At 42.5% G+C, this 43,707-nt stretch carries 50 protein-coding genes and 1 other RNA gene (1 of these 51 cut by a window edge); 22 read left to right on the top strand and 29 right to left on the bottom strand.

Annotated elements, in window-relative coordinates; all coding sequences use genetic code 11:
* Positions 1-67 precede the first annotated feature (67 nt).
* The 4 genes from AABK37_RS05285 to AABK37_RS05270 all read right to left on the bottom strand — a co-directional run bounded on the left by AABK37_RS05285 (position 68) and on the right by AABK37_RS05270 (position 1,915).
* Positions 68-607, bottom strand: coding sequence for a CHAT domain-containing protein (locus AABK37_RS05285; RefSeq protein ID WP_432550545.1), 540 nt, complete (start codon positions 605-607; stop codon positions 68-70).
* Between the two features lie 462 nt (positions 608-1,069).
* Positions 1,070-1,279, bottom strand: a complete 210-nt coding sequence (locus tag AABK37_RS05280; RefSeq protein WP_432550544.1) for a type II toxin-antitoxin system HicB family antitoxin — start codon at positions 1,277-1,279, stop codon at positions 1,070-1,072.
* Positions 1,279-1,515: a type II toxin-antitoxin system HicA family toxin gene (locus AABK37_RS05275; RefSeq protein ID WP_432550543.1), complete on the bottom strand. Its 237-nt coding sequence runs from the start codon at positions 1,513-1,515 to the stop codon at positions 1,279-1,281. Before AABK37_RS05275 ends, AABK37_RS05280 begins: the two co-directional genes overlap by 1 nt.
* Positions 1,516-1,594: 79 nt before the next feature.
* On the bottom strand, positions 1,595-1,915 hold the full coding sequence (locus AABK37_RS05270; protein WP_432550542.1) for a hypothetical protein: 321 nt from the start codon (positions 1,913-1,915) through the stop codon (positions 1,595-1,597).
* 697 nt (positions 1,916-2,612) lie between these two features.
* Between AABK37_RS05270 and AABK37_RS05265 the strand changes: the two genes are divergently transcribed.
* The 4 genes from AABK37_RS05265 (at position 2,613) to AABK37_RS05250 (ending at position 6,122) form a co-directional block, all read left to right on the top strand.
* Positions 2,613-3,107 (top strand): pentapeptide repeat-containing protein, encoded by a 495-nt coding sequence (locus AABK37_RS05265; RefSeq protein WP_432550541.1) that lies wholly within the window; start codon positions 2,613-2,615, stop codon positions 3,105-3,107.
* Positions 3,104-4,270: a 5-(carboxyamino)imidazole ribonucleotide synthase gene (locus AABK37_RS05260; protein ID WP_432550551.1), complete on the top strand. Its 1,167-nt coding sequence runs from the start codon at positions 3,104-3,106 to the stop codon at positions 4,268-4,270. The genes AABK37_RS05265 and AABK37_RS05260 overlap by 4 nt, the downstream gene beginning before the upstream one ends.
* A 55-nt stretch (positions 4,271-4,325) precedes the next feature.
* A non-coding RNA gene (gene ssrS, locus AABK37_RS05255) (6S RNA) lies at positions 4,326-4,508 on the top strand.
* Positions 4,509-4,880: 372 nt separating this feature from the next.
* On the top strand, positions 4,881-6,122 hold the full coding sequence (locus tag AABK37_RS05250) for a M16 family metallopeptidase (protein WP_432550550.1): 1,242 nt from the start codon (positions 4,881-4,883) through the stop codon (positions 6,120-6,122).
* Here AABK37_RS05250 and AABK37_RS05245 read toward each other — a convergent pair whose 3' ends face one another.
* Positions 6,123-6,254, bottom strand: a complete 132-nt coding sequence (locus AABK37_RS05245; RefSeq protein WP_432550540.1) for a hypothetical protein — start codon at positions 6,252-6,254, stop codon at positions 6,123-6,125. It abuts the gene before it with no gap.
* 37 nt (positions 6,255-6,291) lie between these two features.
* On the opposite strand from AABK37_RS05245, the gene AABK37_RS05240 reads away from it, so the two are divergent.
* The 3 genes from AABK37_RS05240 to AABK37_RS05230 all read left to right on the top strand — a co-directional run bounded on the left by AABK37_RS05240 (position 6,292) and on the right by AABK37_RS05230 (position 9,319).
* On the top strand, positions 6,292-7,575 hold the full coding sequence (locus AABK37_RS05240; protein ID WP_432550539.1) for a M16 family metallopeptidase: 1,284 nt from the start codon (positions 6,292-6,294) through the stop codon (positions 7,573-7,575).
* Positions 7,576-7,635: 60 nt separating this feature from the next.
* Positions 7,636-8,787: a peptidoglycan-binding protein gene (locus AABK37_RS05235; RefSeq protein WP_432550538.1), complete on the top strand. Its 1,152-nt coding sequence runs from the start codon at positions 7,636-7,638 to the stop codon at positions 8,785-8,787.
* A gap of 178 nt (positions 8,788-8,965) precedes the next feature.
* Positions 8,966-9,319, top strand: coding sequence for a phage holin family protein (locus AABK37_RS05230; RefSeq protein WP_432550537.1), 354 nt, complete (start codon positions 8,966-8,968; stop codon positions 9,317-9,319).
* A gap of 160 nt (positions 9,320-9,479) precedes the next feature.
* Here AABK37_RS05230 and AABK37_RS05225 read toward each other — a convergent pair whose 3' ends face one another.
* Positions 9,480-9,938, bottom strand: coding sequence for a cobalamin biosynthesis protein (locus AABK37_RS05225; RefSeq protein WP_432550536.1), 459 nt, complete (start codon positions 9,936-9,938; stop codon positions 9,480-9,482).
* Between the two features lie 749 nt (positions 9,939-10,687).
* Here AABK37_RS05225 and AABK37_RS05220 point away from each other — a divergent pair.
* Both AABK37_RS05220 and AABK37_RS05215 read left to right on the top strand, forming a co-directional pair.
* Complete coding sequence (locus tag AABK37_RS05220) at positions 10,688-11,086, top strand: hypothetical protein (protein ID WP_432550535.1); 399 nt, start codon at positions 10,688-10,690, stop codon at positions 11,084-11,086.
* A 209-nt stretch (positions 11,087-11,295) separates the two neighbouring features.
* Positions 11,296-14,088 carry a tetratricopeptide repeat protein gene (locus AABK37_RS05215; RefSeq protein WP_432550534.1) on the top strand — a complete coding sequence of 931 codons (2,793 nt, stop codon included), beginning with the start codon at positions 11,296-11,298 and terminating at the stop codon, positions 14,086-14,088.
* Between the two features lie 161 nt (positions 14,089-14,249).
* On the opposite strand, the gene AABK37_RS05210 is transcribed toward AABK37_RS05215, so the two are convergent.
* The 3 genes from AABK37_RS05210 to AABK37_RS05200 all read right to left on the bottom strand — a co-directional run bounded on the left by AABK37_RS05210 (position 14,250) and on the right by AABK37_RS05200 (position 16,595).
* The gene (locus tag AABK37_RS05210; RefSeq protein ID WP_432550533.1) at positions 14,250-15,530 is read right to left on the bottom strand and encodes an ankyrin repeat domain-containing protein; all 1,281 of its coding nucleotides are present in this window, start codon (positions 15,528-15,530) and stop codon (positions 14,250-14,252) included.
* Between the two features lie 307 nt (positions 15,531-15,837).
* A complete protein-coding gene (locus AABK37_RS05205) occupies positions 15,838-16,200 on the bottom strand; it encodes a hypothetical protein (protein ID WP_432550532.1) in 363 nt (120 codons plus the stop codon).
* Positions 16,201-16,235: 35 nt separating this feature from the next.
* Positions 16,236-16,595, bottom strand: a complete 360-nt coding sequence (locus tag AABK37_RS05200; RefSeq protein ID WP_432550531.1) for a ZIP family metal transporter — start codon at positions 16,593-16,595, stop codon at positions 16,236-16,238.
* Positions 16,596-16,739: 144 nt separating this feature from the next.
* Here AABK37_RS05200 and AABK37_RS05195 point away from each other — a divergent pair, with 144 nt between their 5' ends.
* On the top strand, positions 16,740-17,210 hold the full coding sequence (locus AABK37_RS05195) for a DUF4079 domain-containing protein (RefSeq protein WP_432550549.1): 471 nt from the start codon (positions 16,740-16,742) through the stop codon (positions 17,208-17,210).
* A 62-nt stretch (positions 17,211-17,272) separates the two neighbouring features.
* Here the strand turns inward: AABK37_RS05195 and AABK37_RS05190 are convergent, their stop codons facing one another.
* Entirely contained in the window at positions 17,273-17,947 is a 675-nt protein-coding gene (locus tag AABK37_RS05190) for a DUF1997 domain-containing protein (protein ID WP_432550530.1), read from the bottom strand.
* 179 nt (positions 17,948-18,126) lie between these two features.
* On the opposite strand from AABK37_RS05190, the gene AABK37_RS05185 reads away from it, so the two are divergent.
* On the top strand, positions 18,127-18,786 hold the full coding sequence (locus AABK37_RS05185) for an NAD(P)H-binding protein (protein ID WP_432550529.1): 660 nt from the start codon (positions 18,127-18,129) through the stop codon (positions 18,784-18,786).
* A gap of 161 nt (positions 18,787-18,947) precedes the next feature.
* Positions 18,948-19,592: a glycoside hydrolase family 24 protein gene (locus AABK37_RS05180; protein ID WP_432550528.1), complete on the top strand. Its 645-nt coding sequence runs from the start codon at positions 18,948-18,950 to the stop codon at positions 19,590-19,592.
* A gap of 15 nt (positions 19,593-19,607) precedes the next feature.
* Here the strand turns inward: AABK37_RS05180 and menH are convergent, their stop codons facing one another.
* From menH to AABK37_RS05160, 4 genes are all read right to left on the bottom strand, one after another.
* The gene (gene menH, locus AABK37_RS05175) at positions 19,608-20,426 is read right to left on the bottom strand and encodes a 2-succinyl-6-hydroxy-2,4-cyclohexadiene-1-carboxylate synthase (protein WP_432550527.1); all 819 of its coding nucleotides are present in this window, start codon (positions 20,424-20,426) and stop codon (positions 19,608-19,610) included.
* Positions 20,427-20,810: 384 nt separating this feature from the next.
* On the bottom strand, positions 20,811-20,996 hold the full coding sequence (locus AABK37_RS05170; protein WP_432550526.1) for a DUF6887 family protein: 186 nt from the start codon (positions 20,994-20,996) through the stop codon (positions 20,811-20,813).
* Positions 20,993-21,169: a DUF6888 family protein gene (locus AABK37_RS05165; protein ID WP_432550525.1), complete on the bottom strand. Its 177-nt coding sequence runs from the start codon at positions 21,167-21,169 to the stop codon at positions 20,993-20,995. Before AABK37_RS05165 ends, AABK37_RS05170 begins: the two co-directional genes overlap by 4 nt.
* Before the next feature lie 153 nt (positions 21,170-21,322).
* Positions 21,323-21,718: a metal-sensing transcriptional repressor gene (locus tag AABK37_RS05160; RefSeq protein WP_432550524.1), complete on the bottom strand. Its 396-nt coding sequence runs from the start codon at positions 21,716-21,718 to the stop codon at positions 21,323-21,325.
* Between the two features lie 279 nt (positions 21,719-21,997).
* Between AABK37_RS05160 and AABK37_RS05155 the strand changes: the two genes are divergently transcribed.
* The gene (locus tag AABK37_RS05155) at positions 21,998-22,879 is read left to right on the top strand and encodes a dioxygenase (protein WP_432550523.1); all 882 of its coding nucleotides are present in this window, start codon (positions 21,998-22,000) and stop codon (positions 22,877-22,879) included.
* Between the two features lie 295 nt (positions 22,880-23,174).
* Complete coding sequence (locus AABK37_RS05150; protein WP_432550522.1) at positions 23,175-24,392, top strand: HhoA/HhoB/HtrA family serine endopeptidase; 1,218 nt, start codon at positions 23,175-23,177, stop codon at positions 24,390-24,392.
* Positions 24,393-24,556: 164 nt separating this feature from the next.
* Here the strand turns inward: AABK37_RS05150 and AABK37_RS05145 are convergent, their stop codons facing one another.
* Complete coding sequence (locus AABK37_RS05145; RefSeq protein ID WP_432550521.1) at positions 24,557-25,045, bottom strand: Hsp20/alpha crystallin family protein; 489 nt, start codon at positions 25,043-25,045, stop codon at positions 24,557-24,559.
* Between the two features lie 139 nt (positions 25,046-25,184).
* Here AABK37_RS05145 and AABK37_RS05140 point away from each other — a divergent pair, with 139 nt between their 5' ends.
* The 7 genes from AABK37_RS05140 (at position 25,185) to AABK37_RS05110 (ending at position 33,467) form a co-directional block, all read left to right on the top strand.
* Complete coding sequence (locus tag AABK37_RS05140) at positions 25,185-25,373, top strand: hypothetical protein (protein WP_432550520.1); 189 nt, start codon at positions 25,185-25,187, stop codon at positions 25,371-25,373.
* Positions 25,301-25,513, top strand: coding sequence for a hypothetical protein (locus tag AABK37_RS05135; RefSeq protein ID WP_432550519.1), 213 nt, complete (start codon positions 25,301-25,303; stop codon positions 25,511-25,513). Before AABK37_RS05140 ends, AABK37_RS05135 begins: the two co-directional genes overlap by 73 nt.
* A 61-nt stretch (positions 25,514-25,574) precedes the next feature.
* A complete protein-coding gene (gene psaC / locus AABK37_RS05130) occupies positions 25,575-25,820 on the top strand; it encodes a photosystem I iron-sulfur center protein PsaC (protein WP_432550518.1) in 246 nt (81 codons plus the stop codon).
* A gap of 279 nt (positions 25,821-26,099) precedes the next feature.
* Positions 26,100-27,983, top strand: a complete 1,884-nt coding sequence (glmS, locus tag AABK37_RS05125; RefSeq protein WP_432550517.1) for a glutamine--fructose-6-phosphate transaminase (isomerizing) — start codon at positions 26,100-26,102, stop codon at positions 27,981-27,983.
* Between the two features lie 137 nt (positions 27,984-28,120).
* Positions 28,121-28,252 carry a type II toxin-antitoxin system YhaV family toxin gene (locus AABK37_RS05120; protein WP_432550516.1) on the top strand — a complete coding sequence of 44 codons (132 nt, stop codon included), beginning with the start codon at positions 28,121-28,123 and terminating at the stop codon, positions 28,250-28,252.
* Positions 28,253-28,549: 297 nt separating this feature from the next.
* Positions 28,550-28,975 carry a Uma2 family endonuclease gene (locus AABK37_RS05115; RefSeq protein ID WP_432550515.1) on the top strand — a complete coding sequence of 142 codons (426 nt, stop codon included), beginning with the start codon at positions 28,550-28,552 and terminating at the stop codon, positions 28,973-28,975.
* Between the two features lie 97 nt (positions 28,976-29,072).
* Positions 29,073-33,467: a GAF domain-containing protein gene (locus AABK37_RS05110; protein ID WP_432550514.1), complete on the top strand. Its 4,395-nt coding sequence runs from the start codon at positions 29,073-29,075 to the stop codon at positions 33,465-33,467.
* Positions 33,468-33,958: 491 nt separating this feature from the next.
* On the opposite strand, the gene AABK37_RS05105 is transcribed toward AABK37_RS05110, so the two are convergent.
* The 4 genes from AABK37_RS05105 to AABK37_RS05090 all read right to left on the bottom strand — a co-directional run bounded on the left by AABK37_RS05105 (position 33,959) and on the right by AABK37_RS05090 (position 36,695).
* On the bottom strand, positions 33,959-34,246 hold the full coding sequence (locus tag AABK37_RS05105; protein ID WP_432550513.1) for a Mo-dependent nitrogenase C-terminal domain-containing protein: 288 nt from the start codon (positions 34,244-34,246) through the stop codon (positions 33,959-33,961).
* A 162-nt stretch (positions 34,247-34,408) separates the two neighbouring features.
* A complete protein-coding gene (locus AABK37_RS05100) occupies positions 34,409-34,699 on the bottom strand; it encodes a hypothetical protein (protein ID WP_432550512.1) in 291 nt (96 codons plus the stop codon).
* Positions 34,700-34,708: 9 nt separating this feature from the next.
* A complete protein-coding gene (locus AABK37_RS05095) occupies positions 34,709-34,906 on the bottom strand; it encodes a hypothetical protein (RefSeq protein WP_432550511.1) in 198 nt (65 codons plus the stop codon).
* Between the two features lie 115 nt (positions 34,907-35,021).
* On the bottom strand, positions 35,022-36,695 hold the full coding sequence (locus tag AABK37_RS05090; protein WP_432550510.1) for a glycosyltransferase family 39 protein: 1,674 nt from the start codon (positions 36,693-36,695) through the stop codon (positions 35,022-35,024).
* A 285-nt stretch (positions 36,696-36,980) separates the two neighbouring features.
* Here AABK37_RS05090 and AABK37_RS05085 point away from each other — a divergent pair, with 285 nt between their 5' ends.
* A complete protein-coding gene (locus AABK37_RS05085) occupies positions 36,981-37,307 on the top strand; it encodes a Rid family hydrolase (RefSeq protein WP_432550509.1) in 327 nt (108 codons plus the stop codon).
* A 167-nt stretch (positions 37,308-37,474) separates the two neighbouring features.
* Here AABK37_RS05085 and AABK37_RS05080 read toward each other — a convergent pair whose 3' ends face one another.
* From AABK37_RS05080 to AABK37_RS05035, 10 genes are all read right to left on the bottom strand, one after another.
* A complete protein-coding gene (locus tag AABK37_RS05080) occupies positions 37,475-38,398 on the bottom strand; it encodes an NAD(+) kinase (RefSeq protein ID WP_432550508.1) in 924 nt (307 codons plus the stop codon).
* Positions 38,399-38,404: 6 nt separating this feature from the next.
* Complete coding sequence (gene nuoK, locus AABK37_RS05075; RefSeq protein ID WP_029636295.1) at positions 38,405-38,710, bottom strand: NADH-quinone oxidoreductase subunit NuoK; 306 nt, start codon at positions 38,708-38,710, stop codon at positions 38,405-38,407.
* Positions 38,640-38,867 carry a hypothetical protein gene (locus AABK37_RS05070; RefSeq protein WP_432550507.1) on the bottom strand — a complete coding sequence of 76 codons (228 nt, stop codon included), beginning with the start codon at positions 38,865-38,867 and terminating at the stop codon, positions 38,640-38,642. Before AABK37_RS05070 ends, nuoK begins: the two co-directional genes overlap by 71 nt.
* A 19-nt stretch (positions 38,868-38,886) precedes the next feature.
* Entirely contained in the window at positions 38,887-39,534 is a 648-nt protein-coding gene (locus AABK37_RS05065) for an NADH-quinone oxidoreductase subunit J (protein ID WP_432550506.1), read from the bottom strand.
* An 82-nt stretch (positions 39,535-39,616) separates the two neighbouring features.
* Positions 39,617-40,195 carry an NAD(P)H-quinone oxidoreductase subunit I gene (gene ndhI / locus AABK37_RS05060; protein WP_432550505.1) on the bottom strand — a complete coding sequence of 193 codons (579 nt, stop codon included), beginning with the start codon at positions 40,193-40,195 and terminating at the stop codon, positions 39,617-39,619.
* Between the two features lie 88 nt (positions 40,196-40,283).
* Positions 40,284-41,402, bottom strand: a complete 1,119-nt coding sequence (gene nuoH, locus AABK37_RS05055) for an NADH-quinone oxidoreductase subunit NuoH (RefSeq protein WP_432550504.1) — start codon at positions 41,400-41,402, stop codon at positions 40,284-40,286.
* A gap of 131 nt (positions 41,403-41,533) precedes the next feature.
* Positions 41,534-41,707, bottom strand: a complete 174-nt coding sequence (locus AABK37_RS05050; RefSeq protein ID WP_432550503.1) for a hypothetical protein — start codon at positions 41,705-41,707, stop codon at positions 41,534-41,536.
* A 21-nt stretch (positions 41,708-41,728) separates the two neighbouring features.
* Positions 41,729-42,865 carry a citrate synthase gene (locus tag AABK37_RS05045; RefSeq protein WP_432550502.1) on the bottom strand — a complete coding sequence of 379 codons (1,137 nt, stop codon included), beginning with the start codon at positions 42,863-42,865 and terminating at the stop codon, positions 41,729-41,731.
* Positions 42,866-42,977: 112 nt separating this feature from the next.
* On the bottom strand, positions 42,978-43,472 hold the full coding sequence (gene sixA / locus AABK37_RS05040) for a phosphohistidine phosphatase SixA (RefSeq protein ID WP_432550548.1): 495 nt from the start codon (positions 43,470-43,472) through the stop codon (positions 42,978-42,980).
* A gap of 148 nt (positions 43,473-43,620) precedes the next feature.
* On the bottom strand, positions 43,621-43,707 hold the final stretch of the coding sequence (locus AABK37_RS05035; RefSeq protein ID WP_432550501.1) for a DHH family phosphoesterase. 1,188 nt of this gene lie beyond the right edge of the window; 87 of the gene's 1,275 nt are visible here — the last part of the coding sequence; the start codon falls outside the window, past its right edge; it ends in the stop codon at positions 43,621-43,623.

The raw sequence follows: 43,707 nt of genomic DNA, 5'->3' as shown, positions 1-43,707 counted from the left end.
TTTCTGTCCGGCGAACCGCCGCATCAATTTGCTCGCCCGTTCATCGTTTTTAGTGAGGTATTGAGCTTTATGTTGTCCGTTTTTGTCCGGGTTCATCCCAACCCAACTTGTAGGCAAACTCAATTGATCGCCCTGCACCCAAAGCATCGTAAAATCCCACTGCAAATTCTATCGCAGCTTTATCACCGATCGCCTGATTCATGCCGATAACATAGTTAATGTGTTTGCTGATCGCAAGAGCCTGTTCCTCTGAGTAACAACCATTCAGCACTACACATTCAATGCGATCGGCAAACAGTTCAAACAATCCAGCCAATGCATCTCCACTGACTAGCTTTGACTTGCCAGAATCATCTTCAAATATCAATCTCTCTTCTGTGCCATGTCCGGAAAAATGAATAATTTGTGGGTTGAAATCTAACAGTGCCCGTTGAATATCTCTTGGACGAACTGCCAACTGTTGCTTGAGACTAAACTGGTCACGTTTTTGCGATCGCTGTAATCCTTCCTCAATATCTCGCAACTCTTGATCCAGACGCAGGCGTGAAGTATCTTTCGGATTTGCAGCTAGAATCAGAACCTTTTTGATCGCAGTCTCTTTTTCCATATAACTACCAAAGAGGCACTGTTAACAAGTAGTAAGTATATCCGGAGTTCAGCCGATATCCGCGCTTTTAAAGCATATTATTAATATTTCAGAACTTAGGTAACTATCATAACTCAAAGAGTTTTTACGAACACAAGCCGCTAGAACCTATCAAGAGTTAGATCAAGCAATTACAGATGCCCTAACTGAGATATTGCACCAGCTATATCGTCCAACACAAAAATAACTAAGTATTGCGCTTCTGTCCGCCAGAAATTGTCAATCCCTATAGTTCGCAGGAAAAAATAATCGGTTTTGAGGATTTCAGGAATCTCGAAGTTTTTGGGAAGAAACGACATTGTGTGATGCACAAATTAAATTAACAAACTGAGTTTATCAGTTATTGTCGAATAACCCGCTCCCAAATCAATTATACTTTTGGCGGGTGGCTGACGGACGTTGAGGCTTTGTGTAAAAACATCTTCATGATGCTTCCACATATTCACATAAAGTTGTTGGTTCCGGAATAGGTAAATTATCCTCACGCAAACCTGCTAAATGAAAAGCGATCGCTTCTTGTATTTGTTGCTGTGTTTCTACAATAGTTGCACCTGTTGCCACACATCCCGGCAAATCCGGAACGTAAGCTGAATAATTACTTTTAGCTTTTTCAATCACAACTGCGTAAAGCATTAGTCTTCTTCCTTCTCTTCACTGTCTTCTATATCTTCTTTTTCTTTGTATTGTATTAGTTGCGCTTGTTTAAAAATACTGTTTAACGTCCCCGATGCTAAATCATCAGATAATTTGCCTGCAACTGTTACCAAACCAGCTTTTATTGGATGCTTATACTGTCGATGACTTCCCCTAGTTCTAGCAAGATACCAGCCATCTGCTTTTATTAGTTTAATAATTTCACGGACTTTCATCTATTACGTTTAACATTAAAAAAGAGCGAAACAATTATTCGCTCTTTTTCGCTTTTCAGCTTTGCTTACTACTTCAAGTCTAAATATCTTCAATTTCAAGTTGAGCCATCGTCACGGCATCAAAAGCAAACGCAAAAACTAATGGCATTGGACATTTTAACAAATAGCTAGAAACTACAGCGGCAATTGTTGTCACTACTGCTGAAATCGACAACCATTTTTCTTCAGCAGTTAATCCCTTTTTCGCTTTAATTAGATTCAAAACTTTGGGAGGGATTGGTTCCGGCATTACTGCCATTGGCGGAAAAGCCCAATAATTGTTACGTCGCTCAACAAATAAATCTGTCCAGCCATTTTCTTGGCACCATTCTTCGATCCATTCAATTGAGTAATGTTTCATAATCAAAGTCGGGAATTTGGACGAGTGGAAATTTCTGTAGAAGTTAAATATTAGTTACTTGATTTCTGCTCTGCCCACCAATCGCACTCTTAGTTAACGATTGTTCTTAATGGTTAAGCAATGTTTAAGCATGTGAAACATTTCTTATATAACGTTAAAATCATGCTTGTCATTATTACAAGACTAACAGTAACTCATCGCCTCTTGGCGTTAAAAGATAATAAACTTTACTTTATAAACTATTGTAAATAAATTAGTGAGTAATTGCTTTCATTCCATAATATATAACTTGACTTGCGAAAACTCAATAATCAGCTTTGTTCGGATATCTCTAAATAAAGAATTGTAAATAAATTTGTGAGTGCTTACCTTTGTTATCCACTCAAACAAGTTGCTGTGTTAAACCTTGCGCTTGTCTAATTGTGCCGCAGATGAACAATATTTATTATCAGTATTAAGTAAGAACTTTTGCTCTTTCATAAGTGCGATGCGGAAGCCGCCACCTCCGGTGATCGCGTTGATGGCGGGCGCTTTGTGCGATCGCCCGTTTCGCCCCTATCAACCTTAACAAACTGTTACAAGTTGCCTTCATCACCGCCAAAAGTTAGAAGTTAACGAATAAAACACCAGGGACTTGCGGTAAGCTAAAACTTGAACCCGCACAATCTGCGATTGAACACACAACCAGCAAGCGAATATGTTTTGGCGGCAAAAATTGGCGTTAATTATCTTGATGATTGTATTTTGCTTGAACTGGGCAACACCAGCGATCGCAGACTGGACTCATCCATTGTCATTTAGCAATGCACAATTGACAAAACGGGATTTTTCTGGGCAAAGTTTGCAAGCAGCTGAATTTTCTAACGCCAATATGGAACTAACTAACTTTGCTGGTGCTGACTTGCGCGGGGCAGTCATGAGTGCAAGCACGATGACACAAGCGAATCTGCATCAAGCAGATTTAAGCAATGCACTCGTCGATCAGGTAAACTTAACAGGGGCTGATTTGAGCGATGCCAACTTCACAGAAGCTCTTTTGCTTGGCGCTGTCTTTACCAATGTAGATATCAAAGGTGCAGATTTCAGCGATGCGATTTTGGATAAAGTGCAAATCAAAGAACTATGTGCAAAAGCCAGCGGTGTAAATTCTCAAACTGGCGTAGAAACTCGTGAATCTCTAGGATGTCAATGAAGCGTGTTGGTGTAATTGGTGGTGGACAACTCGCCTGGATGATGGGAGGCGCTGCACAAAAGCTAGGATTAGAATTGGTGGTGCAAACTCCTAAGCTACAAGATCCGGCTTTTGCGATCGCAGCTGATACAGTTTTAGCTAAAGTTGATGATGCCACAGCCACCGCTGTTTTAGCTAGCAAATCCGATATCATCACCTTTGAAAACGAGTTTGTTAACTTAGACGCTTTATCAATCCTGGCAGATCGAGGCGTTTGCTTCCGTCCCTCTTTAAAAGCTTTAACTCCCCTTTTAGATAAATATCATCAACGCTGCTATTTACGCGACTTGGGTTTACCTGTCCCGGAATTTTTCGCTGTCGAGCGTCAAGATAGCGAAAAAATCGCATCTAAGTTGGGTTTTCCCTTAGTTCTCAAATCCCGACGCCACGGCTATGACGGTCAAGGTACTTTCATTATCAAGGATTTGGCGACATTACAGCCCAAGCTAGATTATAATATCACAGAAAGTGCATTTTTGATAGAAGAATTTATTCCTTTTGAACAAGAATTAGCGATAATTGCAGCGCGTTCAGTTGATGGCGAAGTTGTAACCTATCCAGTGGTGGAAACTCAGCAAGAAGAACAAGTATGTCGTCGGGTAATTGCGCCGGCACAGATTACCCCTCAACAAGCAGTAGAAATAGAAGCGATCGCTCACACTATATTAAATAGCCTGCAAGTAGTAGGCGTTTTTGGGATTGAGCTATTTCTCACCGCAGAGGGAAAAGTGCTGGTAAATGAAATTGCCCCAAGAACGCACAATTCGGGGCATTTTTCCCTTGATGCTTGCGAAATTTCGCAATTTGAGCAGCATTTGAGAGCGGTGTGTGGTTTTACTTTGGGTAATCCCGCTTTGCGCTGCGCTGGTGCTGTCATGGTTAACCTTTTGGGATATGAAAATTCTCAAAGCGATTACGAACAAAAGCGATCGCTCTTACAGCAAATTCCCCAAGCGCACCTGCACTGGTATGGTAAAACTGAATCGCGTTTGGGACGCAAATTAGGACACGTCACCGTTTTGCTCGATAATCAAAATCAGGCGATGGATGTCGCCCGCAGCATAGAATCTATCTGGTATCCGAATACCCCCACACCTATAACACCCATAGGACTAGAAGCCTAAAGCTTATTTTCCACATAAGACACACAATATCTTTTTGATAGTTATAATGGGTGAAGTTGCACTACGACGTTGGTGACTGCCATCAAGTTTTTTGATCTATGCCTTTAAAGAAAAGGGAATCAACTGTTCTCGTGGCAGTAGACCGAGCAATGACTCGGAAACTTTAAACGAGGAATTAGGTTCCCACCTGGATAAACCCAGGTCATAAACTTAGGTAAAACGGCGTCGCGGTGAACTTAAAATTTTTAGCTCCCACAGTCTTTGCTAACTGTGGGAGCTTTTAACTATATAAAGTCGTCAAAGCTTGAATTTACGTAGGGGCAATTCATGAATTGCCCCTACAAGACTTTAGTCTTATATATAAATCATTTATCACCGAGTTAATAAAAAATTATATAAGAGACAGCAAAACAAGTTATTTTATGCATTTTAGCTGCATTCAGGATACAAATTACTTATATATAGAAGTTCGGAAATCTTAGCTGCATCTTTTGTCAGGAAATCTGTATAAATTGATTCTAATTTAGATATCAATAAAAGATAAAATAGTCAAAACTGCGTTAAATTTTGGTGAAAGCAGCAAAAATTGTCACAACAGCTAATTAATACGGTGTTTCCAGCCTCAGTTTTTCAACTAGACAATGGTGTAACCTTTATTCATCAGGAAATTGCCACCACCCCTGTAGTAGTGGCTGATGTTTGGGTGCGTGCTGGTGCAACAAAAGAGCCAAATCCGTGGTTCGGCATGGCGCACTTTTTAGAACATATGATTTTTAAAGGTACAGCGACGCTACCCCCCGGAGTATTTGACCAAAATATTGAAAATAGAGGTGGCGTGACTAATGCCGCTACCAGTTATGATTATGCTCATTACACTCTCACCACAGCTGCCACATATCTAGAAGATACTTTGCCTCATTTAGGAGAACTGTTGCTGAATGCTGCAATTCCTGAAGAAGAATTTGAGCGAGAACGGGATGTAGTATTAGAGGAAATTCGTCAAGCGCAAGACGATCCGGATTGGCTGGGATTTCAAGCTTTGATTCAAAGCGTCTACCTTTCTCACCCCTACGGACGTTCGGTGCTGGGTACTGAGCAAGAATTGATGCAGCAATCAGCACAAGCAATGCGCTGTTTTCATCGCGCTCACTATCAACCAGAAAATATGACGGTAGTGGTAGTCGGGGGAATTGCGGAAAAACCAGCTTTAGAATTAGTAAATCGCACCTTTGAAAATTTTGGCGATCGCACTGATTGCCCGCAGTTTGAATTGAATGTCGAACCAGCAATTACTGGTATTCGTCGTCAAGAACTACATTTACCACGCTTAGAGCAAGCGCGGTTAACAATGGCATGGACAGCACCAGGAGTCGAAAAACTCCGCAGCGCTTACGGTTTAGATTTATTATCAGTACTGCTAGCAGAAGGAAGAACTTCGCGCTTAGTTCGCGATTTGCGAGAAGAACTGCAATTAGTGCAGGGAATTTGCGCTAATTTGTCTCTGCAACGAGATTCGAGTTTATTTACAATTAACGCTTGGTTAGAGCCAGAAGAACTAGAAAAAGTTGAAGCTTTAATTTGCACTCACCTGGAAGATTTGCAGAATGTGGAAATTAGCGATGCTGAACTCGCACGTACCCGCAGACTGCTATGTAATGAATATGCCTTTTCTACGGAAACGCCAAATCAACTCACCGGGCTTTATGGTTACTATAACACGATCGCCCAAGCTGAATTGTCCGTTACCTATCCCCAGCAAATTCAGTCATTTGATGCTCAAGAACTGCAACAATTAGCTAAAGATTATCTTTCACCGCAAAATTATGCAGTTACGGTACTCAGACCTTGTTAGTCATTGGGCATGGGGGATGGGGCATTGGGCATTGGGCATTGGGCATTGGGCATTGGGCATTGGACTCCTAACTTTTAACTTTCGTACAGACGTTCGGTGTGGAACGTCTCTACAATCGTACAGACGTTCCACACCGAACGTCTCTACCGCTCCTCCTAACTTTTGACTAATGACTCAAACTCTAAAATCTTCTATTTCTCACTCGCCGATCGCTCGCACTGTGTTGAGCAATGGCATCGTATTATTAGTAGCAGAAAATCCCGCCGCTGATATCATTGCAGCGCGGATTTTTATTCGTGCTGGTAGTTGTAACGAAAATCCACAGCAGTCAGGATTAGCGCATTTATTATCTACAGTGCTGACAAAGGGATGCGATGGACTTTCTAGCTTGCAAATCGCCGAACATGTAGAATCTATGGGGGCAGGTTTGAGTGCAGATAGTGCCGCCGATTATTTTCTGTTGTCATTGAAGACTGTTACCGCAGATTTTGCGGATATTTTGCAATTGGCGGGGCGAATTATGCGATCGCCTACTTTTCCCGAAGTTGAAGTAGAATTAGAACGGCGTCTAGCTTTACAAGATATTCGCTCTCAAAAAGAGCAACCATTTACCATCGCCTTTGACCAACTGCGCCAAGTGATGTATCAAAATCATCCCTATGCTATGTCACTGCTGGGAGATGAAACAACTATGGGCAGTTTGACTCGCGCCGATTTAGTCAAGTATCATCAGACATATTTTCGTCCAGATAATCTAGTAATTAGTATTGCCGGTCGAGTCACGCTAGAAGATGCAGTTAATTTAGTAGAAAACATATTTGGAGATTGGCAAGCTCCACCCGAACCACTGCCAAAAGTACATTTTCCCCATATAAAGGTTGAACCGCAGCAAAGACTCAAAGCGCAACAAACACAGCAATCAGTCATTATGCTGGGTTATCTCGGACCATCAGTGCGTGCTGCTGATTATGCTCCATTAAAGTTGTTATCTACCTACTTGGGAAATGGGCTTTCTAGTCGCTTGTTTGTGGAATTGCGGGAAAAGCGGGGTTTAGCTTACGAAGTGTCCGCATTTTATCCCACAAGGCTGCATCCTGCCTCATTTGTAGTTTATATGGGAACCGCGCCCGAAAATACCAGCATCGCTTTAACCGGACTGCGGACAGAAGTAGATTTACTCTCTAGCAATCAACTAGAAGAAAGCGCACTTCAAGCCGCGAAAAATAAGATACTGGGGCAGTATGCTTTAGGTAAACAAACTAACGCTCAAATTGCTCAAGTATACGGCTGGTATGAAATTTTGGGGTTAGGAATTGATTTTGACCAAGAATTCCAGGAGTTAATTGCCGGTGTGAGTGTTAAAGATGCGATCGCCGCAGCTAACCAATATTTACGGGAACCTTATTTATCCTTAGTCGGTCAACAAAAAGCTATTAATAGTGCAATCAACTAGCTTTTTTGTAAAGCCAAGGCGCTGTACTATTAGCATGAGAATCAACCGGGGGTAAATTCCATGAAAGGCAGCCAGACAGTAAGTAGAACTAACTACTTACACACATCAATAGCATCTCGTTTTTTTTCCGCCAGCAAGTTTTATTTATTACCTCTGTGCTTTACTACTCCTGTGCTAATTGGCTCAACAGCCGTAGTATCATTTGCAGCACCACCAGAAATTGCCCAAGTAGTTGGCGGGGGTAGCGTCAATCGTCCTACCCTAAAACTTGGTAGTCAAGGAGAGCGCGTCTCTGAATTACAAGGAGCGCTGAAACTTTTAGGCTATTACACAGGTACAGTCGATGGAAACTTTAACCAAACGACGGCAACCGCTGTTTCTCAATTTAAAAGCGCAGCGGGTTTGACTCCTGATGGCATTGTTGATGCTAACACTTGGGCTAGACTTTTTCCCGGCGAAGGAACGGTAGCTTCTTCTGCTTCACCTAACCCCGCAGCTAAGTTTCCCACTCCTGAGCCAAAACCGTCTAGCCCAACGACAACAAGCACCTCACAAACAACCGTCAGACAATCATCACCCGGCAGTGGTACTTCAACCAGTAGTTCTGAGCAAACTATTCGTACTACCTCAACCAATTCCGCTGGACAAACTTCTAGTTCTGAGCAAACTGTTCGCACTACTTCAAGCAATGGTTCTCGCGAAACTGTTCGCACTACTTCAACCAATGGTTCTCGCGAAACTGTTCGCACTCGTCAAACTCCTCGAAGCCAAACTGCTAGTTCTGGGGAAACTGTTCGCACTCGTCAAACTCCTCGAAACCAAACTGCTAGTTCTGGACAAACTTCTCGCACTCGCCAAACTAGCAGTTCTGGACAAACTTCTCGCACTCGCCAAGCTAGTAGTTCTGGACAAACTACTCGCACTCGTCAAACTAGTAGTTCTGGACAAACTACTCGGCAAACGCCTAGTATTCAATACACCGCAGCGGGAATGCCGATTTTGCGGATAGGAATGCGTGGTTCTGAAGTTGTTAAACTGCAAGAAAGACTCAAAAGGCTTGGTTTTTTGGATGGTAATGTAGATGGAGATTTTGGCGCATCTACTGAAGCAGCGGTGAAAGCTGCACAACAACGCTATGGTTTAGAAGCTGATGGTATAGCTGGTGGTGCTACTTGGGATGTTCTCACACGGCGTCGCAGTCAAGCGCGTTAGATTACCTCTTGCGACTGATGTAAGACAAAAAGAGAATTTTACATAACGATTATTTATCAACTGTAGTGAGTCGATTTTCTTTCACCTGAAGTTTTCAGTACGAGAAAATCGACTTATTATTTAATTACTTCGCTTAAGATAAGGACTGAAGTCCTTACTACGAAAATGTAATAAACTTATGCGACACTTTTTGTTAACTTGGTTAGGGACAGCGATCGCCTTGCTGATTACGGCTCATTTCGTTCCTGGCTTTATCGTTAAGACTTTTGTCACAGCGCTTGTCGCTGCCGTTATTCTCGGACTAGTTAATGCGATCGTCCGACCGATTTTAATGCTTTTGACTTTGCCAATCAATCTAATTACTTTTGGGTTGTTTACATTTGTTCTCAACGCCTTTACACTTTGGCTGGCAAGTGCCCTTACTCCTGGTTATGGTTTTGAAATTCGCGGCTTCTTGCCTGCTTTTTTAGGTTCAATTGTGCTGGCGATCGTTTCTAGCATCATTAATTATTTACTCAGAGTAATTGACTAGATAAAGGTAAAAAAAGATAAAATATCTTTTTTAACCAAAACCCAAGCAGCTTTATAATATTACTGTTTTTTTAGAAATCAGATCGTGTCTGTAACCGTCGTAGAGACGTTCCATTGGAACGTCTCTACAAAGAATATGTGTCCCAATGCCAGATACGATATCAGATGTATTCTTTTTGGGCTTGGGCAACGGCTATTGTTACCGCTCCTTGTAAAGTAGAGCAGGAGAGATTTTCATGATTAAAGCTTGATTTAAATATTTGTTTCGGAATCAGCAGAGTTTGACACTTAGCTGCTAGTAAGGCTGCGGCTTCAGCTACGCTATAAGTTCCCGTCTTTAGCGCAACAACTGGGGAAGAGTTGGGGACATCAACAGAACTGAGAACATCTGAGGGAAAGGTTTTCAAAGGCAAATTGCGTTGATGACAAAGTTCTAACAAACCGACTTCATATGCTTTAATGTCGAGAGTCGCAATCCCGGCGATCGCACTCAGATTCAATTGATTTTTTTTAAAAGTTTCTTCAATCGCTATTGCAATTAATTCTTGCGAAGTTCCACTCTTACAACCAATTCCCACCCAAAAAACTTTAATTGTTTGTACTGTTGTAACATTAGCCACAGAATTTATATTTTTAGTTATAATAGCTTTATTAGCTAAAAAAAAAGCGATGCCTACGGCGGGCTGCGCCAACGCCCAAAATAATCTTAAATCGTCGCAAACAACCGCCATTAAATGATTCGTTTTATTTAGTATCGTATTGATACATCAAAACTGATCATTATAATACTGTTCCATCAAACAATAATCTATATATTGCTATTAAGCACAGTAGGAACGCCGAGGGGGAAACAAGGTAAAAGGTAAGGGCTAAATTTCCTTCTTCATTTTTGCGAAAGCAAGCATTTTCATGAAGCAGGCTTTTTGCTTGTAATATCTTGGTGTTTCACTAATTTTACTACTCCGTTGCAACAATCTTTACAGTTGCAACGGAGTTTTGTTAATTAATGATATGATGTTTAAGCTTTGGCATAAAAACGAAAAGCGCGATGTTCGTAACCAAAAGCGCGATATTCGTAACAACAGTAGTAAATAGTAGGGTGTGTTACGGCTATGTAAGAATTTGAGAGCTTGAGAGAGTCAGAATTAGCCGTAACGCACCAAAAAATGCGGCACCGTACTCTCAGCTTTAACGCAACGCCAGTTGCTACAACGGAGGGAACCTCAACGCCAGATGCCTCAAGTCGGGAAACCCGCCCACGGCACTGGCTCCGCAACGCACTGGCTCCCTTAGAATTTAACTTATTTACGAAATTTAGAACAAAAGCAGTGTGTTAAGAAAGAGGATAAACTTAGAGATAAAGTAGCATATGGAACCTTTAACTACTGCGGCGATCGCTATTGGCACTGTAGTTGCTACCAAAGCTTTGGAAAAAACTGGCGAAAAGGTAGGTGAAGCTTTATGGAACAAGACTGGTAAGTTTCTCGTCACGCTGAAAAAACAGTCTCCACATACTGTAACAGCGATCGAGAAAGCACCAGAACAACCACTCGATTATGGTAAAGCTGTAGTGGAAGTAGAATCTGCGGCTAAAGCTAATCCGGAAGTGGCTGAAGCTGCACAGGATTTAGCCGCAGCTGCTAAAGCCGAACCAAATCCCAAATTAGCGGAAATTCTGGCTATGCCTAACCTGGAAAAATTGGCAGACAAGATTGGTCAGGTAGTCATGCCAGGTGGAACAGGCAACATTGAAAATATGTCTTTTTAATCTAATAACTTACACTATTCTCAATTAGTCCCACATCCCGCCTGGAAATTTATTTCCAGGCTAACAGCTTAAGTCCACTTAAGTGGACTAAAACCGTTTTTTCTCAGTCTTCTTTAGAAGACTTTAGTTATGAGCCTCAGAATAAATTCTGAGGCGGTTGTTGCAACTGATGCAATATTTAAGTTTAATGGCATTTAACTTAACTATGTATGCCTGAAGATTCCGGTAAGTTTGCCCATAAAATTGGTGTTTACATTGCCCCTGGTGGTCAAGCTTCCATTGGGACTCAAATTATTGAAGGGCAGAAACAACTACATCCCACAAAATATATTCCTCGCGGTTCTGTCCATTTCGTTGGACGAGAACGAGAATTGGCAATGCTGCATCAAGAGTTGCAGCGGGGAGATTATGTAGCAATAGCCGGAATGGGAGGTGTGGGTAAAACTGAATTAGCCACCCAATATGCGAGACGGTATGAACAAGACTACGGCGGAATTGCTTGGTTTAACGATAGGGAAAGCAATCTTGCTGCGGAAGTTTTGGAGTTTTTCATCAACTTTGGTTTCGAGATTCCCCAAGAATTAGGCGGAAGAGAGTTAAGCCTTAAAGAACAAGTCGCGTGGTGTTGGTCTAAATATCCTGATTCTGCCTTGCCTACTATCTTAATCGTCTTCGATGACGTGACTGATTTAGCCAACCTGCGCGAAGTTGTTCCCAGCGATAACCGCTTTCGAGTTTTGGTGACTACTCGACTACGGCATTTAGACCGCAATTTTATTCAAGAGATTCCTTTAGATGTTCTCTCCCCAGAAAAAGAACCGGGAAAAGCCTTAGAACTGTTAACACGTCTATTGGGGAACACAGACAAACGAATCGAAAACGAACCAAAAGCCGCAACTGCAATCTGTGAATGTCTAGAATATTTGCCCTTGGGGATAGAGTTAGTGGGGGGCTATTTAGTCAGAGACTTGCAGCTATCTCTAGACACAATGTTTAAGCGGTTGCAAGAACGCAAATTAGCAGAAGCAGCCTTACAAAACCGGGAAACTCTCAACTCAACTAAACTAGGAGTTAAAGCCGCGTTTGCTTTAACTTGGGAGGAACTCGACCCCCTAGGGCAACAACTAGGAAAATTGTTGAGTCTATTTTCTCCCCAGTCAATTCTCTGGGAATTGGTTGTTTGGGTAGCGACAGACTTTGAATCTGAAGGCAACAATTTATTAACTTGGTCGAAAGATGAATTAAACGAGGCTAAAAAGCACCTCTACCAGCGCAACTTGCTGCAACAAATAGATGAAATAGGGTGTTATAAAATTCATGCCTTAGTGCGGTGGTTTTTGCAGGGGCAGTTAGGGGAGTCTGGGGAGATGCAACGAGTTTTAGAAACAACCTTCGCTACTGCCATGATAGCTAAAGCCAAAAGCCTTCCTCAGTCACCCACCTCAGAGGATATTGAAGGCATCAAGGATGTTGTTCCTCATATTGAAGACTTAGGAAAGCGTTTAATTGCAGAGGTCAAGGAAGCAAGAGAGGGGCAGGCAATTTCCCCAGTATCAGTCCCCAACGATAAAGTAATCTGGGTATTTCTGGGGGTGGGAAGATTTTATGAAGGACAAGGATTATATAAATTAGCAGAACCTTGGTGTGAAGAATGCGTAAGTGTTTGCCAAGCTTTGTTTGTCGGCGACCATCCCCATGTGGCACAAAGCTTGAACAATTTAGCTCTACTCTACTATAGTCAAGGGCGGTACAGCGAAGCCGAACCCCTGTTCATTGAAGCTTTAGAAATGACAAAGTGCCTATTTGTCGGCGACCATCCCCATGTGGCTGGTAGCTTGAACAATTTAGCTTTTCTCTACAAAAGGCAAGGGCGGTACAGCGAAGCAGAACCCCTATTAATTGAAGCTTTGGCAATGACAAAGCGCCTGTTTGTCAGCGACCATCCCAACGTAGCACAAAGCTTGAACAATTTAGCAACACTCTACGATAGCCTAGGGCGGTACAGCGATGCCGAACCAAAGTACATTGATGCTCTGGCAATGACAAAGCGCCTATTTGTCGGCGACCATCCTCATGTGGCTGGTAGCTTGAACAATTTAGCAACACTCTACAAAAGCCTTGGACGATACAGCGAAGCCGAACCAAAATACATTGAAGCTTTGGCAATGAGAAAGCGCCTGTTTGTTGGCGACCATCCCAACGTGGCAACTAGCTTGAATAATTTAGCTGCACTCTACCATAACCAAGGGCGGTACAATGAAGCCGAACCAAAGTACATTGAAGCTTTGGCAATGAAAAAGCGCCTGTTTGTTGGCGACCATCCCGATGTGGCAACTAGCTTGAATAATTTAGCTGCACTCTACTATAGCCAAGGGTGGTACAGCGATGCCGAACCCCTGTTCATTGAAGCTTTGGCAATGACAAAGCGCCTGTTTGTCGGCGACCATCCCGATGTGGCAATTAGCTTGAACAATTTAGCTGGACTCTACAAAAGCCTTGGGCGGTACAGCGATGCCGAACCCCTGATCATTGAAGCTTTGGTAATGTATAAGCGCCTGTTTGTCGGCGACCATCCCGATGTAGCACTAAGCTTGAACAATTTAGCAACACTCTACAAAAGCCTTGGGCGGTACAGCGAAGCCGAACCTCTGTATATTGAAGCTTTGGTAATGTATAAGCGCTTATTTGTCGGCGACCATCCCAATGTAGCAACTAGCTTGAACAATTTAGCTGAACTCTACAAAAGCCTTGGGCGTTACAGCGAAGCCGAAGCTTTGTATATTGATGCTTTGGCAATGAGAAAGCGCTTGTTTCTCGGCGACCATCCGGATGTAGCAAGTAGTTTGAATAATTTAGCTTTTCTCTACAGTAGCCAAAATCGGTACAGTGAAGCCGAACTTTTGTATATTGAAGCTTTGGCAATATGCGATCGCCTTTTAGGAGTTAATCATCCTTTGGCAGCAACTATTCGAGAAAATCTGAGAATTCTGCAACGTCGGTAAACTCCCCGTGCTACCTGGAAAGGTCGATTATGTCAGTTTGTGCAAGTTTTATACAATTTATTAAATCGACGTTCTTAAGGTTTAACGGGTTATTGTGATTCCTGACAGACGCGATAAATCGCGTCTCTACAAGTACAAACGGGATTAATCGGGTCTTTTTTTCATTCTTCTGCGCTGGCTGCCCGTAGACTTTGCACCACATCTTCATAACCATTAAACTCAGCGATCGCCAAAGCTGTATAACCACCTTGATTTTTTAAATTCACATCCGCACCAGCTTTAATTAACATTTGCACAGCTTCATTATAACCCCGCGATGCTGCCCACATTAAAACTGTTGCCCCGGCTGAATCTATATAATTGACATCTGCACCTTTATCTAGCAGTTGCTGCATTATGCTTATTTGATTGCCTTGGGCTGCTTTAATCAAAACAGTTTTGCCATCATCTGCTTGAGTATTCGCATCAGCACCGTAGTCTAGCAATACTTTCACCGTCTCGGCGTGTCCTTGTGATACACAAAGCGACAAAGGCGTTTCGCTCGACTTTCCATTTACATCTGCACCTTGCCGCAACAGCGCCTCTACAATTTTACTATGTCCCTGGAACGCGGCAACAAGCAGTGGTGTATCACCCAGGTAGTTTTTGATTTGCACATCCGCACCACGGCTGAGTAAGACTTCTACCACATCAGCGTAGCCTTCAACAGCCGCAAGATGTAAAGCTGTTTCACCATCTTCATCTTGGCTATTCACATCTGCACCCTTGTCTAATAAAAGTGAAGCGATCGCATCATGTCCCGCTGCCACAGTTGCTAATAGTGCAGTTTCCCCATCTTGATTTCTTTGCTTCACATCAGCCCCCGCTGCCAGCAATGCTTGTACAACTTTTAAGTGTCCCAAGTCTGCCGCTACCATCAACAAAGTCTCACCATCTTCATCTTGGCTATTGACATCTGCGCCTGTTTGTAGTAATATTTTTACAATCTCGGAATGTCCCTGCTTAACAGCCACTTTCAAAGCAGTGTCACCATCTTTATCTGCGACATTCACATCTGCATTTGCGGCAAGCAAGACTTTCACCATATCGACATAACCTTTCAACGCCGCTGCCATTAAAGCTGTACTGCCATCTTCATTCTTGGCATTGACATCAGCACCTCTAGATATTAAAAGCTGGACAATATCAACTTGATTGGCACTCGCTGCCAACATTAAAGCTGTCAACTTATAGCGTTTTCTGGGTAAATTGATATTTGCGCCCGCATCGAGAAGCGATCGCACAATTTCGGTGTAGCCTAAAGAAGCAGCAAACATTAACGGCGTAGTTCCAGTGCGATCGCACGTATCAGCAAGCGTACCATGAGTTAGTAGCGCTTGCACAAGCTTTAGATCCCCACGAGTAGTTGCTTTTATTAACGGAATATCTTGAGTAGAAACCATTGATAATTCTCCGAAGTGCGATCGCACAATCTTACAAATGCCTGGGTTACTTCCACACTACAAGAGAATCAGAAACAACCACAGATGCACCCCACCCCTAAGCGGCTGAAGGCAGAATACACAAATAGACATTATCTATGTAAATCTCGTGTTTATCTGCGGTTTATTAAAAATGTTTAGCTTATATCTTTAGGAATGAGCGCAAAATCTCTCTCAAACCCCAGAACCCCGGTTTATTAAAGAAACCGGGGTTCTCACACAATTTGAATTATAATTGCACTTGGGCACCCCTGCGAAGCATTCGCCCTTATCCCCCCAACTTGCTGAGAACAAACGCTGCGAGAAAGCCGACAACAGTAATCAATCCTGCGAAATTATGCGCTTTCTCAAATGCTTCTGGAATCATCGTATCAACAATCATCGCTAAAATCGCGCCTGCGGCTATAGCGGTTGTCGCAGCGATGATTTCCGCTGAGAAATGACTGAAAACGGTATAACCTAAAAGTGCTGCCACACCGCAAAGAACTGCAATAGTAGCCCAAACGCTGAAAACGTAGCGCAACGATCTAGCTGCATTTTTCATTCCAGCAGCGCTAGATAGCCCTTCGGGAATATTAGAGAGAAAAACTGCTGCGACAGCAACACCGCTGACAGATCCACCACCAATCATACTAACGCCGATGACAATCGATTCGGGGATACCATCTAAAAGTGCGCCGATCGCGATTGCAAACCACTACCACTATCTTCGTCTTCCGATGGTTGATGCTTGCCAGAACGTTTGCGATGCTTGCCTCCCTGAGTCGCTAAATACCAGTTAGCAGCAGTATACACCATCGCACCTGCAACAAAGCCAAGTGCCGTCGAGTCGAAACCGCCTTCTTTATAAGCTTCATCCATCAACTCAAACGACAGCGCCGAAATTAACACCCCAGCCCCAAAAGCCATAATTGCGGCGATTATCCGTTGCGGAACTCGCGAAAAATAGCCAATTGCAGCCCCAACCAGCAGCGCTGAACCACTAAATAAACCCCAAAACCCCGCTTGTAACCAGACCGGAAACATTTTTACTTTCTTTCAACAGCCCGAAAGTCTCATAGTATCTGTATTGAAACTTTCGCTCCTCTTCTATAAGAAATAGTTTTGCAATCTTTTCTTTTGCGATTATGCTAACTTTTATAAAGATTTAATAACTAGACGGGAACACTTATCAATATGGAACTTTCTCCATCCGTGAAATATTGGCTGAACTTCATTCACCCGGTACTAATGTGGGCGCTATTGCTATTGTCGCTTTATGCTGCCTACCTGGGATTACAAGTACAGCGTACCAGACATGCTCAAGGTGAAGAGAAGAAAGAACTGATTAAAGGTAAATATAACCTTAAACACTATCAAGCTGGATCAATACTTTTAGGTTTGATGGTGGCAGGTTCCATCGGTGCTATGGCTGTCACCTACATCAATAATGGTAAATTATTTTTCGGATCTCACCTACTCGCAGGGTTAGGAATGATGAGTTTGATTGCATTTTCTGCGTCCCTATCTCCTTTCATGCAGAAAGGTGCAAATTGGGCGCGGATGACTCATATTCTGTTGAATTTCGTACTTTTAGGACTTTTTACTTGGCAGGCGATTACCGGCGTGCAAATTGTTCAAAAACTTCTTACTCAAGCATAGTTAGTTAGTGGTTGGGGAATGGGCATTGGGCAATGGGCATTGCCCCATGCCCCACTATCCACTCACCACTTTTTCTGATTGACAGCAAAATCTATTCCTAAAGATTGATGAAAATCTTGCTGAACTTTGCGTGTGAGGCGTTTTGAGACTTGACGGACGATTTGGTTGAGTAAGCGATCGCCTGTAGATTGCACCAAAGACTTAGGCAAACGCTGAATAAACTTGGGAAAGTGAATATCAACAACTAAATCCAATTCCCATTCAACTCGTGTTATGTGGTTAGAACCTGTAGGTGCATCGTTTGCTTTATCTTCTATCATGCGTAGCGATGCGTTATAGTCTACGTCATAACCGGGCGGATAGTAGCCGGGGATGGGTATAGTGTGGATGCGGTAAATACCATCCTCTGGAGGTAACAATTCCAAACCAATTTTTGGCTCCACCTCATAACCAAAAGAGCCAAAACGACCGATTCCTAAAGCATAACCATTTTCCCCCAGCGGTTGCACCTTCATCGGTTCAGCGCAGCGCGAAAACCATGAAGAATGAGCATTGAGATATTCACCAACCAAGCAAGCTTTAGCATACATTTCCATAGAGTCGTGATAACGACCATAAAACTTTGTTGGTGTTCCACCAATTGCTTGTAGCGCGTCTTCTGTATGCGCTTGTGATGGGACAGGTACAACTGCTTCGCTTATTTCAAAGGATTGATATTCACGATTTTGTGAAAGCATATAAAGATTCCTGTATAATCTTGCGTTTACCTGTATTAATAATTCCCATATCGGGTCAGACGATTCGCACGCTAAAGTACATTTTGACGGAAACCTCAAAAATCTGCCAGCAACTTCATAGAATCACTAAAATAGGGAACAAAGAAATCAAATATTAGTTTCCCAGGATAGCGTTTATTATGAAAGCATTTGTAGCAGGGGCAACAGGTGAAACAGGTCGCAGGATAGTGCAAGAACTGATTGCGAAAAATATTCCCGTCCGTGCTTTGGTACGCGACGCAGAAAAAGCGAAGGGTATTTTGCCTCCTGACGTTGAGTTAGTTGTAGGGGATGTGTTAACCCCAGAAAGCCTGACGACTGCTTTAGGAGATAGCACAGTAGTGCTTTGCGCTACCGGAGCCAAACCTAGTTTTGACCCCACAGGACCTTATAAAGTCGATTTTGAAGGCACTAAAAATTTAGTGGATACTGCCAAAGCGAAGGGAATAGAGCATTTTGTTTTCGTTTCTTCGTTGTCTACTTCCAAGTTACTTCATCCTTTGAACTTGTTCTGGTTGATTTTGGTTTGGAAAAAGCAAGCTGAGGAATATATCCAGAAAAGCGGTTTGACTTATACGATTGTCCGTCCTGGCGGGTTAAAAAATGAGGATAATTCCAATCCAATCGTGATGCAAAGTGCTGATACACTGTTCGAGGGCAGCATTCCCCGGCAGAAAGTTGCCAAAGTTTGTGTCGAGTCGCTGTTTGAAGCTGCCGCACGCAACAAAATTGTCGAGATTGTTGCTAAAGAAGAGGCTACCTCGAAAAGCTTTGGGGAATTATTTGCTAACGTAGCTTGATAGAGTTAGGAGTTGTAGAGACGTTCCACTGGAACGTCTGTACTTTGCCGTCACGTCTGTACTAAGTTTCACTCCTCACTGTGAGTACGTTTGGGGGTGCGTCGATTATTGTTGTTGATTATACGTAAATTGTAAGGAGTCCGAGTCTGAAAAGCGTTGAATTGAAAGGTGTTGAAAAACTGATTGGACCGATAGCCGCACTTCTCGGCTTTGTATATTTGTTGCAGTGGTATGTATTTGGGGATTTGCGATCGCATAAGGATCCCGTCTTTGGTCAAAAAAATCCACCCTTGGTGATGAAGGGTGGCGATCCTTACATTCGTGCTTTAATGCGAACTATTTCAGCGAGTGAAGCAAATAGCGATCGCCCTTATTCTCTGTTATATGGTGGACAGCAAGTCAACGATTTGAGCCATCATCCTCAGATATGCATCGTCATTGTTACTGGTCCCAACAAAGGCAATTGTTCCACGGCTGCTGGGAGATATCAAATCATCAACACTACTTGGTATAGAATTGCTCCTCGCTATCATCCCAACCCGACGCGGTTTATGTTTTGGGCATCTTATAGTTTTGCAGCAGAATATCAAGATGCAGTAGTATATGGTTGGTTAAGCGATCGCCAAGTTTGGGGAGCTGACATTTCTCAACTGCTGCATCAAAAAAAGTTAAACGAAGTTTTGAAAAGACTTTCCCCCACTTGGACAAGTCTCGGATATGGCATAGAAACTAATTCCGTAAGTCGATATCTACCTACTATTTATCAAAAAAACTTGCAAGAAGAATTAAACGCAACGAAAAATTGATTCGGAGTAAGCGTTTCAATGCTTATTCAAACTTAAAAAATTCCTGAGATTTTGCACAAAAGCAAAAGTCTTTTCAAAATGTATATTATGCCCCGAATTATTAATTACTTTTAGTTGGGCTTCACATATATTAATCATTTTTCTATTAACAACTATAAATTTTTCATCGTACTCTCCAACTAATAACAGCAAGGGGTTTGTATTCTCTTCGAGTTTTTCCCACAAACAAGGTTGACATCCAGTACCCATAAACCGCAATGATTTAGCCAATTCTAAAGGATTATTCTGCAACCGACTTTCTATCATGCCCTTAAACTGAGGATGATTTTTTATATAACCAAAAATCGGCTGATTGTACCAATTTAATAGAAAAGCTCTAAAATCACTTTTTTCAACACATATTGTTAATTTTCTCGCTATTTGCTCATCAGACTTAACTCGTTCTAATTGTTCAACTTCTGTTATTAAACCAGGAGAAGCTGATTCTAAGATAACTTGAGGAAAACGTTGAGGAAAATGCAGATAGAGGTATAAAGCCAATCTTCCACCCATTGAATAACCAACTAAAAAGCATTGATAAATTTTTAGCTTATCTAGTAAGTTGATTAATGCTTGGGCAGTGTTTGCCATTGTATAGCACTCATCGCCACCAAAAACTTGAGTTTTCCCATGTCCGGGAAGGTCAATTGTCAGACAATCAAAATCATCAGATAGTAATTTTATTGTTTCATCAAACTCATGACAATTACCCATGAATCCATGTAAAAAAAGGATTGGTGATTTCTGGGAATTGCCCGTGAAAGAATAGTGAAATTGGTAATTTTCCAGGGACATATTATATGTACACTACAGGATATGTAAAGCATGTATGAAAATCCCAGAATTATTAAACCAGCAGAACTCGGAATCGAAAATTATAACAATCGCTCTTTGTGTTTAATCTTATTGCGGGTTTTACTCATGACTAAACCACCAGTTTTTACACTGGTGACTTTTCGCTAATCTTAATTTACTGTCAGAAAGAAGGGTGTGGGGTATGGGGTTGCAGGTTTCGGGAATAAATCAGTAGGGGCTTGTACCCCCACTGATTTTAGACTACCAAATCATAGATTTTGGTGGGGGCTATGACACCAAGGCGGCTCCAAGTCCTGGAGTTAAATAATACTTTATCTTTATTACCCCACACCCCACACCCTGCACCCTACACCCTAGTTTTGGTCAACTAGTTTGACTAATACGCCGTTGTAACTCGGTTTCAAATTCCTCCAATGTGCGAGTGATGACTTTTGGTCGCTGGTCTAACCTATCCATTAAAATATGGAATGCCTCAGTGTCCTGTGGGTGATATCTCACCCAATCCCTTAATTCATCATCTGACATAACTTGATAATCAGGTTTAGTCATGGAAATGTAACCTCACCATTTGGATATATCTCTATTTGTATTGTGTCCCCAATTAAAACGTATATGCGCTTCGTTCTTTCGTCCAGTCGCACAACGTTGATAGGTTGAAACATATTACTTGCTCTAACACATCTAGTGTAAAATGCTCTCAACTGTTCTGTTGTTGGTTCCATTTCAACCCCACTTTCAGTAGCTATCAGGTAAGTTACTAAGACATTGTTTTATTTGTGCTACTAGCTGTTCAACGTGTTTGAAACGCTTAGATGATTTACCTTTGCTTCTGTTTTTAGTGTCTTATACTTTAGCCTCCCATACCTCTTTATTTTCTAAGGCAAAAACCGATCCAAAGCAGCTTTGAGTTGTTGAATTTCCACTTCAATATTGCCTTCTTTGCAGGCTCTACCAATACACTCATTTAAATGTTCATCGAGAACAATTCGCGCCACTTTATCTATTGCACCTCTAACGGCGGCAATTTGCAACAAAACATCAGGACAAGGACTATTTTGTTGCACCATTGTTTTGATGCCACGAACGTGTCCTTCTATACGCGACAGCCGATTAACAATTCGCCGCAATGACTCTTCGCTATGGACGTGTGGATGAGCCGACTGTCCATGCCCATGAGTACGATCTGTGTGGCTGTGGTCTATATCGTTTTGGGAATGTTCTGCTGGTATTATGGACAAGGCTTCTTCAGCTAATCGGTTTAATCCATTCATAAATTATCAAAGTTCTGGCAATACTAAAATCCTAGCCTACAGGGGGAGAGGAGGGGGGGAGGGGGAGACAAGGGGATAAGGGAGACAAGAAGGTGGGGAGATAGGGGGATGTAGGGGCGCTCATATCTTGCACCTAAAAGACTTATCATTCAAATACAGCAGTAGGAAGTTAACACCAAAGTAGTCTGTAAAATGAGTTAATTCATGCTAGAAGTACTTAGAAAACTAGACTCTAACTAAAGTAGTCAACTATTGATAAGTTTTATAAAAGAGATAAAGATGAGAAACATTACTCTGGAAAATATCACTCAAGCCGTGATTCAGCAGGGTGATAAAGGCAAGACTGATGCACGCCTTTATGAGATTTATACCAGCCTTGTTCGACATCTGCACGCCTTCGTGCAGGAGGTAAATCTGACGGAACAGGAGTTATCGTTCTTGGGCGATTTTCTCATTCGGGCAGATCGCTACACAGAAGAGATACCGAATGGAGAAATTCATATGCTGTTCGACTTGCTGGGAATCTCAGAGTTAGTGGTTCTATTGCATAACAAGAGTAGCACAGCTACCGAAAGTAATGTAGAGGGTCCTGTCTATGTAGCCGATGCACCAGAGCGCAATATGGGCGATCGCCTCGGAATTGATCCCGACGGCAATACGCTCTTCCTATCAGGACGCGTCTTAGACCTGAACAACAAACCAATTGCCAATGCGCTTCTTGATGTCTGGCAGTCAAATTCAAAGGGACTCTATGACCTTCAAGATGCATCCCAGGCAAAGGGTAACTTCCGAGGTCGTTTCCGAACCAATTCGGACGGCTCCTACGCATTTGAAACGGTTGTGCCAATAGGCTACAGTGTCCCATCAAGCGGACCGTGCGGTGAAATGCTACAGCTTTTGGGACGACATACCCAGCGAGCAGGTCATATCCATTTTAAGTTGAGTGCTGCTGGCTATATACCCCTGACTACACAAATTCATATTGATGGAGATCCGCACCTCGATTCAGATACAACGTTCGCGGTCAGATCTGCCATCATTAAGCTGCAAAAACATGAGACACTCGACAAACTCAACGCATACAGTCAAAGCAAACCTTTCTATACAGCCGAGTTCGACTTTGTGCTACAACCGACCGACCAACAGACAGATGCGGCTTAGAGCTTAAAAGGTCATTGGTTGTTGATTATTAGTTTTTAGCTCTACTGGAACAGACAAGCAGGTATTAAAAGCCCAGATACCCGATGTTTGCAGAAGTTTCTTAGACTTAGCTGACGGCTACAAGCTAGGCAAGATGTCGATGAAGTTAAAAATAAACGTCAATACGCAGGAAATAGAAGCAAACCTGTAAAAATAGCTGTAGATAGAAAAGTTTGAGCTGCGGTTTTCGTAGCTCAACACTTCTAATATTTGTCAAGATTAAACAATAATTACGCTGAAACATTCTTGTGTGGTTATGCGATTTTCCCAAATACCCAGGTCTATACGCCAACTTAGTACCCATGTGTTAGCGATATTTCTAGGAGTTTTGCTAACGGTTAGTAGTCTGCAAGTGTTACCCTCGCAAGCGGAACCGGCACCAAATCAGAAGAGTGAAGCTTCATTACAATTAATTGCTCAAAGACAATCACCAGCGAGTGCTGCGATCGCTAGTAGTAGTTTTGTTACAGCTGCGGTGAATCGTGTGGGATCGGCTGTTGTCAGAATTGATATTGAGCGGACAATTACTCGTCGCGTAGATCCGATGTTTGACGATCCGTTTTTTCGCAGGTTTTTCGGTGACAGTTTACCCCAAAGATCGCCTTCGGAACAATTACGCGGTTTAGGATCTGGTTTCATTATTGACAAAAGTGGCTTGGTTCTCACCAATGCTCACGTAGTCGATAAAGCTGATAAAGTGACAGTCCGCCTCAAAGACGGACGCAGCTTTGAAGGAAAAGTTCAAGGCGCTGACGAAGTGACAGATTTAGCAGTGGTCAAAATTAATGCTGGTGGAGATTTACCAGCTGCGCCCTTGGGTTCTTCAGCTAATGTACAAGTGGGAGATTGGGCGATCGCTGTCGGTAATCCTTTAGGATTCGATAATACCGTCACTTTAGGAATCGTCAGCACCCTCAGACGTTCTAGCGCTCAAGTAGGAATTCCCGACAAACGCTTGGAGTTTATTCAAACCGATGCAGCAATTAACCCTGGTAACTCTGGCGGACCGTTGTTAAATGACCGAGGTGAGGTAATTGGAATCAATACAGCGATTCGTGCTGACGCAATGGGAATTGGCTTTGCAATTCCAATAGATAAAGCAAAAGCGATCGCCTTGCAACTCGAACGTGGCGGAAAAGTGGCTCACCCCTATTTAGGTGTGCAAATGCTAACTTTAACTGCTGATGCTGCAAGACAAAATAACAACGATCCTAACTCACCGATGAAAGTCGCAGAAGTTAATGGTGTTTTGGTGATGCGAGTTTTACCCAATTCTCCTGCTGCTGCTGCGGGGATGCGTCTGGGTGATGTGATTGTGCAAATTGATGGACAATCGGTCACGACAGCCGAACAGCTACAAAATATTGTGGAAGATAGTCGCCTCGGTCAGACTTTGCAGGTAAAAGTGCAACGGGGGAACCAGACACAGCTGCTATCTGTACGCACGGCTGAGTTGCAAAATGCTTCTTCCTAGTTAATCCTGAGTCTTAAGTTTTGATGGGGATACGTCTGGTTTAACGTATCCCTATTTTTTGGCGCTGTGAGAAAATACGAAAAAACCGCGATCGCGGTCGGGAAATTTACCCACAAACTGCGATCGCGGTTAATTTACATACCACCAAATCAAACCAATGTCAATTAAGCAGCTTTAGCTTCATCAGTTTGGTTAGCTTCAGGAGCTGTTTGAGCAGTATTATCTGCTAAATTAATTTTGACAACTTGGTTACGTGCTTCGATTACTTTGGGCAATGTCAGCGTCAAAATACCATCTTTGAATTCAGCTTGCACCTTGTTGTTCTCAATCGCAACTGGTAGAGGAATTACCCGCTGGAACTTACCATAACGAAACTCGGAACGGAAGGAACCATTATTTTCAGTTTGATTTTCCTGACGCTTTTCGCCAGAAATAGCCACTACTTGCTGTGTTACCCGGATATTTAAATCTTTAGCTTCCACACCGGGAATTGATAAGCGCAAAATCAGGTTATTATCTGTATCTTCCAGTTCAGCCGCAGGCTTCCAAGTAATAGCATCGCGCTTTTGGGTTAACATTTCATCAAAAATTTGATTCATTTGACGGTGTAGAGTTTGCATTTCTGTGAAAGGTTGCCAACGAATGATTGCCATAGTTAACGTACTTCGATTGCTCTTTGTAATTGACTTTTGTTTCATACCTCTCTATAATGCCTGCGCCTTACTTGAAAGTTTGTGAGGTAAACCGGATCGAGATGGGAGTGAATACCAGAAATTAATTGGGAATTGGGAATTGGGCATTGGGCATTGGGGAGGCAGTGCGTTGGGCAGGGGGCAGGGGGCAGGGAGACAAGGGAGACAAGGGGGACAAGGGGGAGCAGGGGGACAATTACCAATTACCAATGCCCAATGCCCAATGCCCCATGCCCAATGCCCATTGCCCATTGCCCAATGCCCCATGCCCCATTTCCCGATTATGTAATAGGCGATCGCAATCTCTTTCCAGACAACTGCCGTATTATTAAAATCAGAGCAGCGCCTACTAGCAGACTTCCTTTTAAACTGTCAAGTTGTTTAAAGTTATGTAGCCTTTTGCTTACAGGTGCTAGAACACTGCGGTAAACTATGCCTTGATTATGATTCTTTGGCAAAGAAGAACACTTTTGTTAGGAGCTTTTTTTGAATGTCTCATAACGTAAAAATCTACGATACCTGCATTGGCTGTACACAATGCGTCCGCGCTTGCCCCACAGACGTGCTGGAGATGGTTCCTTGGGATGGCTGCAAAGCCCAACAAATAGCCTCTTCACCCCGCACAGAAGACTGCGTAGGTTGCAAGCGGTGTGAAACTGCTTGCCCGACTGACTTTTTGAGCATCCGGGTTTACCTGGGAGCCGAAACCACTCGCAGTATGGGTCTGGCTTACTAAGAAATTCACCAGAATTTCTAATTCGACTGGCAATTTACAGTCAATAGCAAGCAAATAACACTATTGTAGGGTAGTAATTATACACTATTAATTAAAAGAGTGTCTACTTACTACCCTATAAAAATATCTGATGATGGCGAAAGTCGAAAATAAGATTGGACTATTGCTCTTTTTTTGCTTCACACATATATAAACTTTGTTGAAAGTTAACGAAAACCCCGCATTTGTCTTAACAACTATACTGGGTTTAGTCATCCTGAAAACAAAGTGGTGTGAGCAATGTGCGGCATTGTAGGTTATATCGGCACTCAAGCAGCGACAGAAATTTTGCTCTCTGGGCTGGAAAAACTAGAGTATAGGGGTTACGATTCCGCCGGAATCGCCACTATTTGGGAAGGTGAGGTTAATTGCGTCCGCGCTAAAGGCAAACTGCATAATCTACGTTCCAAACTAGAAGCCGTCGAAGCCCCGGCACAAATTGGTATTGGTCACACTCGCTGGGCGACTCATGGTAAGCCAGAAGAGTATAATGCTCATCCACACATGGATACAGCAATGCGAGTGGCGGTAGTGCAAAATGGCATTATTGAAAACTACCGCGAGTTACGCCAGGATCTCAAACAAAAAGGCTATGTGTTTCGTTCGGAAACGGATACAGAAGTCATTCCCCACCTAATCGCCGAATTCTTAAAAAACCCCCCCTTTCCCCCCCTCTCCCCCTCCCCTTCTCCCTTCTTCGAGGCAGTGCGTCAAGCTGTGAATAAATTAGAGGGGGCATTTGCGATCGCCTGCGTTTGTGCTGACTTTCCGGATGAACTGATCGCTATCCGACAACAAGCACCACTGGTGATTGGTTTTGGTCAAGGGGAATTTTTCTGCGCTTCGGATACGCCGGCGATCGTTTCTCATACCCGTGCGGTGCTAACCCTGGAAAATGGCGAAATGGCACGCTTGACACCTTTAGGAGTAGAAATATATAACTTTGCTGGTGACAGGTTGAAAAAACAACCGCGCTTGCTCAACTTGAGTCCCATAATGGTAGAAAAACAGGGATTCAAGCACTTCATGCTCAAGGAAATCTACGAGCAACCGGGAGTAGTTAGGGCTTGTTTAGAAGCTTATTTTACAAATGATGCGTCTTCGCCAATTAATTTAAGCTTACCAGCAGAATTGTACGCTGATTTAGAGCAAATTCAAATCCTCGCCTGCGGTACGAGTTGGCACGCAGCACTAATCGGTAAATACTTGATAGAACAATTGGCAGAAATTCCCACACAGGTGCAATATGCTTCTGAGTTTCGCTATGCACCATCACCTTTAACAGCAAATACTCTCACAATTGGCGTAACTCAATCTGGGGAAACTGCTGATACACTAGCAGCTTTAGCGATGGAAAAAGAACGCCGCAGCGGTTTAGAACTTAAGTATAAACCGCGACTATTGGGAATTACCAATCGTCCAGAAAGCACTTTAGGTGAAATGGTATCTCAGATTATCAATATCCACGGAGGATTAGAAATTGGGGTAGCGGCAACAAAAACTTTTATCGCTCAACTGATGGCATTTTATGCTTTAGCTTTGGATTTAGCTTATCGTCGTCAAACAATTTATCTTGACAAATTAGAGGAAATTATTAACTGTTTGCGACAGATTCCTAAAGAAATTGAAGCAACTTTGGAAAGTCAAGAAAATATAATTGAACAGTTAGCGCACGAGTTTGCAGAAACCACAGATTTTATCTTTTTGGGTAGGGGAATTAACTTCCCCATCGCTTTAGAAGGAGCGTTGAAATTAAAAGAAATCAGCTATATTCATGCTGAGGGGTATCCCGCTGGGGAAATGAAACACGGTCCGATCGCTTTATTAGATGCGAAAGTACCAGTAGTGGCGATCGCTATGCCTGGTAATGTTTACGAAAAGGTGATTTCTAACGCCCAAGAAGCAAAAGCCAGAGATTCGCGCTTAATTGGTGTAACTCCCGTCAACAATGGTGAAGCTGCGGAAATTTTTAACGATCTGCTTCCCGTCTCCAACGTGGATGAATTACTTTCGCCAATCCTAACTGTAATTCCTTTGCAATTATTAGCTTATCATATAGCAGCGCGGCGCGGTTTAGATGTCGATCAGCCGAGAAATTTAGCCAAGTCGGTAACAGTAGAATAAATTCGTAGTGAGGACTAAAGTCCTCTCTAGAAAAATAACCTTTGAAGTAGTACGATCGCCTTAATGTAGACGTGCGATCGCTCTTTTAAGGTTATTTTTTATGGTCAGGGGCAGAGGGGAATAAACGCAGGCTAAATTTGATCGCTATTTTGTGGTTAGAGTTTCCGCGTAAAGAGGGGGCAAAGGATGACTGCTACCGAGTGTTTACTAAGATGGTTGAAGCCGGGAGATTTCCCGACAGTTTAGATGAGTTGCTGGCTGATGCATGAGGTGATGGAGGATGAATGCTAAAAAAGTGCGATCGCACCTACGAAATATCGGTTTGTAAGATCGCGTCATGCTTGCGGAAAAACAACTTTGCGTCTGCACACCGCTGGCAAAATTAGATTTGGGTGAGGTTTGTAGGTAAAGTGCGATCGCTCGTTAGTTGCTGCATTGTTGTGTCCTTTACAACGTAACCGTCACGCGCACGTAGCGATCGCCTTTCCCATAATGCAGATACAGAAGCAATTCAAAGAGCAAAGTTACAGCGAAAAAAGCTTTCTGTTGATGACCTCGTGCAAAAGGTGCGATCGCGTTTTCATGACTACATCCAACGCTTACATGGTACGATGCCACTTTTGGGTATCGACCATTGGGTAGATTTAGGTAAGTTATTTAACGCTAATGCCAATATTGAGAAGGTGATTGAGGAGACGTTGTTGTTACCAATAGCCGAAATCGAAAAGTGCTTTTGTGCGATCGCCTCTGAGTATGCAGCTTTGGAAATTCCTGAATATTGGATTGTCGATTTAATCGAGTCTAAAGTAACAGTTTTGTTGTGGGAAGAAGGATTGTATGAGCAAAATGAATTTTTTGTCAATCAGCAATTACTGTCTTCTACATTTCCAGAACTTTGTATCACAGTTGAGCAAATATTAACTGCGGGAAATATTTCTGAAAAAATCGTCTCATTATTTATACTATCATCCAAAAGGCGTGCGATCGCTTAAAAATCGATATCAGTGTTATCACCCTAACCCTTTTGTACAAACTGTTGTCATTAATTGATATAAGTTTGTTGACTTAAGCTGAAGATAACACTCAAGGATGAAAGCACCATTACCTGATAACGAAGCACAAAGAATCGAAGCACTTTTGCAGTATAAAATCCTTGACACTCCTCCGGAAGCTGTCTTTGATGACCTCACCCGTTTAGCTTCGTATATTTGTGGAACTCCCATCGCTTTAGTAAGTTTAGTTGATGCTGACCGCCAGTGGTTTAAGTCTAAAGTCGGTATAGAAGCACTACAAACACCCCGCGATATCGCATTCTGCGCTCATGCTATTCTTGAACCCGACGTTTTTGTTGTGCCTGATGCTACATCTGACGAACGGTTTGCCACAAATCCAGTGGTAGCTTCTGACCCCAATATCCGCTTTTACGCAGGTGTCCCCTTAATTAATCCTGAGGGACACGCTTTAGGAACACTTTGCGTAGTTGACTATGTACCGCGAGAACTGACTGACGAACAGCTAGAAGCATTACGCACTCTCGGTCGCCAAATAATCAAGCAACTGGAACTGCGGCGCAATTTAGCTTCTTTGGTACTAACAACTAATCAAGGCAAACAAACACACAAACACAATAAATTCTTCAAAAGCATTGCTGGTGCTTTTGGGTTAGCATCGGCAATTTTAATTTTAATTGGCGTGGTTTCATATCAACAGACAAAATATTTTATTGAAACTAATAATCAGGTTAGAAAAACTGAAGAAAAAATCACCAATTTGTCGGAATTACTCTCTCAGATAAAGGATGCTGAAACTGGACAACGCGGTTACATTCTCACCGGAGACTCAGCTTATCTACAACCTTATAAAACTGCACTGGCAAAGATTGATATTGCAGAACTGAATAATTTAACAGCAGATAATTATTTTCAACAAAGTCAAATAGACACGTTGAAGCCCCTGATAGCAGCAAAGCTAAACGAACTCAAAAAAACTATCGATTTGCGCCAAAACCAAGGGTTTGATGCTGCATTACAGGTAATTCGCACAAATCAGGGAAACAACATCATGAATAATATCCGCGATATAATTCGTGATATGGAAAAGGAGGAAAAAAAGCGACTTGACCAGCAGTTAAAAGTAGCCAAATATAGCGGAGAAAAGACAATTTTTACATTAGCGATCGCTATTTGCCTCAGTTGTCTCATTCTCGCGGGAATCTACTACCTAATTTATCGTGAAATAATACGACGCAAGTTAACAGAAGAATCTCTGCACAAAGAACGCAACTTTATCTCAGCAATTCTTGATACAGTCAGCGCTTTAGTAATAGTTCTCGACTCCCAAGGGCAAATTGTCCGCTTCAATCAAGCTTGTGAAAAAACAACTGGTTACTCATTCGATGAAGTCAGAGGTAGGTATTTTTGGAATTTGTTTCTACTTCCCGAAGAAGTGGAACCAGTCAAAGCAGTTTTTCAGCAGTTAAAAAATGGTGAACATTTAAAAGAGTATGAAAACTACTGGGTAACAAAAAATGGCACGCGACGCTTGATTTCTTGCTCGAATACTATTTTGTATGACGATCGAGGTGCAGTAGAATATATTATCGGCACTGGTATTGACATTAGCGATCGCCAGCGAGTCAATCGTTATTTAACCGCACAACATACTACCACCCGCGTATTAGCCGATTCTGCCACCATCGCCGAAGCTACTCCCCGAATTCTACAAGCGATTTGCGAAAGCTTGGAATGGGCTTTGGGTGAAATTTGGATGGTGGACGCACAAGTTAATGTTTTACATTGTCTTGACATTTGGCATAAAGAATGCATCGAAGTAGAAGAATTTAAAGCAGTAACTCAGCAAATTACTTTTGCCAGAGGAGTTGGACTACCTGGACTTGTTTGGGCTAATAATGAACTTGTTTGGTTTACTGATGTCGTTGATGATGCAAAATTCCACAGAGGAAGAATTGCCCAAAAAGCAGGACTGCATGGAGCTTTTGGTTTTCCGATTCGCAGTGGTAATAACATTTTAGGTGTAATTACCTGCTTTAATCAGCAAACTCAACAACCCGACCCAGATTTAGTGCAGATGATGACTTCTCTTGGTCAGCAAGTCGGTCAATTTATTGAGCGCAAACAAGCAAAAGAAGAACTTCAACGCCAAAACTTGCGATCGCAACTATTTACTGATATCGCTCTGAAAATTCGTCAATCTTTACAAATCGAAGAAATTCTCCAAACCACCGTCACCGAGGTGCAAAAAATTCTCCAGACCGATAGAGTGTTAATTTATCAGCCTTTGCCTAACAAAACTCAAGCTGTGGTAATAGAAGCAGTAGTTTCTGGCTTACCGACAATTAAAGACCAAAACATCATCGATTCCTACTTTCGCGCCGAATATTTACAACAACAAACTTTACAGCAATACCGTCAAAATAAGATTCAGGCGATCGCGATGGAGGATCTAATTGAAGTTCAACAAAATAATCTGGAATTACTGCAACAATTCGGAGTCAAAGCAAATTTAGTTGTACCCATTCTCATCGCCGAAGAAATTTGCGGTTTACTAATTGTTCATCAATGCATTAATTCATGCTCTTGGTCTAGTTTTGAAACTGAACTTTTGCGGCAAATTGCTGACCAAGTAGGTATTGCTTTGGCTCAAGCTCAACTATTAGAAGCCGAAATTATTCAGCGGCAAGAATTAGAAATTGCTCGTCGCCAAGCCGAGTTAGCATCTCAAGCTAAAAGTGCCTTTTTAGCAAACATGAGTCATGAAATCCGCACCCCAATGAACGCCGTATTGGGAATGACTGAACTACTATTAGGAACTCCCCTCACTTTTGAACAACGAGATTTTCTGGAAACAATTCGCATTAGTGGAGACACGTTGTTGAAATTGATCAACGAAATTTTAGATTTATCCAAACTTGAGACAGGGGAAATGAGTTTAGAAACTTTAGATTTTAACTTGTCCACTTGTGTAGAAGAAGTGTTGGATTTACTAGCTCCCCAAGCTCATAATAAACAATTAGAAATTGCGGCGTTAATTTATCGTCACGTCCCCATTCACCTGAAAGGAGATGTTAGTCGTCTGCGGCAAATTCTCATGAATTTAATCGGTAACGCGATCAAGTTTACTAGCACTGGAGAAGTGATCGTGCGGGCAGATGTGCGATCTGCCTTTGGCAGCAGCGCTTCCGCAGAGCGGACGCTTACGCGAACGCTATCGCTTTCCTTGAATAAAGTTATTATCTACTTTACGGTTACAGATACCGGTCTTGGCATTACTCCAGAAGACCAATGCAAACTCTTTACACCATTTACGCAAGTTGATGCTTCTACCACCCGCAAGTATGGTGGCACCGGTTTGGGATTAGCCATTTGCAAACAACTTGTTACCTTAATGGGAGGACAAATTGGCGTAGAAAGTCAACTAGGGAAAGGTTCAACATTTTGGTTTGAAATTCCTTTTACTGTTGCAGTTGAACCTGTTTGTTCAGTAAGTGATCGCAAAATCAAAAATCGGCGCATCTTACTAGTAGATGACAAGGGAGATAAGGAGACAAGGGGACGAGGGGACAAGGAGACAAGGAGACAAGGGGACAAGGAGACAAAGGGACAATTCTTTCTCCCCATCCCCCCACGCCAGTCGCCTCAACGGGGGGAACCCCCGCACAGCGCTGGCTCCTCTCCCCCTCTCCCCCACTCCTCCACTTCCCCAGCTAAATCCAAATTAAAAATTCTGCTGGCTGAGGATAATTTGGTAAATCGAAAAGTAGCTTTAAAGCTGCTTGAAAGCTTGGGATACGAAGCTGATGTTGCTGTCAATGGCAAAGAAGTATTGCAGCTATTAGAAAAAAATCCTTACGACTTGATTTTGATGGATTGCCAAATGCCAATTCTTGACGGTTTGGCAACCACACGAGAAATTCTTAGTTGGCAAAGTGCTTCTTTTATTAATCATTGTCGTCCTGTAATAGTTGCGATGACTGCTAATGCCATGAAAGAAGATAAACAAATGTGTTTAGATGCTGGAATGGACGACTATCTGAGCAAACCAGTGTTGAAAGAAAAATTAGCAGCAATATTAGAGTATTGGGCAAGCGTGATACTCACAAAAGAAGAAACTATTGCATCTGATGCGGCTTCACTCGACTTACTAATTGATTGGGAACACTTGCATCAACTCTCAGAAAACAACGCAGAATTTGAATTGGAATTATTGCAAATATTTGTTGAAGATATCCAACCTCGTTTAGAAGCGGTGAAACAGGCGATCGAGAAAAGTGACTTTGAAAAAATCGCTCACGAAGCTCATCACCTCAAAGGTGCTAGTGCCAACATCGGTGCTACAGCCATGCATTTAGCCGCAGAAACATTAGAACAACTGTCTCAAAAATTCGAGCGTAGAGGTACTGATAAGTTAATTACCGAATTTGAAGAATTTGTCAACCGTATTCAACTTTATTTAATTAGTAAATAGACATAAATAAACGGAACTTTGTAGTAATGCACTCTTCTTAGTCTTGCCACGCCAGTAGCCAGTAGGGTGCGTTACGGATTTCATCCTAACGCACCCTACAATACTTCAGCCCTCAGCTATTCTCAGGGCTAAAGCCTTCATTACGAAACATAAAATAATTTTATGTTTAATGAAATCCGCGTAATTAGTATAAATTATATGATTCCGGCAAATTAACTCTAATAAAAAACCATCAAACCGTGTAGAGACGTTATATGTAACGTCTCTACAATATAGGCAATTTACCGGATATGGTATTAGACAAAATTAGTAAGCTTTGAAAGCCGCTTGCCACCGTAAAGCTTTAAATTCAGGTCGTTAAATTGAAAAGATATCTGCGTCGGCTGCCTGAATTATTTACTTTCTTTGCACATCTGGCTAATGATTTATTGAGGCTGAAGGGTTGATTAACTATAAAGTTTTCGCTTTTGCATCAAACAAAACATGAAATTTTAGCAATAAGCTGTCACATCTTCACCGCATTCATCAGCTAGATAACACAAAGCTTTGAAACGCAGACTAACTACTTGCTCATAAAGAGGATTTAACTTACACATTGGGGGAATGTGAAATAATTTGCGTCCAAATACTTTGATATCTCTTTCAAAAGGACATTGAGCCGGAATAAGTTGACACAAGAAATGGGCAAGTTTAGGATTATTAATTTCTCTCGATTCCATCCACTGGCGGATTGGTTGTAGTAAATCGTTTTGTGATTGGATTTGAGTAAAGCTTGTCATGATTGATCACCTGATAATTTATGATTAGGTTTTGGGTTTGAACTTGATTGTTATAAGTAAGTAGGTTCTGGTTTATTAGCTTATGCAGTTATTTGTCTTGCCTTTTTTATAAGGGATAGCGTTGAATATATCTCTCTTGTCGGCACAACTTTAACTACCAACTCAAATAATGCCGTTCCGGATAATCTTCGAGAAATTTGCCTCTGAACACGGGGAAGGGGAGAGGGAGAGGGGGGGATGGGGAGATGGGGAGATGGGGAGAGGGGGAAGACAAGGCAGACTTGGGAGATGGGGAGCCAGCGCGTTGCGGAGGTTCCCTCCGTTGTAGCGACTGGCGTGAAGACAAGCAAGACGAGGAGGCAAACTCCCCCTTGTCCCCACGCCCGTCGCCCTTGTCTCCTTATCCCCCTTGTCTCCTTGTCCCCAAAGCGGGCAAGGTGATTGTAAACACACTTCCTTCACTTAAACGCGATGAGTAGGGTGTTCCCCAGCTTTAAAAGTTGCAGAATCTGTGGCTGTACCTTGCGTTGCTTGTGCAACAGTAGTACTTGCCGTTGTATGCTGCATCTGCGTACTTACTTGCTTTGAGGTTGCCTCTTTTGCATAGCTTACGCTTAAAACAGCAGCGATACCCAAAACTGCTAAAAACTTGAATTTCATAGCTTTAGTGTCCTTAAATTCGTCTCTAATGACACTTTAAAGCGTCATACCCCTGACAAAATTAATTTAAGCTGAGAATTGGTTTAAATTTTCTGTTCAGTTTTTTCTAACTTGTTTAGATACCCGACTTCTTTGAGAAGTCGGGTATCTTGTGTGAAATATTGCGTCGGCGCAAAATCTGGTATTTTACTAGCTTCCAAAGTGAATAATAGTTATCTTTATAGACAACATTTAGTTTAGATTTATAGCTTTTTTCTATTTTTTTGCGGAAATCATTTGCCGGATTTAGTAAAAATATATCTGTAAATTGATTAGAAATTTTAGGTGTATTTTGTTCTTTCACCAACTGAAAGCGCACTTTTGGTTCTAAAAGATAGCTGAGAGAAAAGACATTTCCATAATTAATGCCAAAAGAATCACTAATTAAAAGTGGACGAGAAGCTTGATTGATGATTGTGGCAACTTGTGGATTACCATAACTAATTACCTTACTCCACCAAGTTTCGGCTTGAGAATTTACCCCACAAGAAATCATTCCACAGGTAATTACTAGGACTGTAATTATTTGCCAGATTTGCCGTCGCGCTAAATTTCCGTTATATATCTGAGTTGCTAACAGATAAGCAACAGCAATTTGAATACCCAAATAAGAAGGCAAGAAATAGCGATCGCTTAATGAGCGTATTCCCCCAAACAGCAAATCTGGTAAGATTAAAGGTAACGCTGGCACGGCAATCAACAATACAATAAACAACCAGCTTTTTTCGTTAGTTGTTCGATAAAGAAAATAAATTGCATAACCAACGAATATTAAAATAACTGGTGTAATGAAATAGCTGAGAGGATTTTCAAACCCAAAGTTAAAATCAAAGAAAATATGGCTTAACTGAATCAGCCAAGCTTGAATTAAATTGATAAAATTAATTTGCGTCTTTGTCCAAGCTGTTGTCAAGTTAAATAAATAAAAATTGAACAATACAACTAATATCCAAGGCATGAAGGCTAAAAAGCCTGCTAACGAAGCAAAAAGATAATTTTTTACTGTTTTATTAAACTGAAATTTAGCAGTTGCTAATACATAAATAGCATGAGCAAGCGCGACAAATCCACTTAATAAAAATGTATATAAGCCCAGTGTTAAAGTCGCTGCATAAATGCCCCATACAATAATAGAATCTGACGCTTGCTGTTTTTTGGCTAACTCTTTATTTTTTGATTCCAGGCGAATTGCTCGCAGCAGTGACGCGCTAGAGAGTAATATAGTTACTGTCCAAAGCATATATTCTCGTGCTTCTTGAGCATAGACAAGATGAATCGGAGAGATTGCCATAAGAGCGATCGCTATAAAAGGAACTGACAATGGCACTCTAAATAATTCTTTGCATAACCAATAAACGCACGGAAACACCAGCAAGCTGATAAAAGCAGACAAACTTCTAATTGCTGTTACCGAATTGCCAAAAATTTGCACCCAAAATCGAGCTATTATGTAATAAAGCGGTGGATGCTGCGGATCTTCTATTGCTAAAGATTTAATTGTGTCACCTAACTTCTTTTCCGGGTTGAGACGTTGATACTTATCAAAATATGTCCCCGTAATTACACGATTATTAAAAATTTGCTGCTTAACTTCTTTTACTGTGTAACCCGAAATCCGCAATGAGGTATAAGTTTCATCATGCCAGTAAACTTTACGCTCTAGGTTAACAAAGCGAAAAAATATACCGATCGCCAACAAGACAACAATTAAAAATCGCAACCAACTGGGAGCAAGTTTGAACTGATGCATAAGCAATCCCAAGAAGTTGTTAAAAAAACTACAAAAGTAGGTGAATTAATTAAATGAGGCTTGCTAGCGTACTCACACAGAGCCGTTTATTGTAAAACATCACCAACCTTACTTTGACAGTAACTTAATTTGGTACTAAGAGGAATAAATACCTTATCTTTATTAACTCTCAAAATAATATAGTTAAATTGTATTAAATTTATCCAAACTACTTTGTAACTGCGTAAATATTAGTATTGTTATTGCAAGTACGATTGATTAACATAACGTTTCACATGATAACCGATGCAAGTTAAGCGAACATTTTCTGGTGTATCTTGGGAGTCAAAAGTAGGCTACTGTCGAGGGGTGAAAGTTGCAAATTTGATTTATCTTTCCGGTACTGCGTCAGTTGATGAAGCTGGTAGCGTGTTTGCCCCAGGTGATGCTTACGCGCAAGCAAAACGCTGTTTTGAGATTATTCAAAAAGCTTTGCAAGATTTAGGCGCTGATACAAGCTGCGTAGTACGAACCCGGATGTTTGTCACCGACATCACCCTTTGGGCAGATTTGGACGGGCGCATCAAGAATTCTTTGGAGAAAATCCGCCCGTTACAAGTATGTTGGAAGTAAAATCTTTGATCGATCCAGCGATGTTGATTGAAGTTGAGGTAGATGCAGTTTGCCCGGATCTGTAGTCAAATTTGAAGATGAAGCTGCGAATTATCTAGGCAATGTAGTCTGTTATTGAGCGATCGCATATTTTTTCTGTAGGCTAAATGCGATCGCTTCTACTTCTATCAATTGTGCTGATTATTACTACTGTAGCGAACCCTTGTCCCCGTCCACAATAATTTCTCTCGCAGCGTTTGATAGTAGGAATAATTTTCCCGCAGAATAATAAACTTAGAGCGACAATCCGCCATTCGCACATCAACGCGGTGTCCGGGCCAAATCGAAGTAGCTAACACTCCATCCATCCACAGCTTGGTACTTAACTCATAATCTCCCAAAGGCCAGATGCTAACAACCGAACCGGGAGGTAATACCAGAGGACGACTAGAAAGACTCATCGGACAAATGGGAGTAATGGTAATCGCTTCCATACCATCGTGCATAATCGGACCATTGGCAGAAACGGTGTAACCAGTGGAACCTGTGGGAGTAGCCAGAATCAAACCATCTCCTTGATACTGATCGACAATTTCACTATCAATTTCCATTTCTAAAATTGAAGTGATCATGCGATCGGCGGAAGCAGGTTTGATACTCATATCATTCAAAGCCAGGTAGCGTTCGGTAACAGGTTCTATATTTGTCCCATGTCCCTCATATACCGCCGCTTGTAGCATCATACGCCGCTGGATAGCATAGCGATCCTCCAGCAGCCGATCCCAAACCTTCTCTGTATCCTGAAATTCTTCCACCGACTCAGTTAAAAACCCCAGATGACCTCCCACATTCACTGCCAGAATTGGGATACCAGCTGGGGCTAAATGTCTTGCACCAGTTAAAACAGTACCATCACCGCCAAGTACCACAGCCAGATCGATTGGTTGCCCTACAGAAGCCAAAAACACCGGATAAGGATTGTCTTTTGGTCCACTGGGTCCCATCAATACGTGGCATTGGCGGTCTTCAAGTTGCTTGGCGCAGATTTCAGCCCAGCGTTTGCTTTGGGGGTCTCTGGCTTTATAAGCAATGATTACTTGCTTGAGTTGCACTTCATATCACCACTTCAGAAGATTAAACTGCTCCATATCGACAGTATCGCGGTTGCGATAAATGGCAAGCACGATCGCTAAACCAACTGCCGCTTCAGCAGCAGCCACGGTAATCACAAATACTGTGAAAACTTGACCTTTAATTAATGTTGAGTCTAGGAAGTTAGAAAATGCCATTAAATTCAGATTAACAGCATTCAGCATCAACTCAATCGACATCAGCACCCGCACGGCATTACGGCTAGTAATTAAGCCAAAGATGCCAATACAGAACAAAGCCGCTGCTAGTAATAAAAAGTACTGGAGTTGCATGAATTTGTTTGTTGGTTGTTAATGGGCATTGGGAATTGGGCAATGGGCAATGGGCAATGGGTAATTCGTAATTGGGCATTGGGAATTGGCAATAAAAAGAAGCTAGACCTATTTCACAGCCACACATAGACCACTTGGACGATGCCCCATTCCCCATGCCCCATTCCCCTCTTTGATTATTCGCGACGAGAACCACCACGATAAGTATCAGTACCATCCAAGTCAGTACTAGTACCAGCCGATACCAGTTCTCTGGGGCGTTCTGGTAAAGTTAAAATGGTTTGCGGCAATCCAGATGATATCGGTTCTGGCAAATACTCGCGACGCGCCAAAATAATTGCTCCCACCATTGCCATTAGCAACAAAATAGAAGCGAGTTCAAAAGGTAGCAAAAAGTCACTGAAGAAATGCTCACCAATTAAAACGATGGAACTTTCACCACCCACAACAGGAGTTGAATGACTCCAAGGTGTCGCTAAGACCATCGTACTTAACAGGGCAAACAATCCTAGACTGACTACCCCCGTTAGGGCTTTACGTATCCAAGCATTGGGAAACGGCACAAAATCTTCCCGTTTATTTACCAACATAATTGCAAACAAAATCAGCACGTTCACCGCACCGACGTAAATTAGCAATTGTGCTGATGCTACAAAGTCACCATTGAGCAACAGATACAAGCCAGCAATGCTAATAAACACGCCTCCCAGCATAAAAGCAGAATAGACAATGCTTGAGAACAGCACTACACCAAGCGCAGTTCCTACCATCATCACCGCCAGTATGCCAAAGGAAACGATTTGTACTCCTTGGGCTAGATTCACTGTTTTTTGTCCTTTAATATCTGATAATTGGTAACTGGTAATGGGTAATCGGTAATGGGTAATAGCAACTACCTATTACCTATTAGCCCTTTTCCACTAAGTCTTCTGGACGGGCACCGGGGCGGGGTGCATCGGCTGGCAAACCGTGGGGTTCCATCACGCCTTTGGGTAGGTAGACCAGTTCGCGTAGCGGTGTTACCATCGGGTCATTTGTAACTTTGTAAGGCAAACGACCTAGCGCCACGTTGTCATAGTTCAATTCATGGCGATCGTATGTGGAAAGCTCATACTCTTCTGTCATCGATAAACAGTTAGTTGGGCAAAATTCCACGCAGTTACCGCAGAAGATACAAACTCCAAAGTCGATGCTGTAGTGGTTGAGCTTTTTCTTTTTGCTTGCCTTGTCGTATTCCCAATCAACTACAGGCAAGTTAATTGGACAAACACGAACACAGACTTCGCAAGCAATGCACTTATCAAATTCAAAGTGAATTCTACCGCGAAACCGCTCACCGGGAATCAATTTTTCGTAAGGATACTGCACGGTTACTGGACGCCGTTGCATGTGGTCAAAGGTGACAGACAAACCTTGACCAATGTAACGAGCAGCTTGTACCGTTTCTTTGGCGTAATCACCAACTTGTTTTAGGAACTTTAACATTTTGTGTCTCTCTCTTTATGGGTAATTGCTAATTGCTAATTGCTAATTGTAAAAAAACGATTAGCGATTAGCGATTAGCGATTAGTGATTAGCCTCCAAAAGCAACGGGAAAGGCTAGTTTCAAGGCTGCGGTTAATAGAAGGTTAACCAACCCAACTGGTAGTAAGAATTTCCATCCTAAATCTAGCAATTGGTCAATGCGAACCCGTGGCACTGTCCAGCGCAACAAAATTGCGAGAAAGACTAAGAAGTAAGCCTTGAGTAAGGTCATGGTGATGCCTAGTGAGGCATCTACGATCTGCAATACGGGATTAGTTTCGCTAACTCCGACCCAACTGGCAATCAAGTTAAGTGAAATGGGAAAATCCCAGCCGCCCAGGTATAAAACTGATACTAGCAAAGCAGAAAGCACCAGGTTGACATAAGAACTTAGGTAGAACAGAGCGAATTTCATCCCAGAGTATTCAGTCTGGTAGCCTGCTACTATTTCTTCTTCGGCTTCGGGTAGGTCAAAAGGCATACGTTCGCATTCGGCAAGAGCGGAGATCCAAAAGATGATAAAACCGACTGGTTGCCGCCAAACGTTCCACCCTAAGATGCCGTAACCCGATTGTTGATTGACGATATCAACGGTGCTGAGGCTGTTAGACATCATGACGATCGCTAACACCGATAACGCCAAAGGAATCTCATAACTAATCGATTGCGCTGCTGCCCGCAACCCCCCTAAGAGAGAGTATTTGTTATTTGAGGCGTAACCAGCCATCAGCAAGCCAATCGGCTGAATGCTAGATAAAGCAATCCACAAAAAGACTCCTGTGCCAATATTGCTAATCAGGATATTCTGTCCAAAAGGCACAATCAGATATGACAGAAATACTGGCAATACAACGATGATTGGACCGAGGGTAAACAGCCAGGGGTCAGCCTGAGTTGGCACTACATCTTCTTTGAATACCAACTTTAGACCATCGGCTACAGGAGCCAACAAGCCTAAAGGTCCTATGTATTCAGGTCCAATCCGCTGCTGTGCGGCTGCGGAAATCTTCCTTTCTAGCCAAACACAAACCAGCACACCAACTGTTGCCCCAATGAGCATCAATATCATCGGCAGGGGCATCCAAATTGCTTTGGCTGTGCCGGATGGTAGCCCCAAATCCATCAGGGATTTAATAAAAGTTCCTTGGAGGTCAATTCCTGGATTCATTTTTCCGTTGTTGAAGTCATCGAGTCTTAGTCATTTACAACTATTAATTTGAGTTAATATTTGTAAACTTATCCATTAATAATTCTGCTCTTGTTGACGCTTGATTGAAGATTTGTTGCTAATTACCATGCCTAGTATATCGTTGGATGGTTTTTCCCCTCGTCTACCTGATGAGAAGTTTTACCTATGGTAATGATTGAGAAGTGGGGAATGGGGCATGGGGCATGGGGCATGGGGCATGGGGCATGGGGCATAGAAATACGGAAACTTCTTTTTATTCCCATTGCCCAATGCCCATTGCCCATTGCCCATTGCCCCATTACCGATTAACGCTCTTCAATGGCGGTGTAAGCAATTTCGTGCTGACCGTTGTAAACTTGGGTAGGACGGAAAATGCGGTTTTCTGCGAGTTGTTCTTTCCAGTGAGCTAACCAACCGGCAACACGAGCGATCGCAAATATTGGTGTAAACAAATCTGTAGGAATTCCTAATTTGGCATACACCAAACCCGAATAAAAGTCAACATTCGGATAAATTCCTTTATGACCGAGTTTCTCTTCTACCACCCGTTCCATCTCTATGGCGATGTCATAGTACTTGTCACTGCCGAACTTCGCAAACAATTGCTGTGCTAAGTCTTGCAAAATCGTGGCTCGCGGGTCTTTCACTTTGTAAACACGATGTCCAAAGCCCATAATTTTGGCTTTGCGTTGCAGACAATCTTCTAGGTAGGGACGTACATTCGCTACCGAGCCTATTTCTTCTAACATCTGAATTACTTCTTCGTTTGCCCCACCGTGCAAAGGTCCTCCCAAGGTTCCGACTGCGCTGGCAACCACGGCGTAGGGGTCAGTTAAGGTAGAAGCTGTCACCCTCGCGCTGAAGGTGGAAGCATTCATTGTATGCTCGGCATGAAGAATCAAGCAGACATCAAAAATTCGCGCTGCTAGCGGATCGGGTTCTTTCTCGCTCAACATATAGAGAAAGTTAGCCGAGTAATCCAGGTCATCGCAAGGGCGCACCGGATCGTTACCTTTTCGCATTAACTGAAACGCTGCTACCATTGTCGGAATGGTTGCCAACAAGCGAACCACTGCATCCCGAATGTAGGCAGGGTTATGTAAGTCACGGCGCGAATAAAACAAGCCTAAAGCGGCGGCTGAGGCTTGCAGAGCATCCATTGGATGACCGCTTTCTGGAAAGCATTTCATCATGTCACGGATGCGATATTTTATCCGTCTGTGGAAGCGAATTTCATGCTCAAACGCTTGCAGTTCTTCGGATGTGGGCAACTGACCCCAGATTAACAGATAAGCAGTTTCCAGAAATGTACTTTTTTCTGCTAGTTCCTCAATTTGGATGCCACGATATTCAAGTATTCCCTTTTGCCCGTCAACATTGCTGATACTGGATTCGGCGGCGGGAATGCCTTCCAAACCGGGCTTATATTCGCACACCATCATGGCAACACCATCTGTTTTTTGAAAGTTTTGCTCAAGCTAACTTACCAGAAATTGTTATCGCCATAACAGTATCTCTTGTAACCATAGTTCTTTGAAAACTATAAAGAAACCGCTATAGCAAGTACTTGGGTGGTGTCAACCAAAACATCTGACTACGACCCAGATATGAGCCTTTTTCTGGTAGTTTTATTCCGATCATACCTGCTTTTTTCAGGACTAAACCTTGTTTGGCATCACCCCAAAGGAGAATGGACGCCCATTCGCTCAAACAAGGTTCATGTCCAACCAGCGCAAGTTGCGTTTGCGGTGAATAATTTCTCGGTTCCAACCAGTCCGCAACCCAACTATGAATATCGCCATCAAAGCCCAGGTAGATGCATTCTTCCATTTGCGAACTTAATCCGGTGGCGATGAGGATTTCGGCGGTTTGGCGAGCGCGTACTAAGGGACTGGTGGCGATTAAATCAAAGTGTAAACCCAACGTTTTCAGGCGTTGGGCAATTTTTTCGGTTTTTTGTCGCCCTTCTTTGGTAAGCGATCGCTCTTCATCTGTAATATCAGATCCACCCGATTCGGCGATACCATGACGAATTAAATACAGTTCCACAGTTAGTTGGTTGATAGTTGTCAATGGGCATTGGGCATTGGGCATTGGGAATTGGGAATGGGTAATGGGTAATAATTCTTTTTCCATGCCCCATGCCCCATGCCCCATGCCCCATGCCCCATGCCCCATTACCCACTATCCACTATCCCTACTCAGCTTGAATCAAATTATCTTTAGGATTTACCAACCGCAGCAACTTTTGCTTAATTTGGGCATCGAAGACTTCCCATTTCAT

The sequence above is a fragment of the Tolypothrix sp. VBCCA 56010 genome (assembly GCF_050875635.1).
Classification (GTDB): domain Bacteria; phylum Cyanobacteriota; class Cyanobacteriia; order Cyanobacteriales; family Nostocaceae; genus Hassallia.
Note: the sequence above shows the minus strand (reverse complement) of the source record. Positions and strands in the feature narration are given on the sequence as shown.

What these genes read in the sequence shown, in the direction of transcription:
- AABK37_RS05285 (WP_432550545.1), bottom strand. Translation starts at nt 607, where the DNA reads ATGGAAAAAGAGACTGCGATCAAAAAGGTTCTGATTCTAGCTGCAAAT.
- AABK37_RS05280 (WP_432550544.1), bottom strand. Translation starts at nt 1,279, where the DNA reads ATGCTTTACGCAGTTGTGATTGAAAAAGCTAAAAGTAATTATTCAGCT.
- AABK37_RS05275 (WP_432550543.1), bottom strand. Translation starts at nt 1,515, where the DNA reads ATGAAAGTCCGTGAAATTATTAAACTAATAAAAGCAGATGGCTGGTAT.
- AABK37_RS05270 (WP_432550542.1), bottom strand. Translation starts at nt 1,915, where the DNA reads ATGAAACATTACTCAATTGAATGGATCGAAGAATGGTGCCAAGAAAAT.
- AABK37_RS05265 (WP_432550541.1), top strand. Translation starts at nt 2,613, where the DNA reads ATGTTTTGGCGGCAAAAATTGGCGTTAATTATCTTGATGATTGTATTT.
- AABK37_RS05260 (WP_432550551.1), top strand. Translation starts at nt 3,104, where the DNA reads ATGAAGCGTGTTGGTGTAATTGGTGGTGGACAACTCGCCTGGATGATG.
- AABK37_RS05240 (WP_432550539.1), top strand. Translation starts at nt 6,292, where the DNA reads ATGACTCAAACTCTAAAATCTTCTATTTCTCACTCGCCGATCGCTCGC.
- AABK37_RS05235 (WP_432550538.1), top strand. Translation starts at nt 7,636, where the DNA reads ATGAAAGGCAGCCAGACAGTAAGTAGAACTAACTACTTACACACATCA.
- AABK37_RS05230 (WP_432550537.1), top strand. Translation starts at nt 8,966, where the DNA reads ATGCGACACTTTTTGTTAACTTGGTTAGGGACAGCGATCGCCTTGCTG.
- AABK37_RS05220 (WP_432550535.1), top strand. Translation starts at nt 10,688, where the DNA reads ATGGAACCTTTAACTACTGCGGCGATCGCTATTGGCACTGTAGTTGCT.
- AABK37_RS05215 (WP_432550534.1), top strand. Translation starts at nt 11,296, where the DNA reads ATGCCTGAAGATTCCGGTAAGTTTGCCCATAAAATTGGTGTTTACATT.
- AABK37_RS05210 (WP_432550533.1), bottom strand. Translation starts at nt 15,530, where the DNA reads ATGGTTTCTACTCAAGATATTCCGTTAATAAAAGCAACTACTCGTGGG.
- AABK37_RS05205 (WP_432550532.1), bottom strand. Translation starts at nt 16,200, where the DNA reads ATGATTGGTGGTGGATCTGTCAGCGGTGTTGCTGTCGCAGCAGTTTTT.
- AABK37_RS05200 (WP_432550531.1), bottom strand. Translation starts at nt 16,595, where the DNA reads ATGTTTCCGGTCTGGTTACAAGCGGGGTTTTGGGGTTTATTTAGTGGT.
- AABK37_RS05190 (WP_432550530.1), bottom strand. Translation starts at nt 17,947, where the DNA reads ATGCTTTCACAAAATCGTGAATATCAATCCTTTGAAATAAGCGAAGCA.
- AABK37_RS05185 (WP_432550529.1), top strand. Translation starts at nt 18,127, where the DNA reads ATGAAAGCATTTGTAGCAGGGGCAACAGGTGAAACAGGTCGCAGGATA.
- menH (WP_432550527.1), bottom strand. Translation starts at nt 20,426, where the DNA reads ATGTCCCTGGAAAATTACCAATTTCACTATTCTTTCACGGGCAATTCC.
- AABK37_RS05170 (WP_432550526.1), bottom strand. Translation starts at nt 20,996, where the DNA reads ATGACTAAACCTGATTATCAAGTTATGTCAGATGATGAATTAAGGGAT.
- AABK37_RS05165 (WP_432550525.1), bottom strand. Translation starts at nt 21,169, where the DNA reads ATGGAACCAACAACAGAACAGTTGAGAGCATTTTACACTAGATGTGTT.
- AABK37_RS05160 (WP_432550524.1), bottom strand. Translation starts at nt 21,718, where the DNA reads ATGAATGGATTAAACCGATTAGCTGAAGAAGCCTTGTCCATAATACCA.
- AABK37_RS05155 (WP_432550523.1), top strand. Translation starts at nt 21,998, where the DNA reads ATGAGAAACATTACTCTGGAAAATATCACTCAAGCCGTGATTCAGCAG.
- AABK37_RS05150 (WP_432550522.1), top strand. Translation starts at nt 23,175, where the DNA reads ATGCGATTTTCCCAAATACCCAGGTCTATACGCCAACTTAGTACCCAT.
- AABK37_RS05145 (WP_432550521.1), bottom strand. Translation starts at nt 25,045, where the DNA reads ATGGCAATCATTCGTTGGCAACCTTTCACAGAAATGCAAACTCTACAC.
- AABK37_RS05135 (WP_432550519.1), top strand. Translation starts at nt 25,301, where the DNA reads ATGCCCAATGCCCCATGCCCAATGCCCATTGCCCATTGCCCAATGCCC.
- psaC (WP_432550518.1), top strand. Translation starts at nt 25,575, where the DNA reads ATGTCTCATAACGTAAAAATCTACGATACCTGCATTGGCTGTACACAA.
- glmS (WP_432550517.1), top strand. Translation starts at nt 26,100, where the DNA reads ATGTGCGGCATTGTAGGTTATATCGGCACTCAAGCAGCGACAGAAATT.
- AABK37_RS05110 (WP_432550514.1), top strand. Translation starts at nt 29,073, where the DNA reads ATGAAAGCACCATTACCTGATAACGAAGCACAAAGAATCGAAGCACTT.
- AABK37_RS05105 (WP_432550513.1), bottom strand. Translation starts at nt 34,246, where the DNA reads ATGACAAGCTTTACTCAAATCCAATCACAAAACGATTTACTACAACCA.
- AABK37_RS05095 (WP_432550511.1), bottom strand. Translation starts at nt 34,906, where the DNA reads ATGAAATTCAAGTTTTTAGCAGTTTTGGGTATCGCTGCTGTTTTAAGC.
- AABK37_RS05090 (WP_432550510.1), bottom strand. Translation starts at nt 36,695, where the DNA reads ATGCATCAGTTCAAACTTGCTCCCAGTTGGTTGCGATTTTTAATTGTT.
- AABK37_RS05085 (WP_432550509.1), top strand. Translation starts at nt 36,981, where the DNA reads ATGCAAGTTAAGCGAACATTTTCTGGTGTATCTTGGGAGTCAAAAGTA.
- nuoK (WP_029636295.1), bottom strand. Translation starts at nt 38,710, where the DNA reads ATGCAACTCCAGTACTTTTTATTACTAGCAGCGGCTTTGTTCTGTATT.
- AABK37_RS05070 (WP_432550507.1), bottom strand. Translation starts at nt 38,867, where the DNA reads ATGGGGAATGGGGCATCGTCCAAGTGGTCTATGTGTGGCTGTGAAATA.
- ndhI (WP_432550505.1), bottom strand. Translation starts at nt 40,195, where the DNA reads ATGTTAAAGTTCCTAAAACAAGTTGGTGATTACGCCAAAGAAACGGTA.
- nuoH (WP_432550504.1), bottom strand. Translation starts at nt 41,402, where the DNA reads ATGAATCCAGGAATTGACCTCCAAGGAACTTTTATTAAATCCCTGATG.
- AABK37_RS05050 (WP_432550503.1), bottom strand. Translation starts at nt 41,707, where the DNA reads ATGGGCAATGGGCATTGGGCAATGGGAATAAAAAGAAGTTTCCGTATT.
- AABK37_RS05045 (WP_432550502.1), bottom strand. Translation starts at nt 42,865, where the DNA reads ATGATGGTGTGCGAATATAAGCCCGGTTTGGAAGGCATTCCCGCCGCC.